Genomic DNA, 57,671 nt, shown 5'->3' with positions numbered 1-57,671 from the left:
CGGCCAAATACTTACCAGATGTAGAAATTATTGAAATGCATCATGATCAAAAACTTGATGCACCCTCTGGAACAGCTGTGAAAACAGCTCAATTAATACAAGAGGCACGTACGCAAAAGACTCAGGGGCATCCAGAAGAAAAAGAAACCATTGAAGGTGCAAGAGGTGGAGACTTTGATGGCATGCGCATCCACTCTGTTCGCTTACCTGGTTTAGTGGCACACCAGCAAGTATTATTTGGTGGAGATGGGCAGCTTTTAACAATTCGCCATGATTCATTAAATCGAAATTCATTTATGTCGGGCATTGCCTTTTGTGTAGAAGAGGTTATGAAAATGGATCAGCTTGTTTATGGTTTAGAAAACATCATCTAAAGATTGGGATGGAAGCTATATGAAAATCGCATTGATTGCACATGATCGTAAAAAAGATAATTTAGTACAGTTTGCTATTGCTTACAAAGAAATTTTACTTGAACATTCACTTTATGCTACCGGTACAACAGGACAGCGTGTCATTGAAGCCACTGGTTTAGAGGTAACACGATTTCGTTCAGGTCCACTTGGTGGCGACCAACAAATTGGCGCAATGATTGCCAACAATGATATGGATATGGTTATTTTTTTCCGAGATCCATTAACAGCGCAGCCACATGAGCCAGATGTTTCTGCACTTATCCGTCTTTGTGATGTTTACCAAGTGCCACTGGCGACAAATATGGGGACAGCAGAAATATTATTAAAAGGCCTACAAGAAGGCTTTGTGGATTGGAGACTGATACAAGAAAGACGTAACTAATAAAAGACGTGATTTAGAAAGGATGAACATCGAATGAAAAAGCTAAAAATCGGCATTACCTGTTATCCAACAGTTGGAGGCTCTGGTGTAATTGCAACAGAATTAGGCAAAATGCTTGCAGAAAGAGGGCATGAAATTCATTTCATTACCTCAAGCGTACCATTTCGATTGAATAAAATTTATCCAACCGTCTTTTTCCATGAAGTCGAAGTTAATAATTATTCAGTGTTTCAATATTCACCATACGATATTGCATTAGCGAGTAAAATGGCAGACGTCATCAAGGATGAAGAGTTGGATGTGTTGCATGTGCATTACGCAATTCCACATGCAGTATGTGCTGTGTTAGCACGTGAAATGAGTGGGCGAGATATTGGCATCGTTACAACACTTCATGGCACAGATATATCAGTGCTTGGGCAGGATTCTACGCTTTCACAGGCCATTAAGTATGGAATTGATAAATCTGATATTGTGACGACCGTGTCACACGCATTAAAAGAACAAACTTATGAATTAATTGATACAGTTAAGCCCATTGAAACCATTTATAACTTTGTGGATGAACGGGAGTACTTCCCTCGTAATTCCAGAAACCTAAAAGAGCAATTTGGTATTCAAGAAGATGAAAAAGTTCTCATCCATGTATCTAACTTCCGCAAAATCAAGAATCTTCCGCATATTATTGAAGCCTTTATGAAAATACGTGCTAATGTGAAGGCAAAGCTCTTATTAGTGGGTGATGGGCCCGAAAAGCATCGTGTAATGGACCAAGTAAAGGAAAGTCCATATATGAAGGATGTTCTATTTTTAGGAAAACAAGAAAATTTAGCTGAGCTATATGCTATTAGTGACCTAAAATTGTTACTTTCTCAACAGGAATCGTTTGGACTGGTTTTATTAGAGGCAATGGCTTGTGGAGTACCTTGTATTGGAACAAATGTAGGGGGTATCCCGGAAGTCATTGAACATGGTGTGGATGGCTTTATTGTGGACTTAGGAGATACTGAAACGGTAGCTGAATATGCTGTTCAGTTGTTGCAAGATGAGGAAAAATTGCTGCGTTTCAGAGAGGCAGCCATTCGAGCAGTCGGCGACAAATTCCACTCGTCCAAAATTGTAGAACAATACGAAAATCTGTACGAGAAGGTTGCGGAAAGAAATCATGCAAAACAATAAAGAATGGCAAACAGCCTATTCAGTAATTGAACAATTAGAACAAGCAGGCTTTGAGGCAGTTATTGTAGGTGGAGCTGTTAGGGATGCTTTACTGAATCGCCCTGCGCATGATGTCGATGTTGCGACAAACGCGCTGCCTGAAGAGGTAAAGTCAGTTTTTCAACGGACTGTAGATATTGGAATTCAGCATGGGACGGTACTTGTTATCGTACCTGCTGGGCCAGTTGAGGTAACAACTTATCGTACAGATGGGGAATATACAGACCATCGAAGACCCGATAAAGTGCAATTCGTTCGCTCTCTGCAAGACGATTTACAACGCCGTGATTTTACAATGAATGCCATCGCTATGCGTCATGATGGCACTTTTGTTGATTATTACGGGGGTCGTCAAGATATTGAACTTCGTGTTATTCGAGCTGTTGGAGATGCTGACAAACGTTTTGCTGAGGATGCCTTGCGCATGTTACGAGCAATTCGTTTTTCAGCACAGCTTGATTTCACAATAGCGAAAGATACTATGACTGCGATACAAAATAGAGCGCCCGATATCGCTTTTATTGCAAAAGAACGAATTAAAGCAGAGCTAGATAAGCTATGGCTTGGAACGTCCGTTTTTAGTGGCCTTCAAAAATTAGAGGAAAGTGGCTTGGCAGCTTATTTACATGGGAATTTTCAGGCTCATCGCTGGTATGATTTTCGGACTGAGGACAAGCATGTAGGCTGGGCTTATTTTGCTTTACTTCAAGGTGCAAATTGGCGAGAGATTCTACGGGATTATCGATTGTCCAATAAAGAAATGGCGTTCGTTAAAGCTGTATTGACAGCCTATGAAGCGTTAAATAGTGGCTGGACAAACATTCATTATTTTACCTACAAAGAACAGGAGTTAGAAGCAGCCATATATTTCGCAAAACTACTCCAACTGGACGTTTGTTTACCTAGCCAGCCTATTCGTGTATTACAGGATCAGCTACCCATTCAACAGAAGCAAGAAGTTGTGGTGAATGGAGCGGATTTACTTAAATGGTCTGGAAAAAAGGGAGGCCCTTGGGTAAAAGAAGTATTAGGTGACATACTGGAAGCCATAATTCATAATGAACTTGAAAATGACCAGGAGCGTATAAAAAATTGGCTAGATTGCCACTACTTCCATGAAGCGTAAGCATATATATATTGACAACAAGCCGTCTCAGGAAAATGTGGGACGGCTTGTCATTTTATATCACTGATGGTCATTTCAGTTGATTTACAGTATGATGAAGTATAGTTACATAAAAAGCGGAGTTTACAAAAGGATTGATGTGAACATGACAATTTCCATAAAAGACGAAATTTTAAAAAGAATTCTGGCTGCCAATGGAGAAGCAGTTTCAGGTCAAGAATTAGCGGATTCCCTTGGTGTCTCAAGGACGGCTGTCTGGAAACATATGCAGACATTACAAGAAGAAGGCTACACGTTTGAAACGATAAAGAAAAAAGGCTATGTATTAACAGGTGTACCAAATAGTTTAAGTCCCACACAAATTGACCTTTTTTTAAAAACAGAGCATTTTGGAAGAAAAATTCATTATTTCGATGTTGTAGATTCCACACAAACGATTGCCCATAAACTTGCACAAGAGGGTGCACCACATGGCACAGTCATTATTGGTGAAGAGCAAACAGCAGGTCGAGGTCGGATGGCTCGTCCGTGGGAATCAGTGCATGGTAGCGGTATTTGGATGACGATTATCGTTCGACCTGATGTCACACCTCAACAGGCATCCTCTTATACGCTTGTTGTCGCAGTGGCTGTCACAATGGCCATTACAACACTCTATAAAGATATTGAGCCAGCTATCAAATGGCCCAATGATTTATTAATTAATGGAAAAAAATGTACAGGTATTTTGACGGAGATGCAGGCAGAGGCAGATCTGGTACAGGCATTACTAGTTGGCATTGGAATAAACGCTAACCAGGAGGCAGCCGATTTCTCATCAAATATTGCGGAAATTGCTACTTCACTACGATTAGAAGCAGGTGAGGAAATTAATCGTGCAGCACTTGTAGCATTAATTTTACAGTACCTTGAGCAATTTACAGAGCTATATGTCGAAGAAGGATTTGCAAGTATTAAAACCCTATGGGAGCAGCTGTCTTGTACGATTGGTCAGCGTATTGAGGTGACGACAATAAGAGAACGCTTTGAAGGGATAGCTAGTGGAATTACAGATGATGGGGTGCTACAGCTTACACAAGATGATGGTTTGGTCCGCACCATTTATGCAGGAGATATCAAAATACTATAAAAAAAGAAGCTGCAAGGTGTGTACCTGCAGCTTTTTTGATGACTTCAATTATTATTATTTGAGTGAAACATTGACATCACCGTGCGATAAAGAAACGTTCAGCTGGTCATCACCCTTGTAAAGCTGAGTGACCTTGCCATTTTCTTCTGTGCCATTAACCGTTATATCGCCAAAACTTGTTTTTACTTCATAACCAAGATCACTTTGTTTATTTTGTAAGTGAAGCGTTGCATCTCCAAAGCTAGATGTAATGGTTGATGTCCCATTTAAAGTTCCAGCAATATGAATATCACCATGCTCACTTTCGATGTTTACACCATTACTAGAATATTGCTTGAACGTTAAATCCCCAAAGTCCTGTGTAATCTCTGTTTTCTCTCCAGTTATGTTGTTGAAGGTAATATCTCCGTAATTTTGCATTAAATTTAGCTGTTGATAATGCAACCCTCGAAGTGTTGTATCCCCGAATTCACTATCTATTACAATCGCCTCTATGCTAGTATTTGCTGGAACATAGATTTTGATAGAGGGAGAAGAAAAGCTAGAGAAGCCAAATGCAAACCCATTTTTTTTCTTTGCCTTTGTTTCAATCTGTAAAGTTCCATCTTCAACATGATACGAGACGTCTTGTTGTTCGAGTACATTCGTTTCTAGTTTATAATTGTCTTCAGTTGAGACAATGGTAATATCCCCATAATCATTCACGATATTTATACTAGTAAACTTATCTAGGTTATATGATTCATGAATTAGTTTATGGCTACCTGGCACGTGAAGGCCATCCCCATCTTTGATAATGAACCATCGACCTCCTGAAAAATAGCCGACCAATGTCAGTAAAATACCTAATGCAATTATGGTTATGGCAACAAGGGAGTTTTTAGAAGTCATTTACAGGCCTCCTTTCTTTGTTTTCGTTATTTTATGGAACAATCTGCCCAATGTTTCTACAGAGACCAGGACGGTTTTCTTAATAAAACGCGCAACGAATGGAAAGAGTAAGACACCCAACCCTGTAATGATTAAGCCAACCCCCATAAATAATAATGCGGTTGGCCAATGCTCCGTTAAAATAAAGAATCCTGAAATAAGGGCAGCCATTCCGCCGATAAAAATACTTAAAATGCCAGCTCCAATCGCAAAAATCAAACTAATAATGACAGCACCAAATGATACAATAAGGGCGATAGCTGTTGCCAGAAGTGGTAAAGAAAGCGGTGCAGAAAGGATAGCTAGAATAATAAGCCATATAGCTGTCATATTCTTTTTAGTCGATTTCTCCGAAGTGTTTTCTAAATCTTTCAAGGCAAAATCTGCCAATATTTGCGAGGCAACATGAGAGGGGGAGCCTAGCTCTGAAATAACCTGTTGCTCATTTTCCTCGCCTGCTTCTTCAAAGTATTCTTCATAATAGGCAAGAGCCGTGTCTAACTCATGCGCAGGAAGTCGCCGTAATTTCCCTCGTAGCTTTTTCAAATAGCTATCTCTATCCATCTATATTCCCTCCTAAAAGTACACAATCAACCTTTTCCTTATACACTCGCCATTCTTTTAAAAGCTCTAATAATCGTATACGGCCATCCTCTGTAATTTGATAATAGCGTCTATTTCTACCTTGATAGGGCTGATCGTAGGTTGTTAAATAATCCGCTTTTTGTAAGCGACGTAATACGGGGTACAGTGTAGACTCTGAAATATCCATGACGGATTGTACTTGCTGAGTTAAGGAATAGCCGTATGCATCTTCTTTGTCCACAATGGCCAATACACAAGCATCTAGTAAAGCTGAGCCAAGCTGAAATGTCATCTTTCCACCTCACATTCATTACTTATACTTCATTTTATATTATATGCCATATAGTATGTGGATAGTATATGACGTATAGCATTGATTGTCAAATTTTATAAATGAAAGTTGTTATTATTAGAAAATAATATTTGAAGATTACAAGTTTTATTGTTATAGTATGTGCTGAAGGGCAGTATCCATTGTGAACGGCACCTTCTAAACGCAAGATCCAATACGAACAAATATCTGCCTTGATCTTTATGACAGGGACGGAAGAAAACAATACGTTCAACAAGTAGCTCACTTTCAAAGTGAAGCTAGCACCTCTTGCCGAGTTATGCAGGGGGCTTTTTGCTAACGAACGAAACACAACCCTTCTGTCCATTTTGGAACCGAGGGGTTTTTCTGTTTTCTTCCCTTAAAAAGGAGGACTACAAAATGAAAACGACAACAGATTTTTTAAAGATGAAAGCGGCAGGCGAGAAAATCGTGATGGTGACTGCCTACGATTATCCAGCCGCTAAATTTGCAGAGGCTGCTAATGTTGACATGATTCTAGTAGGAGATTCACTTGGAATGGTTGTCCTTGGCTACGATTCTACAATGCCAGTGACTGTAGCAGACATGATTCATCATGCAAAAGCAACTCGACGTGGGGCGAAGGATACTTTTGTGGTAGTTGATATGCCATTTGGTTCCTATCATGGTGATGTCAATGAAACATTGAAAACGGCCATTTATATGATGCAAGAAACAGGTGCTGACGCCTTAAAAGTAGAAGGGGCAGGAGATATCATTCCGGTCATTCAAAAACTTACAACTGCAGGTATTCCAGTGGTTGCTCATTTAGGCTTACTGCCACAATCAGCAGGCGTACTTGGTGGATATAAGGTGCAGGGGAAAACGGCTGAACAGGCAACAAAACTTATTGAGGATGCCAAGCAGTGTGAAGAGGCTGGTGCATGTGCAGTCGTCTTGGAATGTATTCCACATCAGCTAACAGAAATTGTGTCAGCTCATCTTATCATTCCTACCATAGGTATTGGTGCAGGTGTAGAAGCAGATGGCCAAGTGTTGGTTTATCATGACATGTTAAGCTATGGCTCACATCATGTGCCAAAGTTTGTTCAACAATTTGCCAATATGGGGAAAGAGGCAAGTGAAGGAATGGTTCGCTATGTGGAAGCTGTCAAAGCAGGTACTTTCCCAGCACAGAAGCATTTCTTCACAATGAAAGAGGATGCATTAGACCAGCTATATGGAGGCGTCCAATCATGAAGGTCATGACAACGATACAAGCATTAACCGCTGAAATTCAAGCAGCTAAACAAGCTCATAAAACGATTGGCCTTGTTCCAACTATGGGATATTTACATGAAGGCCACTTAACATTGGCTCAAACAGCACGTGCAGAAAATAATTTAGTTGTCATGAGTATATTCGTCAACCCAACACAATTTGGACCAAATGAAGATTTTGAAAGTTACCCACGGGATTTGCCAAGAGATATTGCGTTAGCAGAGTCTGTCGGCGTAGACCTTGTATTCGCACCAAGTGTTGAAGAAATGTATCCGCAGGATGGTGGAATTCGTATTCATGCGGGTGAACAGGCAACGATTCTTTGCGGAGCAAGTCGTCCTGGCCATTTTGATGGTGTGCTACAAGTTGTAGCAAAATTATTCCATCTTACACTTCCCACTAGAGCATATTTCGGCCAAAAAGATGCCCAGCAGGTTGCCATTATTACAACAATGGTCCGTGATTTTAATTTTCCTTTAGACATGCGCGTCGTACCTATTGTCCGAGAGGAAGATGGATTAGCAAAGTCTTCTCGCAACATTTATCTAAGCGAATCGGAAAGAGAAGAGGCTCCTGCCATTCATGAAGCACTACAATTGGCTCGGGATAGCTTTTTAGCAACGGGAGATGTTAGGGAAGCATTAGCAAAGGCCAAAGCTCATATTCAAATACAAACTCATGGCCGAATTGACTATATTGAATTATTAGCCTACCCAGATTTAACACCAGTGACTGAAACGACACAACAAGTATTGTTGGCAGCTGCTGTGTATATTGGGAAGACACGCTTAATTGATAATAGTATCTTTACTGTGAAAGAGGGACTATAAATATGTTACGAATGATGATGAATAGTAAAATCCACCGTGCAACAGTGACACAGGCAGATTTAAATTATGTCGGCTCCATAACAATTGATGAGGACATACTAGAGGCAGTTGGTATGCTCCCAAATGAAAAGGTACATGTTGTTAATAATAATAATGGCGCTCGTTTTGAAACGTATATTATTGCTGGTGAGCGTGGTTCAGGTGTAATTTGTGTGAATGGGGCGGCAGCCCGACTCGTACAGCGTGGCGATATTGTCATTATTATTTCCTATGTATATGTGGATAATCATGAGGCTAAGGATCATAAACCGACTGTTGCCATTATGGGAGAAGATAATTCGATTAAAGAAATGATTTCTTATGAACCAGAAGCAACAGTGATGTAAGACAAGAGAACGTTTTAACATGATTCCAGAAACAAATGAGTAAAGTGGCTGGAAATCGATATCAAAAAGGAGGATGGCAAGGCTCATGACTGTAGCCGATTAGCCCATCCTCCTTTTTATGTAATCAAAACCGCTACAAAAGTACTGGTAAAATTTTGTTTTTCTAACTATTAAACTAGTTTGTGAAATTAAAATTTTACAAATGTTCTAGTATTTTATGAGATATTTATGTAGAATTTAGTTGTTAGTACATCATTTTACTAGTGGAGGTATCATTTGTAATGGAAAATAAACGTAACAAATTTTTAACAGCTACTGCAGCAGCATTGGCTATCACAGCGGTAGCAGCAGCACCAGCATCAGCAGCTAGCCCATTTTCGGATGTAAAGGAAAGTCATGCAGATTATAAGGGCATTTCGACACTTTATGCGGCAGGTATTATTAGCGGATTCCCAGATGGTACATTCAAACCTGATACAAATGTCACGCGTGGACAGGCTGCAAAAATGATTGCAGGCGCATTAAAGCTAGACACGAAAGAAGTTGTGAATCCAAACTTTAAGGATATTGATGCAGCTAATCCTTATTACGGCCCAATCGCTGCATTAGTAGGATTAAAAGTTGTTTCAGGCTATGGAGATAATACATTCCGTCCAAACCAAACGATTACACATGGTGATTTGGCAAAAATCTTGTCATCTATTCCTAATTTACCAGAATTAGAGAGTGCTAAAAATCATGAAGCTAGTAAAAGTGTAACACGTGGACAACTCGCAACATTGATTGCAGAAGCTCTAACTAAATTAAACCCAGAAACGCCTGAAAAACCAGAAGATGCATTTACATTATCCATTTTACATGTTAATGATACACATGCTCGTGCAAATGAACTACCGAAATTAGCAACAGCTGTAAAAGAGCAACGTGAAACAAAGAAAAATGTTTTAACTTTACATGCGGGTGATGCATTTAGTGGTACATTATACTTCAATGAGTTCCATGGGCAAGCAGATTTAGCGCTATTAAATGAAATTGGCTTTGACGCTATGGTATTTGGTAACCATGAATTTGATTTAGGTTCATCACCTGAAGGACATCAAGCACTTGCAGACTTTGTTAAAGGTGCTAAATTCCCATTTGTGGATGCCAATACAGACTTTTCAGCAGATGCTAAATTTACAGGTTTATTTACAGATCTTATTTCAAGTGAACCTGAAAACGGTAAAATCTATTCAGGTATTGTAAAAGAAATTGATGGAGAAAAAGTTGGTATCTTTGGTTTAACAACAGAAGAAACTTTGGATATTGCTTCTCCAGGTAAAGTGAAATTCACTAACTATATTGAAGAAGCGAAAAAAGCAGTAGCTGCTTTTGAGGGAATGGGCGTTAATAAAATTATTGCTTTAACACATATTGGCTATAATGATAATCCAAATGTGGATAATGATATTTTACTAGCGAAAAACGTACCAGGCATCGATGTAATTGTTGGTGGACATGACCATACTAAATTAGACGAGCCATTTGTTGTAGATACAAACACTGTAGGCGAAGCAAAAGATGCAACATTAATCGTACAAGCTAATGAGTATGTCAAATTTTTAGGAACATTGGATGTCACATTTGATGGCAAAGGTGTTGTAACTGAGTACGGTGGCGAATTAATCGACCTTGGTAAAGTAGCTGAAGATAAAGCATTAGTAAAATTACTAGCGCCATATAAAGCAAAAATTGATGAAGTTAACAACAAGGAAATCGGTGTGAAAATTTCTGAGGAGTTAGCAAATCCACGTGCAACTGAAACAAACTTAGAAAGTGTACGTAGCAATGAAACAGCGTTAGGTAATATTATTACAGATGGTATGTTGGCAAAAGCACAAAAATATACAGATAAAACAGTTGTCATGGCACTACAAAATGGTGGCGGTATTCGTGCAGCAATTCCAGCAGGCAATATTACGGTTGGACAAGTGATTACAGTATTACCATTTGGTAACACATTAGCATTAATGGATACTACTGGAGCTGAGCTAAAAGCAGCATTTGAAGTTTCCTTAAAAAATGCACCTAAAGAAAATGGTGGTTTCCTACACATTGGTGGAGCGAAATTACAATATGACTCATCAAAAGAAGCTGGCTCACGTGTTGTTTCAATCGAATATTTAGATAAAGCAACTGGCAAGTATGTTGCTTTAGAAGATAATAAAACATATACAGTAGCAACGAATGCCTTCACTGCTAAAGGTGGAGACGGCTTTGATATGTTTGCTAAAGCATATGAAGAAGGTCGAGTAACAGATTTAGGTTTATCTGATTGGGAGAACCTACAAGAGCAATTATTATCATTAAAAGAAGTGAAAACAACTGCTGAAGGTCGTATTGTTGATGTTGCAAAAAAGAAATAATACTTTCTAAAAAATAGCTTGAAAACAACATCATCTTTAAATTATGTCACAAGGCTATTTCCGCAACCTTAAAGGATTCCCTGAGGTTGCGGTTTTTTAATTTATATGGAGCAAAAGGGATTGCCTATTAGGACGTGTAGGGGAGAAAGGATGCTGCTGAACCAAATATATGATAAAATTCTTCTTATCTAATGTGAACTGTGAGTTGAGATGTATGATGGAAAGTCAAAAATATGCCATTGTGGATTTGGAGACAACGGGTCATTCACCAGCGAATGGGGACCGGATGATTCAAATTGCCATTGTTATTATGAAGGATTGGGAAATTGAGCGTACCTATACGAAATTTATTAACCCAGGCAAAGCCATTCCTACTTTTATTCAAGATTTAACGCATATAACAAATGAGGATGTAAAGGATTCATACCCTTTTGAGGAACATGCGGATTACATATATGAGCTACTGGCTGATTGTGTGTTTGTAGCCCATAATGCCGATTTTGACTTATCATTTTTACAGGCGGAGTTTAAACGGGCAGGCCTTCCAAAGTGGCAAGGTAAAAAAATGGATACAGTAGAGCTAGCAAAAATTTTGTTTCCGATGTCACTCGGCTTTAAGCTAGGAGACTTGGCGGCGGATTTAAATATAGAGTTGGCCAATGCACATCGAGCGGATGATGATGCTCGTGCTACAGCAGAGCTGTTCAAATGTTGTTGGAAAGAGCTACTAAGTCTGCCTCAACTAACATTAGAACAAATGCATAAGCGTTCTTTTCGCTTAAAATCGAATATTTCACAGCTTTTTTTCGAGGCACTGCAAATAAAACGTCAGCATAAAACAGGCAATGAAAATGTGCACTATTACCGGAATTTTGCGATTTGTAATGGTCGTAATAAACATGACAATGCGTCAGAGACGATTGATTATCCGCAAACAGTGGCAGATAAAACGGCCTTAATGACAAAGGCTCTACCCAATTTTGAAGAACGTCCAGCACAATTTAAGATGATGGATACGATTTGGCAAGCACTACATGAGCAAAAGGAATGTGTAATTGAAGCTTCCACGGGTATTGGCAAAACGGCAGGTTATTTACTGCCAGCCATTGTATATGCTCGTACTGTCCATAAGAAAATCGCGATTAGTACCTATACATCCTATCTACAAGAACAGCTTGTAGAGGAGGAGCTACCAAAGATAGAGAAAATCCTTGGTACAAAAGTAAACATATGCGTACTAAAGGGGATGCAGCATTATATTGATCTAGATCGTTTTGAACAATGTATGGCATATGGTGACGAATCCTATGATGATACTTTTTCTATTTTACAGATTCTCGTTTGGCTGACGAAAACAGAGACGGGTGTGCTAAGTGAGCTGAATGTATCAGGTGGCGGACAACTGTTTTTAGAGAAAATCCGCAAAATACCAAATGACAAACCATCTAAAGGCTTTGATTTCTATGAACAAGCTCTAAAGAACAGTGCATTTGCTGACTGCATTGTGACAAATCATGCTATGGTTTTAAGCGATTTGGTTCGTCAAACGCCGATATTTACACAAGTAGATGGATGGGTAATTGATGAAGCACATCAATTTATTCAGGCTGCGATGCAACAGGATGAAATAGTTTTCTCCTATACGCAATGGAAATATATTTTCGGTCAAATTGGCACAATGGAGGACACAGCACTATATCACCTTTTTTGTGAAGCGGCAAAGAAAAAACAACGCGTATCGATGCAAAGTTTACAGCGACTGGATGCTCAGTTTATCCGGTTACAGCGTGCATTTGATGAGACCATTCAACGAACAGTTCAAAGCATGCAGCAGCATATGAAAGGGAAGCGAGCTAGCAGCAAATGTACCTTGTTTATAGAGGATGTAACGCTTGCCAAAGAGTCATTTTTACATGTAAGCAAACTAACTCAGCAATGGCTTGATCTTGCGACTGAAGCAGCCCAAGGATTTGAAAATAATATTGAGCAATTAGATAAAAATGATCTTTATGTTGTATCCGAATGGCATTATTGGATTCGAGAAGTAAAAATAAAAATTGCGGAATGGGAAGACATATTCCTGTCACCACAGGACGGAAGTTCAGTTTGGCTAGAATTTGATGTTCGAAGTGTTCCTGGCAGTTTACATGTTTTTAAAAAACCAGCCAATGTAACACCCATTATTGAACAAGTATTAGCACCTCTTCGCAAGCAAGCGAGCATTATATGGACATCAGGCACATTAACGGTACCAGGCAATGAGCGTTTTGTTACACGACAATTAGGAATTTCTGATAGCGTTGAAGTAATAAAATTACAAGCACCGCCAGCCTATTATGCGGGTGCAAAGGCATATATTGTCACTGATATGCCAGACATTCAGCATGTTAGTCAGGAAGAATATATTGAGGCAGTTGCTCATGCGATTACGAGAACTGTTAGAATGACAGAAGGTCGTTGTTTTGTGCTTTTCACAGCCCAGGATATGCTACGGAAAACAGTCGAGCTCATTCAAGATAGTGAACTTTTAGATGATTATATGCTTTTTGCGCAAGGTGTTACAGGTGGTAGCCGTATGCGTATTCTGAAATCATTTCAAAAATTTAGCCATGCTGTTCTTTTTGGAACAAACAGTTTTTGGGAAGGTGTAGATGTTCCTGGAGATGCCCTTGCCTCTGTTATTGTCGTGCGGCTGCCATTTTCTTCACCAGAAGAGCCTATCTTTAAGGCAAGAGCTCAGCATCTTACAGCGCAAGGACGCAATTCCTTCACGGAGTTGTCATTGCCTGAGGCTATTATGCGCTTTAAGCAAGGCTTTGGTCGCTTAATTCGTTCCTCTCAAGATAAAGGTGCTTTTATTGTCCTCGACCGTCGAATAACAAGCAAATCCTATGGCAAAGAATTTATAAAAGCACTACCGCCAATCGACGTAAAGAAATTGCAGCTACCCGAATTATTAAAAGAACTGAACCATTGGCAAAAATAGAATGAACCCCTTTTAGCATGAGCTAGAAGGGGTTTTTAAATGGCTTAGACGTTTCATCCTATTGTAAGGGTTGTTTGTTGTTAGTTTGACCCTCAAAAAGGTTAGCGTTTTGAACAATTTTAGTAATATAGCTCATAACGATTTCCGTTGCTTGTTGAGCATCATAGCTTTTTCGATTATTTAAAAGGTTGGTAAACATACCTTGCCAAATTAAGAGTGTGATTTCATTAATAGCATCCACGTTACCCTCTGTTAAGTAGCCCTCCTTTAAAGCAATTTCTAACATAGAACGACCTCGTTTTGTCAGGCTGTGCTGAAACAATATAGTCTTTAAATCATCTGGAATATTAATTAAATCATTGGGGTAAAAGTTATAATAATTTTCCAATAATTTTTCTGGTGTTTCTCCTAAATCCATAATAAAGACGGCATGAAAAATCTGTGGCTGTTTGAAGGAGTATTGGCAAAAACATTCCCAAGCTAATAAATATTTATCAATAGGATCTTTGCCTCTTTCTATGTAACGCGCAACTTCGTTCGTATAGTCTTGCATACATCTCATTGATGCAAAAAAGAGGAGATGAGAGATTTCTGAAAAATAATTGTAAATGGTTGCACTGTTATAACCAGCCTTATCGGCAACCTTTCTAATCGTCACATTCTCCAATCCTTCTTCTTCTATAATTTCTGCTGTGGCGTCTACAAAGTATTTCCACATACGACTCCTTTGTATTTCCTTTTTTTTCATAGTAATGTCCCCCCGACGTACACTGTCCATGTAAAATTATTAGTTAAATTCATATATTTACCATTTATAAGTTAATTTAAACTTATTATAGCATAACAATTTTGCTTTACATCTTCCATTATAGCATCAGCTTTTAGCATTTTCAGTGTTGTACATTGGAATTTCAGATGATATACTAATCACAATTATTTTATAATCATGATTAGTAAATAATTAAGATTCTGAATAATTAGATAAAACGGGATGCTAGAGCAATGAGTTTAAACACAAGAGGAGGATTTATTCAATGAGTAAAAAAATTGTGACACAATTTGAGTGTACATATGAAACGATCGAAAACACATGGATTGAATTAGCAGACGGCACAAAACTTTCTAGTCGAATTTGGTTACCGACAGTAGAAGCAGGACAAAAAGTACCAGCTATTCTGGAGTATATTCCTTATCGCAAAACAGATGGTACAAGAGCAAGAGATGAGCCAATGCACGGGTATTTTGCGGGACATGGATACGCCGTTGTTCGAGTAGATATGCGAGGGTCAGGTGAGTCAGATGGCTTATTAAAAGATGAGTATTTAAAGCAAGAGCAGGATGATGCACTTGAAGTAATTGAATGGATGGCTAGCCAAAGCTGGTGTAATGGCAATATTGGGATGATGGGGAAATCATGGGGTGGATTTAATTCTCTGCAAGTAGCTGCTAGAAGACCAAAAGCGTTAAAGGCGATTATTACAGTAGGCTTCACGGATGATCGCTATAACAATGACATTCACTATAAGGGTGGTTGTTTGTTAAATGATAACTTCTGGTGGGGCGCCATTATGTTAGCGTACCAGCTACGTCCGATTGATCCTCATATTGTTGGCGATAGCTGGCGTGAAAAATGGATGCAGCGTTTAGAAAATATGCCTTTATGGATGGCACAGTGGATGGAGCATCAAACAAGAGATGACTACTGGAAGCATGGTTCAGTTTGTGAGAATTATGATGACATCGAAATTCCTGTTTTTGCACTAGATGGTTGGGAAGATTCCTATACGAACACAGTTTTAAGTTTAATGGAAGGGCTTTCTGTTCCTAGAAAGGGCATTATTGGCCCATGGGCACATGTTTACCCACATGATGGAGTTCCAGGTCCAGCAATGGGCTTTTTACAAGAGGCCGTGAAATGGTGGGATCATTGGTTAAAAGGAATTGACAATGATGTAATGGACGGACCAATGGTGAATGTTTGGGTTGAAGAAAGCATGGAACCATCTGTTAAGAAACCAGTCAGCCATGGCTATTGGGTTGGACTCGAATCATGGCCAACAGTGGCAGAGTTACAAACGAAGGCGTATCAACTGACACATGGAAAATTAGTAGAGCATCGTAGTGATCACCAAGAACAGGTACAATTAAAAACACCACAAAATCATGGTCTATTATCGGGAGAATGGATGGGTGCTGGAGTACTAGGCGAAAGTCCAGCAGATCAACGAGTTGATGACGGAATGGCCATGATATTTGAAACAGACATGCTAGAGAACCCACTAGAGATTGTGGGTTATCCGAAGTTTGAAGTGGAATTAATGAGTGATAAACCACATGCGATGCTGTTTGCGCAGTTGTCAGACGTTGCACCAAATGGAGCTGTTACTCGTGTGTCCTATGGCGTGATGAATTTAACACATTTGAATGGTCATGATCATGTAGAATTATTAATTCCTGGTAAAAAAGTGAAAGCCTTTGTGCAATTAGATTGCTGTGGACATCAATTTAAAGCGGGGCACCGTTTACGCTTATCATTAGCAACAACGTTTTGGCCAATGTTTTGGCCGATGCCAGAAGACGCTACATTGACATTAAATCTTGAAACAGCTACTTTTACATTGCCAACCTTCCATGGACATCAAATAGCTGGACCAAATATGAATCCTGAAAGTGCAACATTAACACCTATAACAACGCTCCAAGAAGGAAGAGTGGATCGTTCTATTTCATACGACATTTTAACAGATACATGGACATGTATTACTGATGGGGTTGGAGGCGTTTTTGGTGAAGGGATATATCGCTTTGATGATATTGATATCACGGTTGAACATAATTTGAAACGAGAATTAACCTTATCGAATGCTGATCCATTGTCAGCTCACTATACAATCTATCAAAAAATGAAAATAGGTCGTGAGGGTTGGTGGATAGATGCTGATATTACGGTTACTAAAACATCTACTCTAGAAAACTTCCAAATTATTGGGGAGATGGCGATCAAAGAAAATGACAAACAGGTCTTCCATAAGGAATGGGATCAAAAAATTAAACGTCATGGCTTGTAAATAACATATAAGGGGTAAACATATGGAAGCTAAGTTAAAAAAGAATACAGCTACTTTAGTTATTTTAGCTGTTTCAGGTGCATTAATTTATGCATTACCTTATTTTAGAAATTACTATTATGATGTCTTTCTCGATGCATTTCATTTGACGAATACTCAAATGGGGACTCTTGGTAGTGCGTATGGTGTTTGTTGTTTAATTTCCTATATATTTGGAGGTTTTTGTGCAGATCGTTGGAAAACGAAATATTTATTAACCATTTCTCTAGTTGCCACAGGGTTATTAGGTTTTACATTATTACTGTATCCACCCTATCCAGTGCTTCTCCTCATACATGCTGCTTGGGGAATCACATCCATCATGACGTTTTGGGGAGCATTAGTAAAAGCAGTACGTTCTTTAGGTTCTGAAAATGAGCAAGGAAAAGCTTTTGGTTTTTTTGAGGGTGGTCGTGGTGTAACCAATATCATTCAATCTGCTGTGATTTTAGGGATATTTGCTTTTTTTGCGAAGCATATGAGTGATAAAATGGCACTCTCAGCGGTTATTACGGTATATTCGGTTATTTGTCTTTTGTTGGGATTCATGATTATGATGCTTTATAAAGACCCTGATCAAGGAACCATCAGTCGTGAGGACAGGGATGGGAGTAAATCATTTGACTGGGCAGTCCTATGGAAAGTGTTAAAGATGCCAACTACTTGGCTTGCGACTATTCTTATTTTTACGTCTTATGCGATGATTATTAGTTACTATTACATCACACCTTATGCAACAGCTGCATTTGGTGCATCTACGTTAATCGCTGCGGCTTTGGGCTACTTCTCTCAGTATTGTAGACCAATTGGCAGTTTTAGTGCAGGCATTATCGGTGACCGGATAGGTGTGTCTAATATGGTGTTAATTGGCTATATATTATTAGTACTAGGCTTAGTAGGGCTCATTTTACTGCCCGGCAAGGCTTCCTTTATCCTTATGCTTTTAATATTTATAGGGATTATTTATACATCAATGTATGCTTTACAGGCAATGCATTTTGCTATTTTAGTAGAAGGAGATTATCCTGTAGAATCAACAGGTACAGTGTCCATGCCGCTAATGATTATTGGCTATAGTGGGGAAATCTTCATGCCGATTATTGCAGGGGCTTGTTTAGATTATTGGGGTGGCACAGCAGGCTATAAAGTATTTTTTGGTATTTTATTAGGTTTAGCTATTGTTGGCTTCGTTACAGTAGTCATTTGGCAACGTGTGACGAAAGAAAAACGCAAGGAAATTGCATTGCAACGAAAGCTTGCAAAGGACCAGGTGCTTACCTAGTTTAGCCAAAAATAAATAATAGAATGGTTCCATTGAGGCAAAAAGATGACTTTGGTAAAAACCGAAGTCATCTTTGTCGTTTAGAGGAGGCTATGCAGTACTTACAGAAGGAAAAGAGCCATCATAATAGGGGGGATGCCTCTTGGTTAGTCTCCCAATTTATATCGTCTTGAAAATATTCTACACGGTTTCTACCATGTTCCTTTGCTTTATATAATGCTTTATCACATCTTGATAATAAAGAATGAATGGTATCGCCCATGACAAAGCTTGTCACACCAAAGCTACTCGTTTTGTGATGAACAACTGGAAATGAATGTTGTTCTAGTTGCTGTCTTAGATTTTCTGAGAGATGCACAGCATCCTTTAAGGGAGTGCGTGGACAAACAACTAAAAACTCCTCGCCACCCCATCTACCAACCGTGTCTTCTACTCGTACATAATTTTTTAAAAGGTCTGCTGCATGACGTAACACAAGATCACCCACTTGATGGCCGAATTCATCGTTCACAGCTTTAAAATGATCAATATCTAACAAAATAATCGAAAGTGGTGTGCCACTTCCTGTAGCTTGCTCAAATTCTTTTTCTAATACGTCATCTAAGCGGACACGATTTGGTATTTGAGTGAGACGGTCCGTATTTGCCAATGCTTCAAGCTCAAGCTTGGCTGATTCAAGCTCTTTTGTGCGTTCCTGAACTTTATATTCTAATGTTTCATTTAATGTTTCTTGCATGATTTGATGTTCTTTCTTAATAATGTTGATTTTATCACCCAATGCTAATGATAAAAAAATGGATTCGAAAATAGCTCCAATAGCTGGTACTTCCTCAAAAATTCGTGGATGGAATGGGATAATACTTAAAAAGGCCAGCGCTTGAACAATGATAGAGCTTAGTAAAACTGTCCAGCCAATGATATAGTATCGAGCCATCTTTTGACCTTTTCTGAAAACAAAAATGCCAGACAGCCATAGAAAGATAAAGACTACTACTGCAAAGGTAGTTGTGAAATTATTGATGAGTGCGACGTCTGGGAGAATAAATGACGCCATTAAAGAACTAATTGTTATCCACAATAGTAATTTTCCGATTTTATGGAAAGACGGTAGAAATGTCTTTAACTCCAGAAACTGAAGACAAAATAGAAGCATAAATAAAAGCAGCAAATTGCCACTAATTGTTAATGATTTAATAAAAAATTCCTTCGACACCCATGTGCCCAATAACTCAATGTCTAGCGAATTTAAAGTTGCTTGATAGAAAATAAAGCTCAGCATATATAAAACATAGAAAAAGTAAGCTTTTTCCTTCAATGAAAAAAATAAAAATAAGTTATAAATTAATAGAGCAGATAAAAAACCATAGAAAATGCCAGTTAAAAATTTATAGTCACTGATTTTATTCGTAAAACTTAATTCCGTATATAAATAGGAGGTAATACTTAGGGGTAATGCTCCATCTAACTTGATAAAAATTTCTTGAGTAGAAGGGTCTTGGATGTGAAATAAATTAGACCTAGATGGAAGAGATTGTTCCCCTAGATTATCAATTCCCCTACGTTGCACATCATAGGATCCATCCGCTTTGACCAAGAACAACTCAATACTATCTAATTTATCGGTCACCTCTAGCCAATAGGGTTCCTCTTTATCCAATAAAATATCTTCCATAGATAAGCGCAACCAAATGGTATCTTTAGTATGCCAAAAGAAGGGATAGGGTTGATTGCTCGCAACAAAGAGATGATCATAATTGCCGTTTAATATTTCTTCAATAGAGACCTTTTTAGATGTATCTCGAAAAATTTTATAATGTTCTCCTAATATTATAGGGTCTACTAGCTCATCTGTTGGACTCATTGCACTAACAGGTGGTATAAGGATGACCAAAGATAGGGTAAAACAAATCAATAACATGATTTTTCTAATCATTTTGTTTTTCATCAAAAATTCATTGCTCCCATTCTATAGTTACTAGGTGAAATTGACTAGCTGCAATATTTGTTTAATTTTCTCTTTTTAGAAATTTAAGTTAATTCATACCTCCTTATTATAGACCATAACAGCAAGATTGAGGACGAAATAATGGGGACTTCCTGATAATATGAGGCCTAGTAAACGATATGGAAGCTTTTTATATGTCAAAAATACAGATTTTTAATGATTTACATTTCTTACAGGAGCTTTTATTTTTAGGGAGCGCTTGGGATGGTTTATCGGCACTCCTATTAGAAAAAGCAGGTTTTCAGGCGATTGGCACTACTAGCAGGGGGGATTGCGAATTTACTTGGCTATGCAGATGGTGAACGGATTGATTATCAGCGTCATTAAGCTATTATTCAAGCTATCGCAGAGCGAGTAAACATCCCAGTAACAGGGGATATTGAAGCGGGATATGGACATGATGAACAAAGCATTATTAACAATGTATGAAGGACAGCAGATGTCGGAGTAGCCGGAATTAATATTAAAGATTCATTCAAACATCAAGCAAAATTAAGAAGTCTGACTGATTACTGTCATTTATTCACAAATATGAGGGCCATATTAGATAATCGTAGTTATCGAAATTTTTTTATGAATGCTAGAACAGATACGTATTTCAGTTAGAGCAGCCATTTCACGAAACGATGACTTGAGCCATCGCTTATGTAGAGAGTGGAGCAAGTGGTATCTTTATCCCAGGCTTAACAAATGGCCAAACTTTAAAAGAATTCTGGGTAAGGCGGATAGTTTTGGCAATGCATTTTCAGATAAAATCATTGCCTATTTAACACAGCATGCTGCACAATTAGTAAAAAATCAAGATACATCTTCTTTATATGTATAATCTATGAAAATGAGGGGAGCTATTCGTGGACAATCCAATTAATTTATCCTTTGAGGAGAAGTGGGAGAAGATTATAGCTTGTGATCAAACTTATGATGGGCTATTTTATACGGCGGTTAAAACGACTAAAATTTATTGCCGTCCTTCCTGTAAATCAAGAAAACCCAAAAAGATGAATGTTGAATTTTTTCAATCTATTCAAGAAGTCGAGGCGGCAGGCTATCGAGCATGTAAACGATGTCAGCCTGAAATTGAATGTTCACCGCAAACACAATTGATTCAACAGGTAACGTCTTTTATCATCAATGCGTATAAGCAAAAGGTAACCTTGCAGGATATGGCAGACCATGTTGGTATTAGTCCATTTTATCTTGAACGGCTATTTAAACAAGTGAAGGCGGAAACTCCTCGAGCTTATCTTGAAAAAATAAGAATTGATAAGGCGGCTCACCTATTAAAGCATACAGACTATACAAGTTTGGAAATTTGCTATGAAGCTGGATTTCAAAGTCCCTCTAATTTTTATAAAGTGTTTCGACGATTAAAAAATTGCTCGCCCACAGAATATCGAAATCTTTGAAGGAGATAGACTATGAACTGGATAAATCACACTGATTATTTAGAAATCGAACTTCCGGCGGAATTTAGTTTTACAGAGTGTTTGATTTTTTTAAAGCGATCCAATCAAGAAATTCTCCATCAAATAAAAGAAGGTGTCCTCTTAAAAGTATTAAAGATAGAGGATCAGCTCATTTTATGTAGAATAAGTGAGCAAGCTTATAAAATGAAAGTAGAATTTCCGATGATTCAGCCATCGGTTAATGAAAGAGAAAGAGTGGTCCACTATCTTAAAGAATGGTTTGATTTAAATACTGACTTGGCTTGTTTTTATCAGATGGCTAACAAGAATAACATTTTACAGCCCTTGATAGAAAAATATAGTGGATTACGTTTATTAGGAATACCTGACTTATTCGAGGCACTTGTGTGGGCTATTATTGGACAGCAAATTAATTTAACGTTTGCCTATACACTTAAAAAGCGATTTGTTGAACATTTTGGAGAAAACGTACACTTTGAAGAGGAGAATCACTGGTTATTTCCAACACCGGAAAAAATAGCGTGTATTCAGGTGGAGGAATTGAGAATGCTCCAGTTTACGCAGAAAAAATCAGAGTACATCATTGATATTGCGAAAATTATAGCGAATGGTCAATTGGCAAAAGAAAGGCTACATCAAAAAAAAGATTATGAGGACAAGAAAAAAAGTTTAATGGCTATTCGAGGCATTGGGGCCTGGACAGCCGATTATGTGCTAATGAAATCTTTACAAGAGCTATCTGCATTTCCTATAGCAGATGTGGGTCTACATAATGCACTAAAAATGCAATTAGGTTTGGAACGAAAACCTTCAATGGAGGAAATTTTCCATTATTCGCAACATTGGCAAGGATGGCAGGCTTATGCCACCTTTTACTTATGGAGGTCACTATATGAAACGGTTTAAGTTAGATTATCAATCACCGATTGGCATGATTGAAATTGAAGGAAATACAGAAGCAATTGATGGCATTAATTTTGCAGAACGAGAAGAGCTCATCCATGCTCCTCAACAAGACACACCTACAGTGTTGCTGGAATGTTTAAAGCAAATACATGAATATTTTATCGGTGAACGTCGTGAATTTTCTTTTTCTTATGTTTTTAAAGGAACGGACTTCCAACAAGCCGTTTGGCATGCATTACCTAATATAGGCTACGGTGAAACAGCCTCTTATAAAGATATTGCAGTGGCTATTCACAATGAAAAAGCGGTGAGAGCTGTTGGTAGTGCCAATGGTAAAAATACTATTAGTATCGTTGTTCCATGTCATCGAATTATTGGCTCTAATGGATCTTTGACTGGATATGGTGGTGGGATTTGGCGTAAAAAATGGCTTCTTCAACATGAACAATCCCATCATTTAACGAGCAATACTAAATAAGGTTAAATGCTCTTAGTCCAATTGGACACCTCGCCACTTCTGCCTGTATAAAAAAGTGGTTATTGCAAAAAATAAGACCGTCAAAACGGCGGTTTTAATGACTAGTCTTTATCATTTTATCGCTTCTTATGACACCTCTCTGCTAAAAAAATTAGCGTGGAGTAAAAATGATAAAGGAGGTGTACTCATGAGCGTGCTCTATAGAATCGCATTAGTGTTAGTCATTATTGGTGCAATCAACTGGGGACTCATTGGATTCTTTAGATTTGATTTAGTGGCTTATTTGTTTGGCGGCCAAACAGCGGTTTTATCGCGATGGATTTACGCACTAGTCGGCATCGCTGGTTTAATTACCTTACCAATTCTGGTGAAGCGATTTGAAGACGAAGAAGACGTAGATACTTATACACGTATCGATAGAAATCCTAGCTATGGCATGGAGGCTGGGGAAGAAGCGGATTTCACTGAAGTGAAGAAGACAACAGAAGTGAAAAAAGTGGAGAAAAAAGATAATAAGTAAGCTTATGACAAAAACTGGTGGCCATTATTGGTTCGTCAGTTTTTTTCAAATAGGGAAAAACTCGCGTAGTCTGTTCAACGACTACGCAAGTTTTCATTAATCTTGATTGCTTGGAAAGGCAAAGGAGGATGTAGTGTCACCACCCTGTGCAATCCATTTCTCTGAAATGGTCTTTGTTTTCGTAAAGAAGCGTACTTGATCGGGTCCAAACATATGCCCCTCACCAAATCTTGAGCGTTTCCAGCCACCAAAATTATGATAGCCTACTGGAATGGGGATAGGTACGTTCACGCCAACCATCCCTACTTCAATTTCAGTAGTGAATTTACGAGCAGCTGCTCCATCATTCGTAAAGATTGTCACGCCATTACCCAATTCATGTGCATTTATTAAGGCAATCGCTTCATCTAATGAACCTACACGGACAATATTACGGGCTGGTCCAAAAACCTCCTGCTCATAAATTTCCATACCTGGTTTAACATGATCGAGGAGCGTAGGACCGAGATAAAACCCTTGTGATTGCTTGGAAATTTCCGGATGTCGTCCATCACAAACGATGGTTGCGCCTTCCTCTAAGCTACGATCAATATAACCAATAATTGTTTCCTTCGAATGCTGTGTAATAACTGGACCAAAATCAACGTCGGAATCTGTATAAGGCCCCACTTTTAATTTGGCAATTTTTTCAGCCAGGAGCGTGACTAATTTATTCGCTGTATCCTCTCCTACAGGAATAATGGTAGAAATAGCCATGCAACGCTGAGAAGCCGCACCATAGGCTGCACCTAAAAAGGCATTTGCGACATGCTCTAAATCCGCATCTGGCATGACAACCATATTATTTTTCCCACCGCCTAGCGCAGTCACCCGTTTCCCAAATTTAGAAGCCGTCGCGTATATAGTTTCTGCAACTGGAGTCGACCCTACAAAGGATACAGCTTCAACTTTTGGGTTTGATAAGAGCTCATTGACGGCATCTTTATCACCGTTAATGACCGTCCATACGCCATCCGGTAAACCTGCCTTTGTCCATAGCTCTGATAAATATAATGCAGAACAGGGGACGCGTTCAGACGGTTTTAAAATGACGCAGTTTCCAACGGCTACAGCCATACTTGTGATGGCTAGTGGGACCATAACAGGGAAATTAAATGGTGAAATGGCAGCCACTACGCCTAATGGAGCTTTGGAAGAATAAGCGTTGATTTGACCACCTACATTAACCGAATACTCACCCTTTAGTAAGTGTGGGGCATTGATGGCTAAATCAACCGATTCTAAACCACGTGCAATTTCACCTTTCGCATCTTCTTTGGTTTTTCCACTTTCCTTACAGATTATATCGATGAGCTCATCCATATTGTCTGTCAATAATTGGCGAAACCTGAGCATGATTTCTGCACGTTTTCCAACGGATAATGCGCGCCATGCTGGGAAGGCTTTTTTGGCAGCAGTGATTGCTTCTTTTACCTCATCTTGTGTTGCTAGAGAAACCCGCGCAATGACGGAACCCGTACTTGGATTGTATACATCAGAAAAATATCCGCTTTTTCCCAAAACAGTTTGTCCATTGATAAAATGGCCTAATTCTTGAATATCCGTATTTGTTACCATTGAGCTGTCCTCCTACAATTTTATAGAATGTAAGGCTTGAGTGAATTTTTCCACAAGGAAGTCGATCTCCTCTGAGGAGACAATTAGTGGAGGAGAAAGCGTTAAAACATTATTGTAACCTGCCACAGTTACACCGTTTTTTCCAATAATTAGCCCATGTTCTTTACAGTGCGCAATGACTTTATTAACAAGTGTGACATCTAGTGGAATTTTGCTCTTTTTGTCTTGTACAAGCTCTATACCTATCAAAAGTCCTTTTCCACGAATATCCCCAACAAACGGGTTCTCCTTTAATTCCTCTCGTAAAGTTTTCAGGAGAGTATCACCTAACGTAGCCGAATAGTTAAATAAATTTTCCTCTTCCATAATTTCAATGTTTTTCAATGCCACGGCACAAGCGGCTGGCGAGCCACCAAATGTGTTAACATGGCGGAAGAAATCGTAATCGTCATTCCCTGCAAAAGCCTCATAAATTTCACGTCGAACAGCAGTAGCAGATAGTGGCATATAAGCGCTTGTTAAGCCCTTTGCCATTGTCACAATATCAGGCTGGACACCATAGTTTTGGAAACCAAAAGCTTTACCCGTACGCCCAAAGCCACAAATCACTTCATCCACAATTAATAATGCACCATGTTTTTCACAAACTGCTTGTACCCCTTGTAAGTAATTCTCATGGGGCATGATCACACCGCCGCCCGTTATGATAGGCTCCATGATGACAGCAGCAATGGACTCTGACATTTCCCATGTCATCACATGGTCGATCGCTTGCACAGATGGCAATGCACATGGATCCTTACTTTGAATATGGTCTTCATTGGCGCGATATGAGTCAGGTGGCGTGACATGGATAAAACCAGGTGCTAATGGCTCATATTTGTATTTTCGCTGAGCTTGTCCAGTTGCCGCTAAGGCTCCCATCGAGCTACCATGATAGGCACGATAGCGGGAAATAATCTTCGTTCGATTGAGCTGTCCTTTTTGTTGGTGATATTGTCGAGCAATTTTGAAGGCAGCTTCATTTGCTTCAGAGCCACTGTTCGAGAAAAAGACGACATAATCATCTCCTAAAAGCTCACTAATCTTTTCACTTAATTGAATAGCTGGGATATGTCCGACAGATAACGGTGTATACGTATTTTCTAGTAATTGATCATAGGCAACTTTAGCAATTGCCTCTCGACCATAGCCAACATTTACACACCATAAGCCCGCCATAGCATCTAAATAGCGTTTTCCTTCTATATCGGTAATCCATGCGCCCTTAGAAGATTGGACAATCAACGTTGCTTTAGGGTTATATGGCTTCATGGCGTGCCAAACAAATTGTTCGTCTTTGACTTGCCAATTCGGTCTTGTTACATTGGTCACTACACTCACTCCTTCTATACAGGTAATGGCTGAGCATGCATACGTTTTGAGTCTAATGTGGACAACAAAAATGCAAAGTCGACCCCATTTGTACTTTATATGTATGCCTTAAGTGTTTTAGAAGGAATATTTTATGAAAGAAAAGTCGGATATTTAATCTATTGATGTGTTAATACGTCCTCAATTAAAAAGGCAATATATAGATTGGTCTTTGTAAAGGGATTACTTAAGTCCATATCTAATAGCCATTCAATTTTTTTTATTTTATAAAGAACGGTGTTGCGATGAATAAACTGTCGTTCACTAATCCTACTTGTACTGCCATTTTCCTCAAGAAAGATGCGTAAAAATGGCACATAATCTGTGTTGTGCACATCATCATAGTGATAAAGTTGACCTAGTATATCGTGGCTGAAGGATTTCATGAGTGATTGATTTTGCACAGCCATAATAATTTTATAGGCACCTATTTCCTTATATTTGTATAAAAAACGATTGTTGTGGAGCTGAGCTAAATGAATGACCGTTAATGATTCATCATAACTTTTACGGACATTTTCAAGCTCTTTATGGTAGTTTCCTTTTCCAATAATAATATCCAAGTAACCATTTTTTAACGTGATTTTTTCATAGATTTCTTCAACGATTTTTGAGAAGGGTATATTCGGTGTATTGATCTGTGTTTTATCAATTAAAAAGATGAGGTAGTTTTTATGTTTTAATTTTAAGAAGCGTTGATAGTGATTTTGAAAAGCGAACTGCACCAAGACCTCATATCGATCGATGGAGGCTTGAGTGCCGACCGTTGTACAAGTAATGATGGCTAATTCTCTCCCTTGGGGAAAACCTAGCTGTGCTAGTTGATCTTTCATTGCATTAGCGTTTTGTTTGTAATGGAATAATAAATTGAACAGAACCTTTTCTTCGATGGATAGCTCCTGATGGTGGTTGGCAATAAACTGAAAGGTCGTTTTTAATAGATCAGCTATTCTATAATTCCATGGCATTTGAAAAATAGGGAAATCATTTTGATTGGCAAAAGAGATGACAGCTTCTGGAATATCAGGAATGAATGGACCTGTATTAATAATAAAACCAGCTACTTTTTTAGCGTAGGCTTGTTTCACAAGTTGTTCTAATGAATCTTCGTCTGCATCTAAATTAATACCAGTTGTGACGACTAATTCATTGGGTCTACAAAACATGATTAAATAATTGCTTTCAACAACATTAATACCCGTAACTCTTCGATACGTACCACTATGTCCAGCGACTAATGTGAGCATTGGGAATTGAACTCCCTCCACAATTTTACGAATCGTCCCCATATTTCCCCCCCTTAATTATGAACATAACTTACCATATATGATGTGCAGTTGCACATATTTTTTTAGTTTTCTATCCATATCTCTCAAATTATATCTATTTTAAAATGTTTAATAACTACTGTGAAAGAGAGGACTTGCATATGTATAAATGTAATAGTAGACGATTGCAAGAGTTAATTGAACAATTTAGTCAATTTGGGGCTACTGATAAGGGTGGCGTCACACGTTTGTCTCTTTCGGATGAGGATGTATTAGCAAGAAACTATTTTTGTGAGTGTTGCGAAGCTTTAGGTATGGACATTCATGTGGATGATATGGGAAATATTTATGCGACTCTTCCTGGGAAAAAGGATATGCCACCAATCGTGATGGGTTCTCATTTAGATTCGGTGGAAAAGGGCGGAAAATTCGATGGTGTATTAGGCGTCTTAACAGCTATTGAGGCCATTCGAACTATCAAGGAAAATGAAATTGAAGTAGATATTCCGCTTATGATTGTCAATTTCACGAATGAAGAAGGGGCTCGTTTTGACCCAGCAATGATGAGCTCAGGGGTTATCACCTCAAAATTTGACAAAGAAAAGATGCTACAATCCACAGATAAAAATGGTGTTCGTTTCCATGAAGCGTTACAAGCGAGTGGATATGAGGGAGAGCAAGGCAATCGTCTGAAGGAAGCCCTCGCTTATATCGAATTGCATATTGAGCAAGGGCCAGTGTTAGAAGCCAAACAACGAGAAATTGGAGTTGTAGAAGGTGTGCTTGGTATGGTTTGCTACGAAATTACAATTACAGGGCAATCGAATCATGCTGGTACGACACCAATGGCAATGCGGAAAGACCCTATGATTGTTGCATCAACGATTATAACTGAATTACATGAGCAGCTAGGAAAGATTGATGAGCAATTAGTGTTTACATTTGGTCGTATGAACGTGGTTCCTAATATTCACACAGTCATCCCTAATAGGGTGACATTTACGATTGATTCACGTCATCAAGATCCTGAGGTGATGGAACAGGTTGAGGATATTCTTAATGCGCTACCAGAAACCGCAGGAGGGTGTAATATCCACCCAGTAAAGCTGTGGGGGAGAGAAACCGTACATTTTGATGGAGCCATTTGTAATGAAATAGAAAGAGCCTGCCAGAGCTTCGGTTATACTGCTCATCGCATGTTTAGTGGGGCAGGGCATGATGCCCAGTATATGGCAAGTATGGTTCCGTCGGCCATGATTTTTGTTCCAAGTATTCAGGGGAAGAGTCATTGTGAGGAAGAGGAAACAACCTTTGAGGATTGTTCAAAGGGAGCAGATATTTTACTAGAAACGGTTCTAACGCTACAAACAAAATTTAGTATGGGCGAAACTTATACATTGCATTAAACATGAAGTATTCTCGAATTTTGTGATGAAGGGTGAGGGGCACAGTGAAAAAAATTATTAAAGGTGGAAGAGTAGCTACTGCTGCGGATGCATTTGAGGCAGATATTTTAATTGATAATGGAAAAATTGTGCAAATCGGAAGGGATTTAAGTGAGGATGGCGCTGAAATCATTGATGCAACTGGTAAATATGTATTGCCAGGGGGGATTGATCCTCATACACATTTAGATATGCCATTTAATAATACGGTAACAGATGATGATTGGAAGTCTGGTACGATTGCGGCGGCTTTTGGTGGGACAACTACTATTTTAGATTTTTGTCTAACAGCTGGTGAAGAAAAATTATCAGCAGCTATAGAAAAGTGGCATGACAAGGCCAAGGGAAAGTCTGCTATTGATTATGGATTTCATTTAATGATTGGCGATTTAACGCCTGAAACCGAAGCCGAATTACCTCAAATTTTAGAGCAAGAAGGAATTACCTCTGTCAAAGTCTTTATGGCCTATGCTAAAGAATTCCAAGCCTCAGATCGAACACTCTTTAAGGCGTTTAAAATTGCCAAAGACCTTGGAGCGTTGGTGATGGTCCATTGTGAAAATGGCTCTGTGATAGATGAGCTTGTTGAAGAAGCAAGACGTGCAGGTCAAAAGGAGCCGATTTATCATGCTTTAACTCGTCCGGCCGAATTAGAGGGAGAGGCAACAAAACGTGCCATCGAGTTAGCACACATTGCTGGAGCAAAGCTATATGTAGTGCATGTAACATGTAAAGAGGCGGTGGATGAAATTATTACCGCTCGTGAAAAGGGCTATGACGTCTATGGTGAAACATGTCCACCCTATTTAACACTCGATCAATCAGCTCTTGCACAGCCAGGCTTTGAAGGAGCTAAGTATGTTTGGTCACCACCCCTTCGTCCAAAATATCATCAAGAACATTTATGGAATGCCCTGAAGGCGAAACAGCTTCAGACAATTGGCTCTGACCAATGCTCCTTTAGCTTTAAGGGGAAAAAACAATTAGGCCTAAATGATTTCTCAAAAATCCCAAATGGTGGACCTTTCATTGAGGATCGTTTCAGTATTTTATATTCTGAAGGTGTTGCAAAAGGTAGAATTACGATTCATGAATTTGTTGATATGATTTCTACAAGTGCTGCAAAAATATTTGGTTTATTCCCTCAAAAGGGAACAATCGCCATTGGCTCTGATGCAGATATTGTTATTTTTGATCCAGAGGCAAAACGCCAAATTTCGGCTAAAACACACCATATGAACGTCGACTATAACCCATATGAGGGATGGGAAGTGACTGGTGAGCCTGTTAGTGTGCTAGTACGTGGCGAGTATGTCATTAAAAATAAAGAATTTGTTGGTGTACTAGGTAGCGGACAATATATTAAACGTCCATTAAAAGCAGTAGCTGCGGAAGCCTTGAAGATCTAGCTTCCTTCCGTTTAGAACCGATTGTTTTGGCTGGAGAACAAAACAATCGGTCTAGTAATTGGGTGCACGGAAAAAATGAACACATGAGGGGGATGTGGAATGGTTCCGATTCAAGAAAATGCGATGACCGTACAGCTAAAACGTAATTTTGTGGAATTAAAAAACAAGATGACAAAGAATGAGGCTATTGAGGAAGCCAATCGTTGTCTCTATTGCTATGACGCACCATGTATTAAAGCGTGTCCGACAAGTATTCAAATCCCAAATTTTATAAAAAAAATCGCATCTGGTAATATGAAGGGTTCTGCTACGACTATATTAGAAGCAAATCCTATTGGTGCTAGCTGTGCAAGGGTTTGTCCAACAGAAGAACTATGCGAAGGAGCGTGTGTTTTAAACTCTTCAACAAAGCCAATCAAAATTGGGGAGTTACAGCGGTATGCAACAGATTGGGCAATGGATACGAATGTCCAGCTATTTAAACAGGGGCAAAGTAATGGACAGAAGGTAGCCATTATTGGAGCAGGCCCTGCTGGTTTATCGGCAGCCAGAGAACTCAGCCGTTTCGGTTATCAAGTAACCATCTATGAGACCGAAGCGAAGGCAGGCGGCTTAGGGAGTTATGGGATTGTAGCTTTCCGATTACCAAACGATGTTGTAGATTGGGAAGTGGAGCAAATAGAACAGCTTGGAGTGGATATTCAAACAAATACGACGGTTGGTGTCGACATTACTGCGGATGAAATTTTGGCAGAATATGACCATGTTATTTTAGCTGTTGGTATGGGGGCTGTTCCAAATCTAGGCATTGAGGGTGAAGATTTAGAGGGTGTCCACGATGCTATTGAGTTTGTCAGAAAAACAAAAATGGGACCGCTTACAAATGATATCGTAGGAAAACGTGTAGCTGTTATTGGTGCAGGAAATACAGCCATTGACGGTGCTACAAGTGCGGTGCGTTTAGGTGCAGACAATGTCCAAATACTTTATCGAAGAACGCAAAAGGAAATGACTGCCTATAAATTTGAGTATGAATTTGCTAAGCAGGATGGTGTGGAATTTAAATGGCTCACAGCACCAAAGAAAATTATTGGTAATGAGGCTGGTAGGGTGACAGGCATTGAATGCGTGAAAATGAAGCTTGGGGAGCCAGGACCTGATGGTCGACAAAGACCAGAGGAAGTGCAGGGCTCTAATTTTATCCTTGAAGTGGATGCTGTTATTAAAGCTATTGGGCAAACCCGTTTTGTTTCATTAATTGAAGCATTCGGTTTAGCGCATACAAATGGGGTTGTTGATATAAATGAGACAACGATGCAAACGTCTAATGACAAAGTATTTGCATGTGGAGACGTTGTCTTTGGCAATGGACAGGGAGAGGCGATGGTGGTGACTGCTGTACAGCAAGGAAAAGATGCAGCATACAAGATTCATGAACGTTTAAGAAAACCAAGTGAGATTGCATAAGGGGGGAACTTACATGGCAGACTTACGCATTAACTTAGCAGGCATCCAATCGCCGAATCCATTTTGGTTGGCATCCGCACCACCTACGAATTCAGGTTATCAAGTACAACGCGCATTTGAAGCTGGTTGGGGTGGTGCCGTGTGGAAAACATTGGGGGAGCCCATTTTAAATGTATCTTCACGTTTTGCGGCTGTTAGCTATAACGGTCAACGTGTAGCGGGCTTCAATAATATTGAATTGATTACGGATCGACCGTTAGAAGTGAATTTACAAGAAATATATGAGACAAAAAAGAAATTTCCTCATCACGCGATTATAGCCTCTTTAATGGTGGAGCCAAAGCAAGAAAAGTGGCATGAAATCGTAAAACGTGTAGAAGATGTGGGGGTTGATGGTCTTGAGCTTAACTTTGGTTGTCCACATGGGATGGCAGAGCGAGGGATGGGCTCTGCCTCTGGTCAAGTCCCTGAACTGGTGGAAAAGCAAACATACTGGGTAAAGGAAGTAGCACGTACACCGGTCATTGTGAAATTAACACCAAATATTACGGATATTACAGTTACGGCAGAGGCGGCTACTAGAGGTGGAGCAGATGCCGTAAGTATGATAAACACGATAAATAGTTTAGCAGGTGTAGATTTAGATACTTGGAATACAGTTCCTCATGTTGCTGGTAAAGGAGCACATGGTGGCTATTGTGGCCCAGCTGTAAAGCCAATTGCCCTTAATATGGTGGCAGAATGTGCTCGCAATCCATTAGTCAATGTACCGATTTCGGGCATTGGCGGAATTTCTAATTGGCAGGATGCCGCAGAATTTATTTTAATGGGTGCTACAGGCGTTCAAGTTTGTACAGCAGCGATGCACCATGGCTTTAGTATTGTGGAGGATATGATTGATGGGTTGAACAATTATTTAGACGATAAAGGTTTAGCTTCCGTCATGGATTTAGTAGGTCGCTCCGTTTCAAGATATTCAAACTGGGGTGATTTAGACTTAAATTATAAAATTGTCGCAGAAATTAATAATGATGTTTGTATAAATTGTAACAAGTGTCATATTGCTTGCGAGGATACATCACATCAATGTATTGACCTTTATACTGAAAATGGACGTCCATTGCTAAAGGTTCGTGAAGAAGACTGTGTAGGTTGTAATTTATGCTCTATTGTTTGTCCAGTGGATGGTGCAATTTCTATGGTTGAACGAAAATCAACCGTTCCACCAATGACATGGAATGAACGCCAAACGCTCATTAGTAGTCTCTCAAAATAAAGACTTTTCATCTTTATTCAGTAGTAGACATTTATAGGGGGAAGCTCTAGCCTTTCGAACACCAACTGAATGAAGATAATGAAGAAAATCGAAATTCCACCTTCCTTCATTAATTGGCGATGGAGGAAGGAAAAACTTCAAGTAGTTGTCACGGAAATTAAAAAAAAGGAGAGAAACTTTATGGAACGTGACGGGAATTATTTAAAATCCCCAGATTTACTTCCAGTGACACATCAACAAAGAAATATTGGAACATTTGGTTTTGCGGTGATTTGGATAGGAATGGCGATTGTTTTAGCGGCTTTTGCAATCGGCGGTTCAGCAATTACCAATTTATCCTTACCAATGGTTATTTTAGCTACGTTGGTAGGTTCCTGTTTGATCGGTATCTTTATGACGTTAATTGGTGATATAGGTATTGAGCATGGATTATCATTCCCTGTTTATATGCGTGCACCATTCGGCACATTTGGAACTCATATTCCTTCACTTGTAAGGGGCATAACAGCCGCATGTTGGTTTGGTCTTAATACGTATTTTGGAGCATTAGCCATAAACGGCATTTTAAATTTATTGTTTGATTTTGATAATTGGTTTATTTGTTTCCTTGTATTTGCGGCGCTTCAACTCTTTAATACCTCATTAGGCATTAAGTCTATTGAGCGCTTCGCTGATTTAGCAGCGCCTGTCATTATTTTGATTTCTTGCTGGATGTATTACACATTGGCGGATCATGCCACATCACAAGGGAAAAATATTTGGACGTGGGTGGAAACGCCAACAACGGGCTTTGCCGCCTTTACAGCTTTTATGGTAGTGGTCATGGCAAACATGGGCTTTTGGTCAACGCTGGCAGCAGATATGCCATCATTATCTCGTTTTTTTAAAGCACCTAAAAATGAACGGAATTGGTTCAAGCGGAATAAAACACAGCTTGTAGGCTCCTTGATTGTTATGCCAATAACGAACACATTTATTGTTACAATTGGTGCAGTTTGTTATATGGCAGTAGCATCTGCTGATCCCATCAATGCTTTACAACAAAGTGCAAGTGGTTTTATTTTAGGTATCCTTTTGCTGATGATTGTGTTGGCACAATGGTCAACGAATACATCTGCTAATGTTGTGCCGGCTGCTACTATTTTCTCGAATATTGGTGGTCCAAAAGTACCGTTTTGGGTAGGGGTTGTTATTGCGGGGATTATTGGTATTCTTGCACAGCCCTGGAGTTTATTTAATGTGATGGTCAATGTTCTATTGATTATAGGTGGAATATTAACAGCGATTGTAGGGATTTTATTTGCGGATTATTATCTCATTCGCAAACGACGTGTACATGTCAAAGAACTGTATGAATTAGATGGGCAATTTAAATACTATAAAGGTTTTAATTTCGCTGGGTTAGTGGCCTGGGTAATCGGTGGTGCCGTTGCCAATATTTTTTCCGCTTATTCTTCTTTAGTAGGGTTTTTTGTAGGTGCAATTGTCTATTATGTGTTAGCAAAGTATTGGTGGTTTAAAAAGTATCCTCAAGCTGAGCTAGAAGATCCAAGTGATGCGAAGTATTTAGGTATTACGGTCGGACATAATTTGGATGAACTATTTGGTCAACAAGTCCCTGCGTTGACAGACCAAGAGGAAGAAGAGCTTGTGGAGCAACCAGACCCTCTGTTAGAAATAAAAGGTGCCGAATAAGTGAGACTACATCAAGACATTTTCAAAAGAAGGTGAGGTGATGGCATGTCTGAATTCCAACAAAGCACAGAGGAAATCGAAAAAGTAGATCATTATTTAGATAGTGGCTTTAAAATCAAATATGTCTACGAAAATTTAAGTGGGATGTTTGTAGAATTCGCTCGTCAGGAAGAAGTGACATTACTACAAATTCTAACGGCAGATGCACGAAAGTATTTCACAGCAAAATTACAGGAACAAACCCTTTTATAATAACAAAGTAGCCTCTATTTCATTGGCCGATGGTGGAATAGAGGTTTTTATGTTTGCGGGTTTGCTATGCAACAACAGTAAGCCTTTATGGGAAGGCAAAAAGGTGTCTCTAAGAATTTGTAAGAGACACCTTTTTTTTATCGTTTATTCATTTCGCTATTCTTTCGACCATAAGCCAAATAAACAATCAAGCCGATGATGAACCAAATACCACATGCAATCCATGTAAGAATAGAAAGCTGTGAAATTAAAAAGAGACATAATAAAAATGATAAAATCGGTAGTACTGGGAAAAATGGTACTTTAAAGCCTCCAGAAGGAATATTTTTATTTTTTCGTAAATACACCACACCGATGGATACAATGGTAAACGCCACTAATGTACCCATATTGACTAATTCAGCAAGCTTAGAAAGTGGCACAAAACCTGCACAAAAAGCTACTAGTAATGCAAATATCCATGTGTTTTTGACAGGAGTTTTAAATTTGGGACTTAGCTCAGCCATGCTTTTGGGCAGTAAACCATCACGGCCTAAGGCATATAAGAGTCGCGTTCCTCCATAAGACATAACTAATATAACGGTCATCATTCCTACTACGGCACCAAGGGAGATAATTCCCGCAATCCAATCTTGGTGGACAAGCTGCATCACATAGCTAACGGGGTCACTTACATTTAAGGCATGATAGGGAACAATCCCCGTTAATACCATTGATACGGCAACATAAAGCACGGTACAAATGAGTAAAGAGCCGATAATGCCAATGGGCATGTTCCGTTGGGGATTTTTTACTTCCTCAGCAGCCGAAGATACCGCATCAAAACCTAAATAAGCAAAAAATACAAGTGCCGCCCCACTGAAGACGCCGCTTATGCCAAATGGTAGAAAGGGCTCCCAATTAGTAGGCTTTACATAAAATACCCCTACGCCAATAAATAGTAAGATGACAGCTACCTTCAAGAAAACCATCCAGGAATTGAATCGAGTGGATTCTTTAATACCAAGCGTTAATAAAAATGCCGTAGCAAAAATAATAAAGATTGCTGGTACATTTATATATGTGCCAGCAGCAGGATTAAAGGCTCCTGAAATTGCTTGAGGTAGAACGATATGAAAGCCGGCAAGAAGTGAGTTTAAGTAAGATGACCATCCTGTCGCAACAGCAGCTACAGCCAATCCATATTCCAAAAGCAAAGCCCATCCTACTAACCACGCGACAATTTCGCCAAAGACAATATAGCCATACGTATAGGCGCTTCCAGTTACGGGGACACTTGATGCAAATTCGGAATAACACATGCCTGCAAAAGCACAAACAATGGCGGCAATAATAAAGGAAAAAACGATCCCAGGTCCCGCATGCGTTGCTGCCACCGTTCCGGGCAAGATGAAAATACCCGTGCCCACGATGGCACCAACTCCTAATAATAGAAGATCAAAGGCACCTAACGTTTTCTTTAGTTGAATAGTCCCTTCGTTTTGTAATAGTTCCTCGATTTCCTTTTTTCTAAATAATAGTTTACTCACAGTTACTCCTCTTTTTCTTAGAAATATGTGAAAATATTATACTTTTTTGATAATTGGGTCAATCTTTTTGCCGAAATAAAGCGAAAAAACTAAAATATTTAGAAATTTTAGAATAGGGATATTGGAAGCTGTTCAGTATGCCAAATCTATCAAAAAAACATTATTTTTTGTTTTTCCTAAAAATACAATTGTCTTTTTAAGAAAAATTGATTATGATTTTAAAGTATATTCAACGTAGATAGAACAACAGGAAAAGAGGCGTTATGGAGTGGCCAACAAAGAATTACAAAGAGGATTAGAGGCACGTCACATCCAAATGATCGCGCTTGGCGGTACGATTGGTGTGGGCTTATTTATGGGTTCGGCAAGTGCCATTCAATGGACAGGACCTTCTGTACTCCTTGCCTATGGAATTGCAGGTATTTTTATATTTTTCATTATGAGAGCAATGGGTGAGATGCTTTATATGGAGCCAAGTACAGGCTCTTTTGCAACATTTGGCTATAAATATATACACCCTCTAGCAGGCTATTTAACGGCATGGAGCAACTGGTTCCAATGGGTAATTGTTGGTATGTCAGAAATTATAGCTGTGGGAACATATATGCAGTATTGGTATCCTGATTTACCAGCATGGATACCGGGTCTCATTGCGATGATCATATTAGGTGTGGCAAACTTTATCTCGGTTAAATCTTTTGGTGAATTTGAATTTTGGTTCGCCATGATTAAAATCGTAACGATTATTTTAATGATTGTAGCAGGCGTTGGCCTGATTTTCTTTGGCTTTGGTAATGATGGTATTGCGATTGGCTTATCGAATCTATGGAGTCATGGTGGCTTCTTTACTGGCGGCTGGACAGGCTTCTTCTTTGCATTATCGTTAGTAGTCGCAGCATATCAAGGGGTAGAGCTTATTGGGATTACAGCAGGGGAAGCAAAAAATCCACAAAAGACAATTACGAATGCCATTCAAAGTATTATTTGGCGTATTTTAATTTTCTATATCGGAGCCATCTTTGTCATTGTGACAGTGTATCCGTGGGATGAATTGGGTACGATCGGTAGTCCTTTTGTTGCGACATTTGCCAAGGTAGGTATTACTGCGGCGGCAGGTATTATTAATTTTGTCGTTATTACAGCTGCTATGTCTGGCTGTAATAGTGGTATTTATAGTGCAGGACGTATGTTATATACTCTTGCGATGAATGGACAAGCACCTAAATTTTTCGCGAAGCTTTCCAAAAATGGAGTACCTTTATTTGGTACAGCTGGCGTGTTAATTGGTTTAGTGGTTGGTGTCATTTTAAGCTATATTGCACCACAGAATTTATTCGTCTATGTGTATAGTGCAAGTGTTTTACCCGGTATGATACCATGGTTTATTATATTAATTAGTCAAATGAAATTTAGAAAAGTGAAAGGTGAACAATTAGCGAATCACCCTTTCAAAATGCCATTAGCGCCTATTACGAATTACTTAACGATTATCTTTTTAATCATGGTACTGGTTGGCATGTGGATTAATGACGATACGCGTATTTCTCTAATTGTAGGAATTATTTTTTTAATAATAGTAACAATTAGTTATTATGCATTTGGTATTGGCAAAAATCGATACAGTACAGATCAAGGTAAATAGCAAAAAAGATGTTTCTCTTAAAATAAGAGGAGCATCTTTTTTTTGTCTATTTTTGCTAGCATATTTTTTACATAAATGTTCGTAAACGTGCCAAACTATAAAAAACTCTATGTGAACTGGTATTCGTCGGAATAAAAGGGGTTGAACGGAATGAACGAAATGCCTGAACAGCTTGTTGCTAAATTAAAGAAGGAAATTAATGATGTAGATGATGTAAAACTAAATATGATTGCTACAGAAGAAGGGGATGTTACCCTTATCTATTTTTCCTCTCTTATAGAAAAAATGACCTTACAAACAATGGTATCTATTCCGTTAACCAATAATATGAAACAAATTCATCAAATGGCTCAATATGTGGACCCTAAGGACATACAAGAAGTTATCAAAAAACTGAATTCTGGGCAAACACTGCTGTTTTTTCATGAAACCAATGCGCTATTAAGTATGGATACGTATAGTGCTCCTACAAGGGCCATTACGAATACTGAAACGGAATCAACCGTTATAGGGCCTCAGGATGCATTTACAGAATCTTTGGAGACCAACATTTCTCTAGTGAGAAGACGAATTCAAAGTGCTCAGCTAAAAAATGAAAATCGTATTGTTGGTTCAGAGGCTAATATTAAAATTTCCATTATGTATATGGACAATATTGTGAATCATAAAAACTTGGATGATCTTAGAAATCGTATTGATCAGGTGGTATTTCCTTTATTTACGGATATATCGGTGTTGAAGCAATTAATTGAGGATAATCCATTATCACCATTTCCTCAATATTATATGACGGTACGCCCCGATAGTATTTGTCGCTACCTTATTGACGGCCGAATTGTCATGTTTATGGATAATAGCCAATTAGCAATTGTCTGTCCGACCTCTTTTTTTGAAATGTTCGTGTCGATTGAGGATTATTATAACCGATGGACAACAGCCTCTTTACTTAGAATGCTACGCTTCTTTGGTTTTTTCTTAACGATTATGATTACGCCCATGTATATTTCTGCCTTAACCTTCCATCCAGAAATATTGCCATATGAGCTTTTATTAAATCTTCAAGAATCAAGAAGTAAAGTTCCTTTTCCACCTCTCATTGAAGTGTTATTTATCGAACTTATTGTAGAGGTATTACGGGAAGCCGGTTCTCGAATGCCTGCCAAAGTCGGACAAACAATCGGTATCGTAGGCGGTATTGTCATAGGGACTGCGGCTGTGCAGGCAGGGCTACTTAGTAATATTCTTATTGTGTTGGTGGCCACTTCTGCACTATTATCTTTCCTACCACCGATTTTCTTGATGAGTAATGCTAGCCGATTTGTGCGATATATTTTCATTTTATCGGCTGGGTTATTTGGTCTATTTGGGCAAATGCTTGCCTTTGCTTGGTTAATTCATCATTTACTAAGTTTAAAATCATTAGGAACTCATTATATGACGCCAGGTATACCGAGAAATCCAACCGATTTGTTAGATAATGTCATCAGATTTCCTATCAACTATTTAACGAAAAAATCCGGCATTTCAAGGGCTCAGAAAAAAACGACAGAGGAGAAATGAGGTAAAAGACTTGAGCGCAGCTAACGTAAAGATGTTAAATCGCTATCACGTCATTTTTTTGGCCCAGAGCATTATGGTAGGGACCGGCATACTATCATTGCCACAAAAATTAAGTGCTATGGGCTATACCGAGTGGTTTATGCCCGTATTATTCGGTATTATCGCTACCTTAACTCTTTGGCCGATGATTTGGCTTTGCTCTAAATACCCGAATGAACATTTATTTCGTATCAATGAAATTCTTTTCGGGAAAGTCTTAGGGAAAAGCCTTAATCTCTTGTTTGTCATTCAATTTATTATCTTTAGTGCAGGAATTATTAGCAACTATATGCATCTCATACAAAGTACAGCGTTACAAGAGCAAACCATCACATTGCCTGTGCTGTGTTTCTTACTGTTGCTGATATATATTGTAAGTGGTGGTATCAAATCTATTGCCAGATTTTGCATGATAAGTTTTTTTATTACAATCGGCATGTTCTATTTTACACAGTGGGCTATTGAAAAAGGGGAGGTAAGTCATTTACTCCCTTTATTCAATTTTAGTGGGCTAGATTTCTTTAATGCATTTAAAGAAGGGTATTTATCAGTCCTTGGCTATGAATTAATTATGTTTTACTTTCCATATATAATCGATCAAAAAAAAGCCTTTCGTCATTCATTGATTGGTATTTGGATTAGTATTCTCCTTTGTTTTTTCACGACAGTAGTAAGCGTCATCTATTATTCTGAATGGCAGTTGAAAAACGTAGAGTTTTCCGTTTTAAATTTATTTAAAGCCGGCGAACTTACCTTTGTGGAACGAATCGATATTATTGGTATAACGTTATGGGTATTTTTTATATTATCCACGGCCACTGCCTATGTGTGGTGTGCCAAATTAGGCGTGGATACGTTGTTTAAAAAGAAAAATAGTTATCAATTATATGTGATTGCCGCTATCATTTTTTTGATTATTAGAATGCCATTTTCTCGAGAATTCCAAGAGAAACTTTTTACAGCAAGTAATTATATTGGGTATATGCTAATTATTTGGCCAATCTTCTTAAGCATGATTTATATAGTTCGAAAAAAGAAGGTGCAACAATGAATAGAAAGCTTCTACTAAGCATCACACTTGCGCTTTTATTATTATTAGCTGGTTGTTCAAGAAAAGAGTTGAAGGTACCTTTAGAGGATATTGGTATGGTTGGGATAATGGCTTTCGACTATATGGATGAAGATCAAATGAAATTAACGGTCGCTATTCCTCAATATTCCCCAGAGGCACAACAAAAAACACAAATTTTTTCGGTGTCTACAGATCTTGTATCGAATGGCATCGTAGAAATCGAAAAGCTTTCGGATAAAAAAATTGTCTTTAACCAATTACGAGTTGTGCTGGTTAATGAAGATTTTGCACGAAAAGGTGAGATACAAAATGTCATTCAGCATCTATACAGGAATGCTGAGGTGGGCAATAAAGTCCTCATTGCTATTGTGAAGGACAAAGCAGAAGCCATTATAAAGGGAAATTACCCGGATAAACCAAACATTAATATTTACATTAATGATTTATTGGAACCCAGTATAAATACAGCATTTAATCCGAATACGAATATTCATGATTTTATGTATACAATAACGAATCCTGTGACGGATACAATCATCCCATATCTTGAAAAACGCGATGATAAAATTGAAATTAAAGGTGTTGCTGTTTTTAAGGGGAACCATATGCATGAAGTGATTAAGCCTGAGGAAGCGTTGATTGTTCAAGCATTACTAGGAAGAAAAAGTCTCGCACCTCTCCATTTAGATCTACATGAGGGATATGGGGAGGAAAAATTGATGATTGATTTAATTGAGAGCTCTATTAAAATGCAAAGTAATAAGAATGTTGACTCACCAAAGCTCATCATTCGCCTAAAGATTAAAGGAACGTTAAGCGAATACAAAGGGTCGAGAGAATACGAGTTGAATACGATTGAAAGCATTAGTCGGTTAGAGAAGGATGTAAATAAGCAGCTAGAAGAGGATATTACCAAGTTTTTAGATAAACTAAAAAATATGGATGTCGATCCTAGTGGGCTAAGTGAAAAATTTAGAATGTACTATCATGGCAAGTGGACGACCAAAAAAACGAGGGAAGTCATTAGCAAATTACAAACAGAGGTACATGTTGAGACGTCGATTATTAGTACTGGTACGTTAAAATAAGCAGGACAATCCTTATGGTGAAGTGGATTGTCCTTTTCGTTTGTTTAAGATTTTCGCATAATAAAGCTTAAATGTCTGCCTGCCTGTTTGTCCTGACGATAGGAGAAGCCATCAGGGCTAAGGAATGTACAAGTGGCATCAACTTGGATTTGCTCAGATGGAATACCAGCAAGTTCACATTGCTTTTTCACAGTTTTTTGATTATCAATATGATATTTCTGCGTTGCTGCATTAAAATACATAAAATCGTCTGCATAACCAAGACTGCGGAACTTCTCATACACATCAGCATCTACCTCGAATTTTTGCTGGCTTAAAGCCATACCGATTTGAACGTGAAAATCCTCAGGTCGGCATTGTTCTTGTTCCAACAAATGCTGGAACAGTTTAGGTGTAATTTCTTTGGTAGTACCTTGCCAGCCTGAATGAATGACGCCCACTAAACCATTGACAGCATTATAAAAAATCACAGGAACGCAATCGGCTGTAAAACTGCATAATAATAAATTAGGCTCAAACGTATAAAGAGCATCCGTGTTTTTCACTGCTGTATCCATTTGCTCAGCGCCACGTCCTTTATCGGCAAATGTTACTCGATGAAAGTTGGCGCTATGTGTTTGCTCCGTACAAATAAAATCTTGCAGATTGCAGTTCAAAGTTGTGGCTAATTGTTGACGATTGTCAATGACATCATGGATATTATCGCAAGTATGCAAAGCCATATTATTATGCTCTAATTCCATTGGATCCTTTAAGGTAGTTCCAGCGATAAATTGATCATTATCTACATATATTTTTGATTTCATTCAATCACCCCGCTTTACTATATAAGATTCCACTATGAATGTATAGGTTCCACTCCCTTGAATATTTGTTACTACTTTCCCTTACCCTACTAGCGAACTTTTAGACATAATGAATAGATTTCTTCACATATAGTATGGGGAATCCTATGTGGAAGGAGAGAATAAAAAGATGCCTCAACTAGATATTTTATTAATTTGTCAATTAGGCATGGGTCTTTTCTGGATCATTACATATATTTTAGTTATTTATAAAGGATGGAAGGATAAAAAATACGGTATGCCTATGGTTGCTATTTGTGCCAATATTGCATGGGAATTTATCTTTACATTTCTTTACCCACAAAATGACCTTCAACGATTGATTACGCTCACATGGCTCGTTTTAGATGTCGTGATACTGATGCAATTTTTACGATTTGCGCCACCCGAATATCGAAGAATTCTCTCTAAAAAATTATTGTATGCCTCTTTTTTAGTCACTTTAATGTTCAGCATGTTGATGATTTTTGGGATTATTCATCAATTTCAGGATTATGAAGGGAAGTATGCAGCATTTTTGCAAAATCTCATGATGTCTGGGTTATTTATCGGATTATTATTACGAAGAGGGAATTTAGATGGTCAATCTATGGGCATTGCAGTCTGTAAGATGATTGGAACTTTGTTTGCTGCGATTGGCTTTTATCTCTATTTCCGTACACCGTTCATGACCATTATTTCTATGGCTACTCTTTTTTATGACTGTCTCTATATTTTACTAATTTACAAAATGAAGAGGAAATTATCGACGAAGTAGTGATTATTAGGTAACTATTGGTGGTTTATATAATTGGTAATATTTGTTGATTACAATGATATTGCAACTTGATGACAAGGTGCATCTTCATAAAGGTTGTTAAAAAGGGATTCGTCAAATTTTGTAGTTCATCTGTCATGTATTTGTAAAAATCCTTCCAAATATTTTGTGATGATTATTGCTCTGAAACTATTTACGATATTAGAAGAGCAAACAGGAAGGATGATAGACATGTTGAAAAAAATAAAAAAAGCAGCACTTGCTTCAGTTATTGCAGCTTCATTATTACTACCAGTGGGGGCAATGGCGGCTGAATCCTATACAGTCTCATCTGGTGACACTCTTTGGAAAATCGCTTTGAAAACGGAAACAGGAGTACAAGAATTAATTGATGCAAACCCACAACTTGCCAATCCAAATCAAATTTATCCTGGTCAAAAAATAATGGTCCCTGTAAAGGAACAAGCAAGCGTTGAACAAGAGGTCGTTAAACGGGTTAATGCAGAACGTGCGAAAGCAGGTCTTTCGGCATTACAAGACGATTGGGAGTTATCAAGAGTAGCTAAATACAAGTCGCAGGATATGCATGATAAAAATTATTTTGACCATACAAGCCCAACGTATGGTACGCCATTTACGATGATGAAAAACTTCGGTATTTCTTATCAATCAGCTGGTGAAAATATCGCCAAGGGTCAACGCTCGGCACAGGAAGTCGTTACAGCATGGATGAACAGTGAAGGTCACCGTGCTAATATTCTCAGCAAAAACTATACACATATCGGTATAGGGTATGTAGCGGATGGCAACTACTGGACGCAAATGTTTATACAAAAATAAAAGAAGAACTGCCCAAATCAGACGGATTTTGGGCAGTTTTTTGTTACTTCACAATTGATTGCTCCTAGAAGCTAGTATAAAAGCAATGCATTATTAACATATATCAGAGTGAAGAACTATTTAGAACGTACCTACTCTGAATAATAAAATCGACAATAGAGTAAAAGTTATGAGTATACTACAGCAACAATTAAAAAAGTCGAATCAAATTAATAATTTTATTAATTTTAACTGTAAAAGGCATCAGTACCAGTCAATGATGCCTTTTATGAGCTTCAATGATTTTTGAGGGCAATCGCCTTAGCGCGTGAGTTGACCCCAAGCTTACTATAAATGGTAGATAAATAAACACGAACAGTTCCTTCTGATAAATGCAGGCGCTTAGCTATTTCACGATTAGATATACCATCTACTAGTAAGCCATAAATATCCTTTTCTCGTTGTGTTAGCATTACTGGGGCTTTTGAATGGAATGTAGTACCTTCTTTCAGATAATTAAAATAAACAGTAGGGACGGAATCCCAACGTTGATGAAGCTGCTCGAAATAAATGGCTAATAGGGGTTCTAAATCCTTTTCATCTAAAAATGATCGAACATAATAGTAGGGTGCTGCAAGTACGAAAGCCTCGTGTAAAGTTTCTAAGGCAAGTTCTTGGTGACCTATATGATATTGGCAAATTGCTTCTAGTATTGTGGCTTCAATAATTGTAGCAATTTGCTCCTCCTGCTGTGCTTTTATTTTTACTTGGATCAAGCTCGTTAAGGCTTCGTTCGGCAGTTCCTTCAATAATAGTAAACGGGCGTATACGATGAGCCAGAAGGGTTGTTTCGTTTTCGTAGCCTGTAAGATTATCTCAGCCTGATGACTATCACCAGCGTTAATATGACAGTAGGCTAGCATAATTTGTATAGATGTACGCCAATGCTTTTCAGTGACATCCTCTAATAGATGGGTCAGCATAGCAAGAGCTGAACTTATCTGATTTTGCTGTATATAGATTTTTGCTTTAAGAAGATACATCGGAATACATAATCCAAGATCTTGTAATTGATGGCCTAACTTAAGCGCCATCTCAATTTCTTTATGAGTAAACGTTATTAGGTTGCGTTCATATAAAGATTCGGCGGCAACACCATAGCTAAAAGCGGTGACATTAGCAGTTTGTAAAGACGTTTCTCGAAAAAGCTCACTTATTACAGCTCCTTGCTCCATTGTTTGAAGCTTTCCTTTCGACCCAATGCTCGTTCGTAAAAGTTTATATTCAAAACTATTGTAGGGGATAGGCACATGATCCCATCTAGAGGGGATGTGTCCTTTTGCGAGCTGTTTTTTCATAATTTCTTCAACCATCTGTAAATCACCACCAGAGGCAACGATGGCAAAAGCCTTAGCGCTTTCGTAAATATAGGTCATGGCCGCATGTTCCTCTTGCTCCATCCATTGTTCTGTCAGTTGGCGTAATTCAAGTTCCTCCATAAGAGATGACGCAGTTTCAACTTCCATAGTTGAAATCGAGGTTAAAAAGCCGATGACTAGCATTTCATAGGAGACTTTATATTGATCACGACGAAGCCGGTGCAACCACCGCATAAAGGTTGCTGTCTGACCTGATAAAAAAAGTTGAACAAGATGCTCAGTCATCCATGGCGTCGCTAGTTCGTATTGTCCATGTTTAAGTGCTAATTCAATGGCAGAAATATAATCCCCTTGACCATAAATGAATTGAGATGTTTCTAGAACAAGATTATGTATGTCCTGCTTCGAAAATTGTCTTGTTAATTCCATTTGCAAAGCTTCCGCTAATAAATGATGGTACCGGAAAATAGGTTGTTTGGATTGCAGCCGAATGGTGAAAAGTCCTTTAGCTTCCAAATGCTCCAATTGTTCAAGACTATTTGTCTGCGTTGTCAATTGATCACAAATAGCAGGATCCAACTCCTGTAATAGGGAAGTGCGCAGCAAAAATTGTTGTGTTTTAGATGGTAGGTTATGAATAATTTCTTGCCATAGAAATTCTGAAATAAAGGGCTGTGCAGTTTCTTCAAACGATCCAATTTCATGGTCATTCGCAAAGCTAGTTAACAATAATCCAGCTACCCAACCTTCTGTTTTATCTAAAATAGCTTGCAGCTGTTGGTGATTGAAGGTAGGGACATGTTTGCAGGAGAAAAATCGCTTCACCTCCTGTAAAGTAAAGCGTAAATGTCCAGAATGGATTTCATGTGTCCATTGCTTAACCCGCCACTTAGCTATTGGTAGTGAGGGGACAGAACGAGAGGACATATAAATATGGGCGTGACTAGGTAAATACTCTACGAATTGTATCATGAGTTGATGAATAACTGGATTCTCTATGACATGATAATCATCTAGTACAATCGAAATGGGCTGTTGAAGGACATTTATTTCTTCTACTAGAGAATAGATAAAAAATTCAAGCGTTGCAGAGTCCTGGGAGTTTAGAAGTGGTGTAAGAATTTGATGCATGTTACTTTTAGATGACCTAGCAATAGCATGTAAAATATATGTCCAGAAACGTATAGGATCATTATCAGCAGCATCTAGAGAGACCCATGCAGTGGTTTCTTTTTTATTTTTAAGCCAGCTACTTAGTATACTGGTTTTTCCATAACCCGCAGGAGCACGTAAAATGGTTAATTTCACATGTATATGTTGATCTAATAAATCGAATAATTGTGTTCTTTCAATTAAAGTGGGTGATTGATGTGGCATTGTTATTTTAGAAGATAATAATGTTTGAGGCATCTTAACTTCCTCCTTTAGTTCAGAAAAGTTCCACAATTTACATTGTACTAAACTATTATCATTTTTTCGTATGTTAATAGTCCTATCCTTTCCTTCTTTAATTATTTGAATGGGGTGGACATTTCAAAACTAAGTCAAACGTTCTTCCTCTTTTTATCTTCAAATTTCAGAGCGCATATCTTCCCCAAAAAACTAGCATTTAAAAGTAAAGCAACTAATTACAACTAGTTAGATTAGGTGAATGTACAAGAAACCTATTTCTGTGGGCATATAGTAGCCATATATGTCAGGGAGGTAGTTCAGTGTGAGAAAAGAACCGAAATTTTTGAGAATCAAGTTGAAATCAAATCCAGGTTGTCATTGCCATTGCTGCGGTTTTTGTTGCCCTTGTCGTTGTAATCACCCTTTTTTACCGGTACCACCAAGCTGTAACTATCTTGTCTATGTAACAGACGCTGGACAATTAGAAACTCCTGATAACAGAGTCTCAGTAATAGATACAGCAACCAATATGATAGTTGCCACCATTCCAGTAGGGACTGCTCCACTAGAAGTAGCGATTACACCAAATGGTGCGTTTGGGTATGTGCCAGCGCTTTTCTCCGATAATGTAACTGTGTTTAATACAGCAACCAATACGGTAGTCACTACGATTCCGGTAGGAGATGAGCCTCTTGGTGTAGCGATTTCACCAAATGGAGCACTTGCCTATGTTTCAAACCATGGTCCAGCAGCTAATTCTGTATCCGTTATAGATACAGCAACTAATACTGTAACTGCCACTATTCCAGTAGGGCTCCAACCTCAAGGTATTGCTTTTACGCCGAATAGTGCATTTGCTTATGTGGCAAATGAAAATTCAGGGAATGTATCTGTTATAAATACAGCAACCAATATGGTAGTTGCTACTATCCCTGTTGGAATCCGCCCAAGATCCATTGTTTTCACACCGAGTGGGCAATTTGCGTATGTGACAAATGAAAATAGCAATAATGTATCTATCATTAATGTTGCAATCAATACAGTAGTGGGTACAATCCCTGTAGGAACCGGACCTGTAGGAGCAGCCATTACACCTGATGGTACATTTTTGTACGTCGTCAATAAAGGTAGTAATACTGTATCTGTCATCAGTACAGTGACCAATATGGTGATAGCTACAATCCCTGTTGGATCTTCACCTGACCAAGTAACGATCCTGCCGAATGGTACTTTTGCATATGTCACAAATCAAACTGACAATACAGTGTCTGTCATAGATATAGCTACCAATATGGTAGTGGATACAATCCCAGGGTTTAATGGACCGACTGGTATAGATACAGGGGTAATTTGTCTATAGGATGGAAAAAGCAAGTTATTTTCATTCACGATTATGTGCTTGTGACTTAATTGTTTCAAAAAACTGTAACTTTTTATACTCGTAGGGCTTCATTCCTTGGCAGGACGTGCCAGTTGAACCAAAATTGGGTTAAGAACTGGAAAGAATACGTTATGAAAAATTTACACATAATCGAAGAGCGTAAAATGGGGGTAGCGGTCGTTTACTTCTAACTATTGGTGCCATGCTACCCTAGTGTTACATAACTTATCAACTGTAATCCTCAATCGTAAACAAATCCTGATTGTGAGTGAAGTTTTATTTGAACAGAACAAATAAATATCTACAAAAGCCACACACTATAGGCAATATATGAATAAGATGTCTCTGTAGTATGACCATAGGGGTAGGTGTTTGTGTTGAAAAAAAAGTGGGTTTCCGCGTTCTGTGTTTTATGTATAGTTGGACTTGTAGGTTGCCAAAAAAATTCGAACAATGACCCAAGGATAGAGGAAGAAAATCAACAAGTAAAACAGCAAATCGAAGAATTGAAAAAAACAGTTACCTATGAGCAAGTGCCACAAAAGGAATCGGCTCTTATAGAGATTGTAGATCCTAAGACAAAGAAGATTATTGAAACTATTTCACCGAAGGATAGTGGCTATGAGACAGAGCTGCAAGCCTATCAGCGGAATATTGAGCAGTTAGCAAAGGAACTAGCAAGAGGGACTAGTGAGAAGGAAGGCTATGACCAGCGCATGATGCTCGATCGATTGGATGAAGCAGGAAAGGTTATTAAGGGAAGGCCGCAAATGATTTTAAAGGAAAGTGAATTAGTGGAGAAAATTCTAGAAGCCTCTGCTACTGGTGGTCAAGTGGAGGTACCTCTTTATTTGACTCAAAGTGGCTATTCATTAGAGGACATTCCTTATTTAGAAGAGGTCGTTGTGGCATCCTATACGACGTATTTTAATAGCGCTGACGTAGGAAGAAATAAAAATATTGAGCTTTCTGCGGAGGCTATTAATAATGTCATCGTTGGTAGTGGGGACCATTTTTCATTTAATACGATGGTCGGACCTCGAGATGAAGCAAATGGCTATCAGCCTGCACCAGAAATTATTAATAAAAAAGTGGTTATGGGCATTGGTGGGGGCGTTTGTCAAACTTCTTCAACCCTGTTTAATGCAGTGGATCAACTACGAGTTAAATATGTAGAACGTCACCATCATTCCTTGGATATAGGATATGTGCCAAAGGGAAGGGATGCGACTGTTTCCTATGGGAGCTTGGATTTTAGGTTTCAGAACACGAGTGATGTTCCTTTTTTAATTCAAACAACCTATGGAGAAAATTTTTTGACGATTGACATACGAACAGCTGAAAAATATGTAGAAATATTGACAAAGGAATAATGCTGTGAAAAGACACCATAGGACGTTGGTGTCTTTTTTAACTGGCATGATATAGTTGAAATTGGATATATAGTAAACATTAGGGAGAGGAATAGACAATGCATCAAAACTACTGGCTGTTATAGAAGCGATGGGCTTTATTGACACTGTATTCACCTCAAAACCTACATAGCTTCAATGTTCCCCGAATTATATTTTCTTGTTTATTTTTTATCCTTTGTGCTGTTACAGCTGCTTCAATTTCTCCGATTGCCCAATGTGTTGAAGGTGAGTCTTTAAATGAAGGTGCTGTAATTCTATCTAGAGCTGGTCTTTCGAATAGTTGGTTGAGCACTTTTCTGCCAGTTCACGTGTTAACGTATCATTCAGATTAAACGTATTGGTACTTGTTCCCATAATTCCTATAGCAGTTACCTTTTCAATTGAAAGTTTAAACATCTGTAAATGTTTTGCCGTTGCCCGATGCCTGAAAATTTTGTTGTGTCTTTGTGTACATACAGTTTCAATACTGCCACTACACCTGCTATTTGTGCTCTTGTAATCGTCCCATTTGGATTAAATATTGTATCCCATTATAACGTTAAAACTGGATTACTGGCTGTGGTACCGATGCTGTTTCCACTTTAGACATATTAAGTTTTTTAATTATTAAGTTATAATGTATAAAAAGAGGATATAATTAACAAATGAGTATTATGGAGAGTAGGCAAATAAAGTACTTAAGAAGTATCGCTTTATTATCAAGATTTTAATAATAAATAGAATGGAGTGATATTGTAATGACATGGTTAACAATTGTTGGATTTTTTTTACTCTTTATAATATTTATAACTTGCGGTACTTACTTATTACTTAAAAATAAAAAGGAAAAAAATGTGCATAATAATATATTAGGTTTTATTTTTTTATTAGTAGGGATAATCCTATTAGTATTAAATTTATTATTTTTGCTCGATTAATAACTTGAAAATAATACCTAATACTATATATAACCAAATATATGGTTAAATTCCAAATTTCGCTCCAATTCTTGCAAATGCTAAAGAAATGGAAAAGAACAACTTCCTAGCTACATCCAAACAAATAATTGATAATTCGGACTTCAATTCAGAATTAGGTATGGTTGATAAGGAAGCAATTGAATACCTTGATAGCCTTCAAATAAATGTAATTGAAGATAATGAAAATTAGAGTCAATTGAAAATGGTAAACCGATGGTCGCAACATTTGATAAGAATTCTAATATTCTAACAACTCAAATTAAGGGCGATGATTCATCTAAATTAGTAATAGATTTGAATGAACTTGCAGCTTTAGAAGAGTCCATGAAAGAACAGACATCTGGTGATATTAGCGCTTTCGCATCTTCGATGAAACAAAATATTTTCACAAACTATGAATATACTATTGAATTTACTTCACCTGAATCATGGCAATTACATAGACCGAATCCTGATAATCCAATAAATCGATAGTGAGGTCAATGACATAGCTGAACAAAGTGCAGAGGAAAGTATTGATTGGCAGGCGATATTGAACAACTGAATGTGATTGTTCAATTGGTAAAAGATTTAGCGATGAAAGCCAAAATTCTTGGTTTGAATGCGTCGATAGAAGTAGCTCGTTCGGGTGAGCATGGACGTGGTTTTGCAGTTGTCGCATCTGAAATACAAAAAATGTTCCAGAGCAATACAGAAAGTGCGAATAGTATTACGAAACAATTAGAAAGCATTAAACAATCCATTGATCAGGTGACTGCTTCTGCTAATCAAATTGCTGCCTTTACACAGCAAGTTGCGACGAGTATGCATGAATTAAGCGATCCTTATAAAGGGGTAAATAATTCTGCTGAAAAGTTAATGCAGATTAGGCGAAATCAAAGACAAGAAATTTAAAGGATAATAGCCGAGTGAAGGGCTATTATCCTGCTATAAAATAATCTCTAAAATTTCATCGGGTGTCGCTACTTTGTATTCTGGCTCTTCGTTTTGTATGACTTCAATTGCGTCATAGCCCCATTCTACCCATATAATAGGTATGCCTGCTTTTTTACACGCGACAATATCCCTCTGTTCATCACCTATATATACCACTTCAGATGATGAAACATTTGATTCCTTCAAAAACTTTTTCATGACTTTATCTTTGCTAAAAATACGATTGGAGCAAAGGACATCTGTAACACAGTGAATGCCATTTATTTTGAGAAATTCTACAATATTGTCCTTTGAATTAGAAGAGATAATCAAAATCTTATATCCTCTATTATCGAGTTCGAGTAATACTTCCTTCATCCCTGCAAAAAGATGAACATCGTTTAATGATTGGCGATATAGCTTGTAAAATTGCGGTAAAATCATAGGTAATTTATACATTGGAAAGTCAAATAACTTACTACGTTCTGAAATCGATAATTTTTTTAATGTATCAATTTCCTTCAATTCAATTCCTTTAAATTTATATTTTTGTGCTAATGTATTCCATGCTGATGCAAACACAGCAGTTGAATCTGCCAACGTTCCATCAAAATCAAAAATTATAGTTTTCATTGCAAACTTTCTCCTTTATTATCTAGTTGTATTGACGTTTTATGCTTAAAAATGTTACATGGAATGGGCGACCAATTGTTAGGTCATGAAACATGGACAACAGTCATTTTAAAAGCTACGTAATCATCTTATGGTAAATATTATCAGAAAATGCTGGGTTTGCAATGGAAAAGATGCAACAAAGGAGGGTGTCTCAAAACTCTTATGAGACACCCTCTATAGCTACCTAATTCTTTTTGTGTTTTAAGTTAGGGCTAATACAAATTCGCATGCCATTTTAGGTGTGTTGTACGTTTCAAACCATAAAGGTAAAGAGGTACTCACTTTATCTCCAGTACTTATGTGATAGTTCTGTTTTTATGGGAGAGAGCTATTCTTTTTTTGTCGTGTTTTTACTAAATAATAAGCATTGACGGAGGAGGCAATAGGAATAATTAGTGCAATGCCGATGCCTGCGCAAAAAATTGTCATCATTTCCGCACTAAAGACTTTGGAATTGACGATTTCGCCAATCGAATAAGAGAGATCCTTAAACCATATCAATAAACTTAAATAGCCACCAAAGAAAGCAAAAAATAAAGTATTTGTATCGGTTCCTAAAATGTCTCTCCCAATACTTATTCCAGATGTAAAAAGTGTCTTTCTACTGATCGAAGGATTGCGATAAAAAATCTCATGCATAGAGGTAGCAATGGAAATGGCAACATCCATAATGGCACCTATCGTACTCATAATAATGACCGATGCACCAATCTGCACGAAATTAACACCGATATAGAGAGAAAAGATACTTATTTCTTCTGTTGATTCTTCGCCAAATCCTTGAATCATGGCCTTTTTCGTTATAAACGTAATAAAAAGCAATAAAACAACAATTGTTACCATTGTCGAAATAAATGCAGTAATGGTTTTACTATTTGTTTTATTAATATAAAACAAACTAATGCAACTGATGACAGTACAAGCAACAAACGTTAGAATAATAGGGCTGTTTTTAGGGTTTGTCATGAGGAAAATGGTCACGAAGAGAACAGCAAAATTTAAAAATAAAGAAAGAAACGAGCGTAGGCCTTGCTTACCTCCAACTACCACCATCAATAAACATAAAATAATTGCCAAAACAACGATAACATTCATTCTTTAACCCTCTTTCGATTAATAAAAAAAATAGCTGTATATTGACTGATAGGTATTGTCAGGACTACTCCAATACCCCCTGCAAGGGCACGAGCTAGCTCTAATGAAAGATTCAAGGATAGAGTGAGTCCTAATGTAGATGAATTTTTCAAATAGAGGATGACCATTGGTATGGAGCCACAAATATACGCGAAGAATAGAATGCTTGTAATGGTACCCATAATGTCTTTTCCAATCTCCTGACCAGATGCCTTTAAAGCTTGTAAAGAAATACGAGAGTCTTGTTCATATAGGGCGTAAATAGAAGAGGACATAGTAATCGCGACATCCATAACAGCCCCAAGTGAACCAATGAATAAACCAGCCATAAAAACAGTTCGGTAGGGACGTGTTAAAAATTGCATTTCCTCATAGCGTAGGCCGCTTTCTCCCGTCAACCACATCACAGCAGAGCTAATACTAAGGGCTATGATTGTCCCTAAAAGAGTAGCTACAATGGCTGCATATGTTTTCGTATTCAATCCACTAATCAGTAACAATGAAATAACAGTAAATAATAGGACACACACACCACTGATGAATAATAAATTGAGGCTGCCATGCTTTACGTAAAGGTCTAATGCAAATGTTAAAATACTGGCATTTACGACTAAGCTAATAATGGCAAATAAACCTTGTCTTTTTCCGATGATGAGTAGCGCAAAGATAAAAGTCCAAGTGATAATCATGATTGTTTGATCTCGTTTCAAATCGAGAATGGTCCCCGTTAAATCTGACTGTGTCGAATGTGCATCTATTGCGACAAAAATTTCATTGCCGACAAAGTATTCTTGATCAAAGGCTCCAGACGAAGAGTAGTCATTCATCAAATCAATTATTTGTCCTTTGTGCTGCCCATTTTTAAGTACAGCCTTAATTTGCTGCGTATACAAAGTATCGTCATTGTCGTACATATCTGTTAGAGGCTCTGATTCTACCACTTTGACATTCAATATTTCAGCAATCGGTCGATCATAAAATTGTTCATTATGATGAACGAAAAAGATCGATATTCCGCAGCCGAGTATTAATAGGGCAGAGAAAATACGTTGTTTAATTGTTAAGTTTCTTAAAAATTGCAAGGGAATGACCTCCTAGTGGACTGAATAGTCACTTGTACAGGAACGATTTTAACAATAGTAAGTTCCGATATATTATTAAGTGTAACGATAGGCGTGCCATATTCCAAGGCATATAAGAATAAGAACGTGATAGGACATTTGTAATCTAGAAAGATTTATGGTAGATTAGTGGATACTATAAAATCGAAGGGAGGACGAAGTAATGGGAACTGTTTGTGCAAAAGGTTTAACTGAAATAGTGGTGAAATCTTACAATCTTTGTGGAGGTTTGCTGGCAAAGGGAGAAGTATGCCCTTTTTTAAGCAAATTTCATATCGATGCAGGTTCCGGTTGCTTCTAGCCTTCTTTAAAACTGATAGTATCCAATCAAATAAGATGTATAGATACAAAAACGCCGGTTCTTAACGGCGTTTTTTTGTTTAATAGTAAAATTTAACATGCCCTCTTGTTCATAGGAGGGGTGGAAGGTGCCGTTTTATGACGGCACCTTTTTTGTGTTTGAAAGGAGTGAAAAGTGATGTGTAACCTTATATGTCCATTTATTTCTTGAGCGATTAGCTTATTAGTAATGGATAAAATAAATAAGGAGATGGAAAAAATGATACTTCAATTAAATGGAATTAGTAAGAGCTACTTGGGAGAGCCCATTCTTTCTAACATAACGATGAAAATGGAACGTGGCGATCGGATTGGACTTATAGGTGTAAATGGAGCTGGAAAATCCACGCTACTAAAGATGATTGTAGGGGATATTCCTTATGATGAAGGCGATATTTATAGGGGGAAAGGAATTAAACTAGGTTATTTGCAACAGGATAGTGGATTGCAGCCAGACCATACGATTTGGACTGAAATGCTTGGGGCATTTACGGAGCTTCTAGAGGTTGAAAAGGAACTTCGAGAGTTGGAAATGCAGATGAGTGAGTCTTCTTATCTAAATGCCCCTGAAAAGCTGGAACAAGTGATGCAGAGATATGCTAGCAAATCCGATTGGTTTTCACAACAGGGAGGCTATGACATCGAGGCAAAAATAAATAGTATGTTAAATGGAATGGGCTTTAGTAGTACACCGACAGACACACTTATCGAATCATTAAGTGGTGGTCAGAAAACTAGACTGGCACTTGCTAAAATTTTATTAACGCAGCCGGATTTGTTACTGTTAGATGAACCGACCAACCATTTGGATTTTGCGACTTTAAATTGGCTGGAAAGTTATTTACGTGGCTATCAAGGGGCCATTCTTGTTATTTCACATGATCGTTACTTTTTAGATGCCCTTGTCCATGAAATTTATGAGATTGAACGTACTCATGGAACAAAATACAGCGGTAACTATTCTAAGTATGTGGAAAGCAAGACTAAAGATCGTGAACTGCTGGAGAAGAAATATACGATGCAGCAGCAGCAAATCACAAAAATGGAGGATTATATTCAACGGAATATTGCTATGGCTACTTCCTCAAAAAGTGCCAAGAACAAAAGGAAACAGCTTGAACGGATAGAACGTCTTGAAAAGCCGCACAAGAATCAAAAACATGCACAAATGACATTTGCTACTGATAAGAATTCACATAAAGAAGTACTGAAGGTAAAGGACCTAGTACTCTCCTATCAGTTACATGCGGGCAGAAAAATATTAATGGAAGATATTGAATTTTCATTATATAGAGGCGAACGGGTCGCATTAATAGGCCCAAATGGTGTTGGGAAATCAACGTTATTGAAGGCATTGTTACATGAATTAACTCCGGATCGTGGCGTTATTGCATGGGGAAATGGTGTGACAATAGGCTATTATGATCAGAAGCAAGAGTCATTACATCCTAATCATACAATATTACAAGAGGTATGGGGTACCTTCCCTTCGATGGAAGAGGCAAGAATACGGACAGTGCTTGGTAATTTTTTATTTACGGGAGAAGATGTCCTTAAAAAGATAGCCTCCCTTAGCGGTGGAGAAAAAGCGCGTGTAGCCTTAGCAAAGCTAATTTTGCAAAAAGCAAATGTACTTATAATGGACGAACCGACCAATCATCTTGATTTATTTAGCAAGGAAGTATTGGAGAAGGCGCTTTTGCAATTTGATGGCACATTATTATGCATTTCTCATGATCGTTATTTTCTTAATAAGCTAGCAAATAAATTACTAGCATTATCTCCAACTGGTGTGACCGCCTTTTCAGGAAATTATAATGATTATGTTCAAAAGTTAAGTCATTAAAGGACTAAGAAGCCACCTCTATAGTAAGAGGTGGCTCAGACTGTAGACAAACTCAAAAAATTTGAGAGTTTGACTACAGTCTTTTTTCTTTTACAATAAAATAAAGTAAAGCCGTTGATTTTCACTACAGGCGGACGCTTTCCGCGGGCGGGGTCGAGCTGCTTCCCTCGCTTCGCTCAGTCCAGGATCTCGACTTTCCCGCTTTTCCCGCAGGAGTCGCCGCCCTTCGTT

At 38.2% G+C, this 57,671-nt stretch carries 46 protein-coding genes and 2 pseudogenes (1 of these 48 running past the window's edge); 34 read left to right on the top strand and 14 right to left on the bottom strand.

Annotated features, from left to right (window positions below; all coding sequences use genetic code 11):
* The 5 genes from dapB to ACOZBY_RS00220 form a co-directional block, all read left to right on the top strand.
* Positions 1–374, top strand: partial view of a 4-hydroxy-tetrahydrodipicolinate reductase gene (gene dapB, locus ACOZBY_RS00240; RefSeq protein ID WP_031417990.1) — the 3' end only. It extends 424 nt beyond the left edge of the window; 374 of the gene's 798 nt are visible here — the last part of the coding sequence; its start codon lies beyond the left edge, outside the window; its stop codon occupies positions 372–374.
* A 19-nt stretch (positions 375–393) separates the two neighbouring features.
* On the top strand, positions 394–798 hold the full coding sequence (mgsA, locus tag ACOZBY_RS00235) for a methylglyoxal synthase (RefSeq protein WP_008181558.1): 405 nt from the start codon (positions 394–396) through the stop codon (positions 796–798).
* Positions 799–831: 33 nt separating this feature from the next.
* Positions 832–1,977, top strand: coding sequence for an N-acetyl-alpha-D-glucosaminyl L-malate synthase BshA (gene bshA, locus ACOZBY_RS00230; protein ID WP_012293660.1), 1,146 nt, complete (start codon positions 832–834; stop codon positions 1,975–1,977).
* Entirely contained in the window at positions 1,964–3,142 is a 1,179-nt protein-coding gene (locus tag ACOZBY_RS00225; protein WP_012293661.1) for a CCA tRNA nucleotidyltransferase, read from the top strand. The genes bshA and ACOZBY_RS00225 overlap by 14 nt, the downstream gene beginning before the upstream one ends.
* A gap of 145 nt (positions 3,143–3,287) precedes the next feature.
* Positions 3,288–4,271: a biotin--[acetyl-CoA-carboxylase] ligase gene (locus ACOZBY_RS00220; protein ID WP_012293662.1), complete on the top strand. Its 984-nt coding sequence runs from the start codon at positions 3,288–3,290 to the stop codon at positions 4,269–4,271.
* A 54-nt stretch (positions 4,272–4,325) separates the two neighbouring features.
* Here ACOZBY_RS00220 and ACOZBY_RS00215 read toward each other — a convergent pair whose 3' ends face one another.
* Genes ACOZBY_RS00215 through ACOZBY_RS00205 form a run of 3 tightly spaced genes read right to left on the bottom strand, consistent with a single transcriptional unit; the run spans position 4,326 to position 6,078 of the window.
* A complete protein-coding gene (locus tag ACOZBY_RS00215) occupies positions 4,326–5,162 on the bottom strand; it encodes a DUF4097 family beta strand repeat-containing protein (RefSeq protein ID WP_031417992.1) in 837 nt (278 codons plus the stop codon).
* The gene (locus ACOZBY_RS00210; protein ID WP_012293664.1) at positions 5,163–5,765 is read right to left on the bottom strand and encodes a DUF1700 domain-containing protein; all 603 of its coding nucleotides are present in this window, start codon (positions 5,763–5,765) and stop codon (positions 5,163–5,165) included. It lies immediately after the preceding gene.
* Entirely contained in the window at positions 5,758–6,078 is a 321-nt protein-coding gene (locus tag ACOZBY_RS00205) for a PadR family transcriptional regulator (protein ID WP_012293665.1), read from the bottom strand. The genes ACOZBY_RS00210 and ACOZBY_RS00205 overlap by 8 nt, the downstream gene beginning before the upstream one ends.
* Positions 6,079–6,498: 420 nt before the next feature.
* On the opposite strand from ACOZBY_RS00205, the gene panB reads away from it, so the two are divergent.
* The 5 genes from panB to dinG all read left to right on the top strand — a co-directional run bounded on the left by panB (position 6,499) and on the right by dinG (position 13,966).
* Positions 6,499–7,338, top strand: coding sequence for a 3-methyl-2-oxobutanoate hydroxymethyltransferase (panB, locus tag ACOZBY_RS00200; RefSeq protein WP_012293666.1), 840 nt, complete (start codon positions 6,499–6,501; stop codon positions 7,336–7,338).
* Complete coding sequence (gene panC / locus ACOZBY_RS00195; RefSeq protein ID WP_422761195.1) at positions 7,335–8,189, top strand: pantoate--beta-alanine ligase; 855 nt, start codon at positions 7,335–7,337, stop codon at positions 8,187–8,189. The genes panB and panC overlap by 4 nt, the downstream gene beginning before the upstream one ends.
* 2 nt (positions 8,190–8,191) lie before the next feature.
* The gene (gene panD / locus ACOZBY_RS00190) at positions 8,192–8,575 is read left to right on the top strand and encodes an aspartate 1-decarboxylase (protein ID WP_031417997.1); all 384 of its coding nucleotides are present in this window, start codon (positions 8,192–8,194) and stop codon (positions 8,573–8,575) included.
* 281 nt (positions 8,576–8,856) lie between these two features.
* Positions 8,857–10,980: a 5'-nucleotidase C-terminal domain-containing protein gene (locus ACOZBY_RS00185; protein ID WP_031417999.1), complete on the top strand. Its 2,124-nt coding sequence runs from the start codon at positions 8,857–8,859 to the stop codon at positions 10,978–10,980.
* A gap of 214 nt (positions 10,981–11,194) precedes the next feature.
* Positions 11,195–13,966: an ATP-dependent DNA helicase DinG gene (dinG, locus tag ACOZBY_RS00180; protein WP_012293670.1), complete on the top strand. Its 2,772-nt coding sequence runs from the start codon at positions 11,195–11,197 to the stop codon at positions 13,964–13,966.
* Between the two features lie 58 nt (positions 13,967–14,024).
* Here the strand turns inward: dinG and ACOZBY_RS00175 are convergent, their stop codons facing one another.
* A complete protein-coding gene (locus ACOZBY_RS00175) occupies positions 14,025–14,714 on the bottom strand; it encodes a TetR/AcrR family transcriptional regulator (RefSeq protein WP_031418001.1) in 690 nt (229 codons plus the stop codon).
* Positions 14,715–15,000: 286 nt separating this feature from the next.
* On the opposite strand from ACOZBY_RS00175, the gene ACOZBY_RS00170 reads away from it, so the two are divergent.
* Complete coding sequence (locus ACOZBY_RS00170; protein WP_422761192.1) at positions 15,001–17,034, top strand: CocE/NonD family hydrolase; 2,034 nt, start codon at positions 15,001–15,003, stop codon at positions 17,032–17,034.
* Positions 17,035–17,056: 22 nt separating this feature from the next.
* The gene (locus ACOZBY_RS00165; RefSeq protein ID WP_200991066.1) at positions 17,057–18,355 is read left to right on the top strand and encodes an MFS transporter; all 1,299 of its coding nucleotides are present in this window, start codon (positions 17,057–17,059) and stop codon (positions 18,353–18,355) included.
* A gap of 121 nt (positions 18,356–18,476) precedes the next feature.
* Here ACOZBY_RS00165 and ACOZBY_RS00160 read toward each other — a convergent pair whose 3' ends face one another.
* Positions 18,477–20,300 carry a sensor domain-containing diguanylate cyclase gene (locus tag ACOZBY_RS00160; protein WP_230584362.1) on the bottom strand — a complete coding sequence of 608 codons (1,824 nt, stop codon included), beginning with the start codon at positions 20,298–20,300 and terminating at the stop codon, positions 18,477–18,479.
* A 194-nt stretch (positions 20,301–20,494) separates the two neighbouring features.
* On the opposite strand from ACOZBY_RS00160, the pseudogene ACOZBY_RS00155 reads away from it, so the two are divergent.
* The 5 genes and pseudogenes from ACOZBY_RS00155 (at position 20,495) to ACOZBY_RS00135 (ending at position 23,691) form a co-directional block, all read left to right on the top strand.
* A pseudogene (locus ACOZBY_RS00155) lies at positions 20,495–21,186 on the top strand (isocitrate lyase/PEP mutase family protein).
* 25 nt (positions 21,187–21,211) lie between these two features.
* Complete coding sequence (locus ACOZBY_RS00150; RefSeq protein WP_422761189.1) at positions 21,212–21,766, top strand: bifunctional transcriptional activator/DNA repair enzyme AdaA; 555 nt, start codon at positions 21,212–21,214, stop codon at positions 21,764–21,766.
* A 12-nt stretch (positions 21,767–21,778) separates the two neighbouring features.
* Entirely contained in the window at positions 21,779–22,693 is a 915-nt protein-coding gene (locus ACOZBY_RS00145; protein WP_099806173.1) for a DNA-3-methyladenine glycosylase family protein, read from the top strand.
* The gene (locus tag ACOZBY_RS00140; RefSeq protein ID WP_422761187.1) at positions 22,680–23,171 is read left to right on the top strand and encodes a methylated-DNA--[protein]-cysteine S-methyltransferase; all 492 of its coding nucleotides are present in this window, start codon (positions 22,680–22,682) and stop codon (positions 23,169–23,171) included. Before ACOZBY_RS00145 ends, ACOZBY_RS00140 begins: the two co-directional genes overlap by 14 nt.
* A 187-nt stretch (positions 23,172–23,358) precedes the next feature.
* Positions 23,359–23,691, top strand: a complete 333-nt coding sequence (locus ACOZBY_RS00135) for a DUF378 domain-containing protein (RefSeq protein WP_031418010.1) — start codon at positions 23,359–23,361, stop codon at positions 23,689–23,691.
* A gap of 96 nt (positions 23,692–23,787) precedes the next feature.
* On the opposite strand, the gene ACOZBY_RS00130 is transcribed toward ACOZBY_RS00135, so the two are convergent.
* The 3 genes from ACOZBY_RS00130 to ACOZBY_RS00120 form a co-directional block, all read right to left on the bottom strand.
* On the bottom strand, positions 23,788–25,308 hold the full coding sequence (locus ACOZBY_RS00130) for a CoA-acylating methylmalonate-semialdehyde dehydrogenase (protein ID WP_422761185.1): 1,521 nt from the start codon (positions 25,306–25,308) through the stop codon (positions 23,788–23,790).
* Positions 25,309–25,320: 12 nt separating this feature from the next.
* Positions 25,321–26,682 carry an aspartate aminotransferase family protein gene (locus tag ACOZBY_RS00125; protein WP_036161186.1) on the bottom strand — a complete coding sequence of 454 codons (1,362 nt, stop codon included), beginning with the start codon at positions 26,680–26,682 and terminating at the stop codon, positions 25,321–25,323.
* A gap of 158 nt (positions 26,683–26,840) precedes the next feature.
* A complete protein-coding gene (locus ACOZBY_RS00120; RefSeq protein ID WP_422761183.1) occupies positions 26,841–28,010 on the bottom strand; it encodes a PucR family transcriptional regulator in 1,170 nt (389 codons plus the stop codon).
* 140 nt (positions 28,011–28,150) lie between these two features.
* On the opposite strand from ACOZBY_RS00120, the gene ACOZBY_RS00115 reads away from it, so the two are divergent.
* The 6 genes from ACOZBY_RS00115 to ACOZBY_RS00090 all read left to right on the top strand — a co-directional run bounded on the left by ACOZBY_RS00115 (position 28,151) and on the right by ACOZBY_RS00090 (position 35,533).
* Positions 28,151–29,395, top strand: coding sequence for a Zn-dependent hydrolase (locus ACOZBY_RS00115; RefSeq protein ID WP_197223763.1), 1,245 nt, complete (start codon positions 28,151–28,153; stop codon positions 29,393–29,395).
* A gap of 44 nt (positions 29,396–29,439) precedes the next feature.
* Positions 29,440–30,843, top strand: coding sequence for a dihydropyrimidinase (hydA, locus tag ACOZBY_RS00110; RefSeq protein WP_197223764.1), 1,404 nt, complete (start codon positions 29,440–29,442; stop codon positions 30,841–30,843).
* Between the two features lie 99 nt (positions 30,844–30,942).
* On the top strand, positions 30,943–32,310 hold the full coding sequence (locus ACOZBY_RS00105) for an NAD(P)-dependent oxidoreductase (RefSeq protein WP_031418016.1): 1,368 nt from the start codon (positions 30,943–30,945) through the stop codon (positions 32,308–32,310).
* Positions 32,311–32,323: 13 nt separating this feature from the next.
* Entirely contained in the window at positions 32,324–33,586 is a 1,263-nt protein-coding gene (gene preA / locus ACOZBY_RS00100; RefSeq protein WP_289449246.1) for an NAD-dependent dihydropyrimidine dehydrogenase subunit PreA, read from the top strand.
* Positions 33,587–33,766: 180 nt separating this feature from the next.
* Entirely contained in the window at positions 33,767–35,281 is a 1,515-nt protein-coding gene (locus ACOZBY_RS00095) for an NCS1 family transporter (RefSeq protein ID WP_036162646.1), read from the top strand.
* Positions 35,282–35,326: 45 nt separating this feature from the next.
* Positions 35,327–35,533 (top strand): hypothetical protein, encoded by a 207-nt coding sequence (locus ACOZBY_RS00090; protein WP_012293686.1) that lies wholly within the window; start codon positions 35,327–35,329, stop codon positions 35,531–35,533.
* 137 nt (positions 35,534–35,670) lie between these two features.
* Here the strand turns inward: ACOZBY_RS00090 and ACOZBY_RS00085 are convergent, their stop codons facing one another.
* Positions 35,671–37,062, bottom strand: a complete 1,392-nt coding sequence (locus ACOZBY_RS00085) for an APC family permease (protein ID WP_197150491.1) — start codon at positions 37,060–37,062, stop codon at positions 35,671–35,673.
* Between the two features lie 268 nt (positions 37,063–37,330).
* Here ACOZBY_RS00085 and ACOZBY_RS00080 point away from each other — a divergent pair, with 268 nt between their 5' ends.
* The 4 genes from ACOZBY_RS00080 to ACOZBY_RS00065 all read left to right on the top strand — a co-directional run bounded on the left by ACOZBY_RS00080 (position 37,331) and on the right by ACOZBY_RS00065 (position 42,463).
* A complete protein-coding gene (locus ACOZBY_RS00080; protein ID WP_012293688.1) occupies positions 37,331–38,704 on the top strand; it encodes an amino acid permease in 1,374 nt (457 codons plus the stop codon).
* A 150-nt stretch (positions 38,705–38,854) separates the two neighbouring features.
* Complete coding sequence (locus ACOZBY_RS00075; RefSeq protein ID WP_012293689.1) at positions 38,855–40,264, top strand: spore germination protein; 1,410 nt, start codon at positions 38,855–38,857, stop codon at positions 40,262–40,264.
* 10 nt (positions 40,265–40,274) lie between these two features.
* Positions 40,275–41,354: a GerAB/ArcD/ProY family transporter gene (locus ACOZBY_RS00070; RefSeq protein ID WP_422761178.1), complete on the top strand. Its 1,080-nt coding sequence runs from the start codon at positions 40,275–40,277 to the stop codon at positions 41,352–41,354.
* Entirely contained in the window at positions 41,351–42,463 is a 1,113-nt protein-coding gene (locus ACOZBY_RS00065; RefSeq protein ID WP_012293691.1) for a Ger(x)C family spore germination protein, read from the top strand. The genes ACOZBY_RS00070 and ACOZBY_RS00065 overlap by 4 nt, the downstream gene beginning before the upstream one ends.
* Positions 42,464–42,507: 44 nt before the next feature.
* On the opposite strand, the gene pgeF is transcribed toward ACOZBY_RS00065, so the two are convergent.
* Positions 42,508–43,269: a peptidoglycan editing factor PgeF gene (gene pgeF, locus ACOZBY_RS00060; RefSeq protein WP_012293692.1), complete on the bottom strand. Its 762-nt coding sequence runs from the start codon at positions 43,267–43,269 to the stop codon at positions 42,508–42,510.
* A 169-nt stretch (positions 43,270–43,438) separates the two neighbouring features.
* Between pgeF and ACOZBY_RS00055 the strand changes: the two genes are divergently transcribed.
* Together ACOZBY_RS00055 and safA are read left to right on the top strand one after the other, a co-directional pair.
* Complete coding sequence (locus ACOZBY_RS00055) at positions 43,439–44,065, top strand: hypothetical protein (protein WP_031418021.1); 627 nt, start codon at positions 43,439–43,441, stop codon at positions 44,063–44,065.
* A gap of 231 nt (positions 44,066–44,296) precedes the next feature.
* A complete protein-coding gene (gene safA, locus ACOZBY_RS00050; protein WP_031418022.1) occupies positions 44,297–44,905 on the top strand; it encodes a SafA/ExsA family spore coat assembly protein in 609 nt (202 codons plus the stop codon).
* A gap of 275 nt (positions 44,906–45,180) precedes the next feature.
* Here the strand turns inward: safA and ACOZBY_RS00045 are convergent, their stop codons facing one another.
* On the bottom strand, positions 45,181–47,673 hold the full coding sequence (locus ACOZBY_RS00045) for a LuxR C-terminal-related transcriptional regulator (protein WP_031418023.1): 2,493 nt from the start codon (positions 47,671–47,673) through the stop codon (positions 45,181–45,183).
* Positions 47,674–48,076: 403 nt separating this feature from the next.
* On the opposite strand from ACOZBY_RS00045, the pseudogene ACOZBY_RS00040 reads away from it, so the two are divergent.
* From ACOZBY_RS00040 to ACOZBY_RS00025, 4 genes and pseudogenes are all read left to right on the top strand, one after another.
* Positions 48,077–49,015: pseudogene (locus ACOZBY_RS00040) on the top strand (beta-propeller fold lactonase family protein); the annotation flags it as partial.
* Between the two features lie 398 nt (positions 49,016–49,413).
* On the top strand, positions 49,414–50,409 hold the full coding sequence (locus ACOZBY_RS00035) for a VanW family protein (RefSeq protein ID WP_036166100.1): 996 nt from the start codon (positions 49,414–49,416) through the stop codon (positions 50,407–50,409).
* 1,196 nt (positions 50,410–51,605) lie between these two features.
* On the top strand, positions 51,606–51,884 hold the full coding sequence (locus tag ACOZBY_RS00030; RefSeq protein ID WP_257216280.1) for a geobacillin-26 family protein: 279 nt from the start codon (positions 51,606–51,608) through the stop codon (positions 51,882–51,884).
* Positions 51,885–51,929: 45 nt separating this feature from the next.
* Positions 51,930–52,304 carry a methyl-accepting chemotaxis protein gene (locus tag ACOZBY_RS00025; protein WP_230586089.1) on the top strand — a complete coding sequence of 125 codons (375 nt, stop codon included), beginning with the start codon at positions 51,930–51,932 and terminating at the stop codon, positions 52,302–52,304.
* Positions 52,305–52,337: 33 nt separating this feature from the next.
* Here the strand turns inward: ACOZBY_RS00025 and ACOZBY_RS00020 are convergent, their stop codons facing one another.
* The 3 genes from ACOZBY_RS00020 to ACOZBY_RS00010 all read right to left on the bottom strand — a co-directional run bounded on the left by ACOZBY_RS00020 (position 52,338) and on the right by ACOZBY_RS00010 (position 55,216).
* Positions 52,338–52,958: an HAD-IA family hydrolase gene (locus tag ACOZBY_RS00020; RefSeq protein WP_012293705.1), complete on the bottom strand. Its 621-nt coding sequence runs from the start codon at positions 52,956–52,958 to the stop codon at positions 52,338–52,340.
* A 357-nt stretch (positions 52,959–53,315) separates the two neighbouring features.
* Positions 53,316–54,095 carry a YibE/F family protein gene (locus tag ACOZBY_RS00015; RefSeq protein WP_012293706.1) on the bottom strand — a complete coding sequence of 260 codons (780 nt, stop codon included), beginning with the start codon at positions 54,093–54,095 and terminating at the stop codon, positions 53,316–53,318.
* Complete coding sequence (locus tag ACOZBY_RS00010) at positions 54,092–55,216, bottom strand: YibE/F family protein (RefSeq protein ID WP_012293707.1); 1,125 nt, start codon at positions 55,214–55,216, stop codon at positions 54,092–54,094. The genes ACOZBY_RS00015 and ACOZBY_RS00010 overlap by 4 nt, the downstream gene beginning before the upstream one ends.
* A gap of 598 nt (positions 55,217–55,814) precedes the next feature.
* Here ACOZBY_RS00010 and ACOZBY_RS00005 point away from each other — a divergent pair.
* Positions 55,815–57,440 (top strand): ABC-F family ATP-binding cassette domain-containing protein, encoded by a 1,626-nt coding sequence (locus ACOZBY_RS00005; RefSeq protein ID WP_031418030.1) that lies wholly within the window; start codon positions 55,815–55,817, stop codon positions 57,438–57,440.
* Positions 57,441–57,671: the final 231 nt, after the last annotated feature.

Origin of the sequence: Lysinibacillus sp. NPDC056220, assembly GCF_049315265.1 — a bacterium.
Taxonomy (GTDB): Bacteria; Bacillota; Bacilli; order Bacillales_A; family Planococcaceae; genus Lysinibacillus; species Lysinibacillus pinottii.
The sequence above is the reverse complement of the archived record's forward strand: the minus strand, read 5'-3'. Positions and strand labels throughout refer to the sequence as shown.

Coding starts and splice junctions, on each gene's coding strand:
- mgsA (WP_008181558.1), top strand. CDS start 394: ATGAAAATCGCATTGATTGCACATGATCGTAAAAAAGATAATTTAGTA.
- bshA (WP_012293660.1), top strand. CDS start 832: ATGAAAAAGCTAAAAATCGGCATTACCTGTTATCCAACAGTTGGAGGC.
- ACOZBY_RS00225 (WP_012293661.1), top strand. CDS start 1,964: ATGCAAAACAATAAAGAATGGCAAACAGCCTATTCAGTAATTGAACAA.
- ACOZBY_RS00220 (WP_012293662.1), top strand. CDS start 3,288: ATGACAATTTCCATAAAAGACGAAATTTTAAAAAGAATTCTGGCTGCC.
- ACOZBY_RS00215 (WP_031417992.1), bottom strand. CDS start 5,162: ATGACTTCTAAAAACTCCCTTGTTGCCATAACCATAATTGCATTAGGT.
- ACOZBY_RS00210 (WP_012293664.1), bottom strand. CDS start 5,765: ATGGATAGAGATAGCTATTTGAAAAAGCTACGAGGGAAATTACGGCGA.
- ACOZBY_RS00205 (WP_012293665.1), bottom strand. CDS start 6,078: ATGACATTTCAGCTTGGCTCAGCTTTACTAGATGCTTGTGTATTGGCC.
- panB (WP_012293666.1), top strand. CDS start 6,499: ATGAAAACGACAACAGATTTTTTAAAGATGAAAGCGGCAGGCGAGAAA.
- panC (WP_422761195.1), top strand. CDS start 7,335: ATGAAGGTCATGACAACGATACAAGCATTAACCGCTGAAATTCAAGCA.
- panD (WP_031417997.1), top strand. CDS start 8,192: ATGTTACGAATGATGATGAATAGTAAAATCCACCGTGCAACAGTGACA.
- ACOZBY_RS00185 (WP_031417999.1), top strand. CDS start 8,857: ATGGAAAATAAACGTAACAAATTTTTAACAGCTACTGCAGCAGCATTG.
- dinG (WP_012293670.1), top strand. CDS start 11,195: ATGATGGAAAGTCAAAAATATGCCATTGTGGATTTGGAGACAACGGGT.
- ACOZBY_RS00175 (WP_031418001.1), bottom strand. CDS start 14,714: ATGAAAAAAAAGGAAATACAAAGGAGTCGTATGTGGAAATACTTTGTA.
- ACOZBY_RS00170 (WP_422761192.1), top strand. CDS start 15,001: ATGAGTAAAAAAATTGTGACACAATTTGAGTGTACATATGAAACGATC.
- ACOZBY_RS00165 (WP_200991066.1), top strand. CDS start 17,057: ATGGAAGCTAAGTTAAAAAAGAATACAGCTACTTTAGTTATTTTAGCT.
- ACOZBY_RS00160 (WP_230584362.1), bottom strand. CDS start 20,300: ATGAAAAACAAAATGATTAGAAAAATCATGTTATTGATTTGTTTTACC.
- ACOZBY_RS00145 (WP_099806173.1), top strand. CDS start 21,779: ATGAACTGGATAAATCACACTGATTATTTAGAAATCGAACTTCCGGCG.
- ACOZBY_RS00140 (WP_422761187.1), top strand. CDS start 22,680: ATGAAACGGTTTAAGTTAGATTATCAATCACCGATTGGCATGATTGAA.
- ACOZBY_RS00135 (WP_031418010.1), top strand. CDS start 23,359: ATGAGCGTGCTCTATAGAATCGCATTAGTGTTAGTCATTATTGGTGCA.
- ACOZBY_RS00130 (WP_422761185.1), bottom strand. CDS start 25,308: ATGGTAACAAATACGGATATTCAAGAATTAGGCCATTTTATCAATGGA.
- ACOZBY_RS00120 (WP_422761183.1), bottom strand. CDS start 28,010: ATGGGGACGATTCGTAAAATTGTGGAGGGAGTTCAATTCCCAATGCTC.
- ACOZBY_RS00115 (WP_197223763.1), top strand. CDS start 28,151: ATGTATAAATGTAATAGTAGACGATTGCAAGAGTTAATTGAACAATTT.
- ACOZBY_RS00105 (WP_031418016.1), top strand. CDS start 30,943: ATGGTTCCGATTCAAGAAAATGCGATGACCGTACAGCTAAAACGTAAT.
- preA (WP_289449246.1), top strand. CDS start 32,324: ATGGCAGACTTACGCATTAACTTAGCAGGCATCCAATCGCCGAATCCA.
- ACOZBY_RS00095 (WP_036162646.1), top strand. CDS start 33,767: ATGGAACGTGACGGGAATTATTTAAAATCCCCAGATTTACTTCCAGTG.
- ACOZBY_RS00090 (WP_012293686.1), top strand. CDS start 35,327: ATGTCTGAATTCCAACAAAGCACAGAGGAAATCGAAAAAGTAGATCAT.
- ACOZBY_RS00075 (WP_012293689.1), top strand. CDS start 38,855: ATGAACGAAATGCCTGAACAGCTTGTTGCTAAATTAAAGAAGGAAATT.
- ACOZBY_RS00065 (WP_012293691.1), top strand. CDS start 41,351: ATGAATAGAAAGCTTCTACTAAGCATCACACTTGCGCTTTTATTATTA.
- pgeF (WP_012293692.1), bottom strand. CDS start 43,269: ATGAAATCAAAAATATATGTAGATAATGATCAATTTATCGCTGGAACT.
- ACOZBY_RS00055 (WP_031418021.1), top strand. CDS start 43,439: ATGCCTCAACTAGATATTTTATTAATTTGTCAATTAGGCATGGGTCTT.
- safA (WP_031418022.1), top strand. CDS start 44,297: ATGTTGAAAAAAATAAAAAAAGCAGCACTTGCTTCAGTTATTGCAGCT.
- ACOZBY_RS00045 (WP_031418023.1), bottom strand. CDS start 47,673: ATGCCTCAAACATTATTATCTTCTAAAATAACAATGCCACATCAATCA.
- ACOZBY_RS00020 (WP_012293705.1), bottom strand. CDS start 52,958: ATGAAAACTATAATTTTTGATTTTGATGGAACGTTGGCAGATTCAACT.
- ACOZBY_RS00015 (WP_012293706.1), bottom strand. CDS start 54,095: ATGAATGTTATCGTTGTTTTGGCAATTATTTTATGTTTATTGATGGTG.
- ACOZBY_RS00005 (WP_031418030.1), top strand. CDS start 55,815: ATGATACTTCAATTAAATGGAATTAGTAAGAGCTACTTGGGAGAGCCC.